Source organism: Streptomyces sp. NPDC031274 (assembly GCF_055570235.1).
In genome coordinates, this window is the sequence record NZ_JBVIHP010000024.1 from 25,406 (window position 1) to 82,640 (window position 57,235).

Here is a 57,235-nt window from a genome sequence, read left to right on the forward strand (position 1 = left end):
CCCCGGGCGGGGGTGCCTGGACGTTGCGAGTGGCTCTGCAGAAACACTTGAACCGCGGTGGGCGGGGTGAGCTCACTCTTTCGTCCCCCCCCCCCCCCCGGGCCCCCCCCCAACACTGTCGCGCGGTCGTCAGCCGCGCGGTCGCACGGTCGTCAGTGCTTGCCGATGTCCTTGGTCTTCTCCTTGGCCTGGCGCGCGTCGCCCTTCGCCTGCTGGGCGCGGCCTTCGGCGGTGAGGCGTTCGTTGCCCACGGCCCGTCCGGCGGCTTCCTTGGCAGCACCGGTGGCCTGCTCGGTCTTCGCCTTGGCCTTCTCGTTGGCGGTCATGTCCGCTCACGCTCCCTTGGCATCGACTTCATGTGCTGCGGTTCCGGGTAGCCGCTCAACTGCCCGGCAAACATCATCGACGCGATCGGATCAAGAGACCGTGTGTGCCTTTTCGAGCGGCCGCTGCCTTTCGGCCTCTTGAGCCTTTCGGGCGACCGCGCGTGCCCTTCAACCCCTGAAAGAAACACACTTTTTGTGTGTTTGTAGGTCAGGTCCAGGAGCACGCGGTGGCCAGGAGGTTGATAACAATGGTTCCCCTGATTCTGGTTCTTCTTCTGGCTCTGATCCTCTTCGGTGCGGGTTTCGCGCTCAAGGCCCTGTGGTGGGTCGCGGTGATCCTGCTCGTGGTGTGGGTGCTGGGCTTTGTGATCCGCCCGGCTGCGAGCGGCGGCAGAAAGGGCCGCTGGTACCGATGGTGATGCGCTCATGAGATGCCCATAAGGGGCTCATGAGGCACTCATGAAGCCTCATGAAGCGCGAGGGGTGGGCCCGGCCTGGGACGGCCGGGCCCACCCCTCTTTGCCGCCGACGCGGCCATACGGTCCACAGCCATACGGTCCGCAGCCGTACGGCCTCCACGGCCCTGCGCTCTACGGTCGTACGAGGAGCTGGAACTCGAAGGAGTAGCGCGAGGCCCGGTAGATGTGCGAGCCGAACTCGACCGCGCGGCCCGTGTCGTCGAAGGTCGTGCGCTGCATCGTGAGCAGCGGAGCCCCTTCGGGCTCGCCGAGGCGTTCGCCCTCGTCGGCGGTGGCGGCACGGGCGCCCACGGACTGGCGCGCGCTGTGCAGGGTGATGCTCGCGGCACGCATCAGGCGGTAGAGGCCGGTGGCTTCGAGGCGTGCGGTGTCGAGGGCGATCAGGCCGGACGGAAGACGGTTGCGCAGGAAGGCCATGGGCTCCCCGTGGGCCAGGCGTAGCCGCTCGACCAGGTGCACTTCCTCGCCCTCGGCGACACCGAGTGCGGCGGCCACCTCGGCGGACGCGGGCTCGACGGTGTTGCGCAGGACGCGGGTCTCGGGGCGCTGGCCCGCCGCCTCCAGGTCGTCGTAGAGGCTGCTGAGCTCGAGGGGGCGCTTGACCTGGCTGTGCACGACCTGGGTGCCCACTCCCCTGCGGCGCACCAGCAGCCCTTTCTCGACGAGCGACTGGATGGCCTGACGGACGGTCGGCCGGGAGAGACCGAGCCGCCCCGCCAGCTCGATCTCGTTTCCGAGCAGGGTGCCCGGCGTCAGAGCGCCGCGCTCGATCGCCGCCTCCAGCTGCTGGGACAGCTGGAAGTACAGCGGGACCGGGCTGCTGCGGTCGACGCCGAGCTGGAGGGAGACGGTCGGGTCCACGGCTGGTTTGGCGGCTGATTTGGGCATATGGGGAGCGTAGTCGCAGGGAATGATGACGGGAAGTTCTGAAGTTCTGTTGTCCGGACAAAGGATTGACAGGATCGCGGGGCGTGGCGAGGGTGGGGCCATGCGCATCGGACTGATCGGAACGGGCCGTATCGGCACATTTCACTCTGCGGCTCTTCATCGGCATCCTGAGGTGGACGCACTGGTCGTCGCCGACGCCGATGTCGGACGCGCGGCAGGGCTCGCGGCACGGATCGGCGCCGCATCGGCCGCATCGGTGGACGACATCTTCACGGGGAGCGGCCGGTCGGGGGCCATAGACGCGGTGGTGATCACGGCGGCGACCTCCGCGCACGCCGAGCTGATCGGCAAGGCGGCGCGTGCGGGGCTTCCGGTCTTCTGCGAGAAGCCCATCGCCCTCGATCTGCCCGGCACGCTCACCGCGCTCCAGGAGGTCGAATCCGCGGGCACGGTGCTCCAGCTCGGCTTCCAGCGGAGGTTCGACGCGGGGTACGTGGCGGCGCGCGAGGCCGTGCGGTCGGGGCGGCTCGGGCGGCTGCACACGGTCCGGGCGATGACCTCCGACCCGGCGCCGCCGCCTGCCGCGTATCTCCCGCTCTCCGGCGGCCTCTACCGCGACTGTCTGGTCCACGACTTCGACATGGTGCGGTGGGTGACGGGCCGTGAGGTGACGGAGGTGTACGCGACGGGGTCGGACGCCGGGCCCGCGATGTTCCGCGAGGCGGACGACGTCGACACGGCAGCGGCGCTCCTCACCCTCGACGACGGCACCCTCGCCACGGCGACGGCCACGCGGTGCAACGGCGCGGGCTATGACGTACGGATGGAGCTGGCCGGGGAAGACGACCAGATCGCGGCCGGCTTCGACGAGCGCACACCCCTGTCGTCCGTGGAACCCTCGGGCCCGCCACCGCCCGAGAAGCCGTGGCCCGGCTTCCTGGAACGGTTCGCTCCCGCGTACGAGGCGGAGCTCGCGGCGTTCGTCGACGTCGTACGCGGTGAACGCCCGAACCCCTGCGACGGGCGGGAGGCACTGGAGGCGCTGCGGATCGCCGAGGCGTGTGAACTGTCGCGGCGGGAGCGGCGGTTGGTGCGGGTGGGGGAGATCGCCGGGGGGTGAATTCCCCCCGGGGGGGGCGTGCTCCGGGCAGGCCCGGGTCTACTCCGCCCCGTCGAGCAACCCCGCGTCATGCGCCAACAGCGCGATCTGCACACGGTTGTTGAGGTCCAGCTTCGTCAGGACGCGGGAGACGTGGGCCTTGACGGTGGCCACGCTGAGGTAGAGCTCTGCCGCGATGTCCGCGTTCGAGGCGCCTCGGCCCACCGCGACCGCCACTTCCCTCTCCCGCTCCCCCAGTAGCGCGAGCCGCTCCAACGCACGCTCCCGGCGGCCCTGCTGGGGGTCCACTCCCGTCACCTGAGTGATCAGCTGCTGCGTCACCGTGGGCGAGAGCACCGGCTCCCCCGCCGCGACCGCCCGTACCGCCGCGACGATCTCGGCGGGCGGGGTGTCCTTGAGGACGAACCCGGCCGCCCCGGCCCGCAGCGCCCGCAGGACCTGTTCGTCGGCGTGGAACGTGGTGAGGACGATGACCTCGGGGGCGTCGGGGCGCCCCCGCAGGGCCTCCGTCGCCGCGAGGCCGTCCATCGTGGGCATGCGGATGTCCATCAGGACCACATCGGGGCGCAGCTCGGCGACCAGGGGGGCCACGTGGGTTCCGTCCGCCGCCTCGCCGACGATCTCGATGTCGTCCGCGCCGCCCATCATGAAGGACAGACCGGCGCGTACCAGCGGGTCGTCGTCGACGAGGAGCACGCGGATCGGGTTCATGGCGCCCACACTAACGAGCCTCGTCGCCGCGACCGGAGGGTGCGTCCCACGGCAGCCAGGCGTCGACGCGGAACCCCCCGTCCCCCGCGGACCCGTGCTCGATGCGGCCGCCCGCGAGCATGGCCCGCTCCGTGAGGCCGATCAGCCCCTGGCCGGAACCGGGGACGGTCGGCACATCGCCGGGCGGCGGCGGGTTGCGTACCGAAAGGGTGAGGCCTTCACCGGGGGCGCCGGACACCAGGAGGGTCACCTCGGCGCCCGGCGCGTGCTTGCGGGCGTTGGTCAGGCCTTCCTGGGCGATGCGGTAGGCGGTGCGGCCGACGGCGGCGGGGACGGCGGCCGATTCGGCGACGCGGTGGTCGAGCACGACCTTCATGCCCGCGTCGCGGGACTCGGCGACCAGCGACTCCAGAGCGGCGAGCGTCGGCTGCGGGCGGCCGGACGCCTCGCCGTCGACGCCGCCACTGCCACCGCGCAGCACGCCGATCACCTCGCGCAGATCCTGCAGCGCTTCGTGCGCGCTCTCCCGGATGACACCGGCCGCGCGGACGATCTCCTGACGGGGCGCGTCCGGACGGAACTCCAGGGCTCCGGCGTGCACGCTGAGCAGGGTGAGGCGGTGGGCGAGCACGTCGTGCATCTCGCGGGCGATGGACTCGCGGGCAAGGCGCTGGGCCTGTTCCGCACGGAGCGCCGCCTCGTTCTCGGCGCGGATCGCGCGGTCACGCAGGCTGAGCAGGAGCTGGCGGCGCGAGCGTACGAACATGCCCCAGCCGATGACGCCGGCACTGAGCATCGTCCCCAGGGCGACGGCGACCAGGAACGGCACGTCGGCGTCGGGCCGCAGCCAGTAGGTGAGCGGCAGCACGGCGATCGAGGCCCCGCCGATCCAGCCGACGTACCGGAAGGGGCGGTGCACCGCGAGGGTGAACAGGGCGACCGCGGCAGCGCCGCCCGCGGTGTCCGAGAGCACGCTGATCGGCACCATGGCGATGGCGAGGCCGACCGGCCAGCGCCTGCGCAGCCAGACGGCGGCGCAGGCGAGCGCGCCGATGACCTGGTCGGCCTCCGCGAAGCCGGGCGAGACGTTCGGGTTGTTGCCGACCGCGTCCGCGCCCACCATGCCGATGGCGACGGCCACGAAGAAGCAGGCGAAGTCGACCAGCCAGTCGCGCACGGTCCGCCGGGCCCTGCGCTTGTTCCTGCCCGGCGCGCGGTCCGGGTCGAACTCGGCGGCGAGGGCCGAAGGCAGCGCCCATGGGCGCCTGGCCAGGGGAGCCGGGACTGCCGCGGGTGGCGAGGACGCCGACGGGAGCTCGTTGCCGCTCATGGTCGATAAATCTACGCACTGTCGGGGGCGTCGGGCGCCGTCCGCACATGATCATCGACCAAAGTCGCGCACGCGCAGACTTTCGGAGGGCGCAAGAGGGAAGAGGCCTCGCCCCGTGGCCGATGTGCGTGGGGAGTCCACGGAGCGAGGCTCTTCGGTATGAAGCAGGTACTTGAGGTCTTCGGCGTCCTTCTCCTGATCCAGGGCGTGGCCGCCCTGGTGCACGAACTGACCGGCCGGCTGCGCGGCTGGGGCATCGTGCGGCGGATCGGGTTCCTCGACGGCTACGAGATCTACGCGGGCGTCACTCTCATCGTGCTCGCGTTCGCGCTGTTCGCCCTCGCGGAGAGCCGAAGGCCCCGTTAGCGCCGTGCGGCGTCAGGGCCGTGCGGCGCCGGTACCGTCCTGCGTCAGTACCGTCCTGCCGAGAAAGGTCTCAGCAGGAGTGGTCGACCAGGTCGAAGGACTCGTAGTGGTCGGCCGTGTAGTAGTCCTCCTGGTTCTTCTCACCGGTCACGATGCGGCGCGCGCCGCGGTCCGGTGAGCCCGGCGTCACCACGGTGTACTCGTGGTAGTAGCCCGAGCTCTGGGAGGGCAGGATGCCTTCCCTGTTCGAGAAGACGGTGTTGTCCTGCGGATACGGGTAGGGGCCGCCCGCCTCGATCAGGTCCAGGGTGTCGTGCGCCTGGTCGGGCAGCTTGGAGTAGCAGATGTCACCGACGGCGGTGATGGAGTACGCCGCCGAGGTGGGGGCGTGGTGGTCGGGGGCCGTGCTCGCGGAGGCGGCGACGGGGCCGCCGATGAGCAGGGCGGCGGCGAGGGCGGTGACGCTCACGATTCGTGGGGGGATTCGCATGCGACCAGTGTGACGCGCGTAGAGGTTGTTGTGTCAATGTCAAGTTCGGTGAATTTTCCGGGAGTTAACCGAGCGCCACCGGTGCGCCGCCGTCAGTCCTTCTCGTCGGCGCCCTTCGCGGCGGCCTCCTTCGCTGCGGCGTCCTTGGCCGCGGCGATGCGGTGCTCCGCCATGTACTCACGCAGCTGCCGACTGGTGGCCCCGCTGGTGTAGAGCGCCGCGCCCACCACCGAGAGCGGCACCGAAAGCCCCAGCCAGCCCAGCATTTCGGGCCACCTGCGCTGCGCACGGCAGTCGTCCCACGTGTCGTCCTGCCACGTCAGAGCGTCACCCTCGTAGAACAGCATCGACTCGCACTTACGGCTGCCGGAGTATTCGTCGTCCCCGTCGCTGAACGGCATCATCAGCTGCCACGCGAGCACGAACCAGATCGCGGCGGCCGCGGCGAGAAGCACAGCGCCCCAATTGCGGCGGCTATCGGCGCTTCTGGCGAATTTCTGCTCGAAGTCCCCCATGGACGTTCCTCCTTGATCGACCACGGAACGTATCACCGCGCCCCGCGCCCCCAACTGGTCCCCACCAGAACCAGCGCACCTCCCACCAGACCCACCACACCCGCCACACCCAGCCGCTCCCCGCCCACCGCGATCCCCACCGTGGCCGCCCACAACGGCTCCGTGCCGAGGAGCAGGCCCACCCGCGATCGCTCTCCCTGAAGCCATCGCCCCCGCGAATGTCGCTGTCCATTTCCCGCCAGCCACAGCACACACAGCCCGCTTTCATTGAACCCGCAAGCACTTCTCACGCATTACGGAACATAGACACACGAATGAGGTTCGAAGAATGTCTTCTCTGACCGGCAAGACGGCCCTGGTCACCGGCGGCAGCCGCGGCATAGGCGCGGCGGTCGCGTTGCGGCTCGCGCAGGAGGGTGCCGATGTGGCGATCACGTACGTCAACGGGGAGGCCGCCGCTCAGGAGGTCGTCGCCAAGATCGAGGCGGCCGGGCGGCGCGGCTTCGCCATCAGGGCCGACGCGGCTGACCCCGGGGACGCGGCGGGCGCGGTGGAGCGCGCGGCGGACGATCTGGGCCGCCTGGACATCCTGGTGAACAACGCGGGCATCGGAGTACTCGGCCCCATCGGCGACTTGGCGCTCTCCGACGTCGACCGGGTGCTCGCCGTCAACGTACGTTCGGTCTTCCTGGCCTCGCAGGCCGCCGCCGGGCGGCTGGCCGACGGAGGCCGGATCATCTCCACCGGGTCCGGACTCGCACGGTTCGCGGGTGGTCCCGGCGCGACGCTGTACGCCATGAGCAAGGCGGCGCTCGTCGGCATGACCAAGCCGCTGGCCCGGGAACTCGCCGGGCGGAGGATCACCGTGAACGTCGTGCACCCGGGCTCGGTCGACACGGACATGAACCCGGCCGACGGCCCGTTCGCCGAGCCGCAGAAGACGGCCACGGCGCTGGCCCGCTTCGGCTCCGCGGACGAGATCGCCTCGCTCGTCGCCTACCTGGCCGGTGACGACGCGGCGTTCATCACGGGCACGGAGCTGGTGGTGGACGGCGGGTACGGGGCGTAGCCACGCGGGCATCGTGCGGGCCTCGTCACGCGGGCATCGTGCGAGGCCGTGTCACGCGGGCATGGTGATGGGGCGCACCGGGGATCTCCACCCGGCGCGCCCCACGTTCTTCAGCGGGCTTCAGCGAGCCCTCGTCAGCCGCCCAGCTCCTGGTGGCGCGCGGCCAGACGGCTCGCGCCGGACTCGGTCAGCGAACCGAAGAGGTGCAGGCGCGAGATGCCGCCGTCCGGGAAGATGTCGATGCGCACATGCGTGCCGACGACCGGGGCGTCCAGGACGAAACGGTGGTTGGTGTCGGGCTGCAGGCGGGTGCGGGGCAGCGCCTCGACCCACTCGCCGCTCTCACCGTCACGGACCGAAAGAGCCGCCCAGCCCGCCGAGTTGCCCTTGAGGTAGGCCGTGTCGATCTCGACGGAGCGGATCTCGGACTGGCCCACCAGCTGGTAGCGGATCCAGTCGTTGCCGGTGTCGCGGCGCCGCCGCGTCTCCCAGCCGTCGTCCATCTTGCGGGAGCGGCCCGGCTGGATGGTGTTGGTGGCCGGGGAGTAGAAGCGGTCGGACGCGTCCTCGACCTGGCCACCGTTCTCCAGGGCGACGACGTCGAACGTGCCGAGCGCGGCGAGCCACTTGGGGTCGGCGACGACCTCGCCGTACACGCGAAGACGGGCGACACCGCCGTCCGGGTGCTGGTTGACGCGCAGGTGCGTGAAGCGCTGCTCCAGGTCGACGGCGAAGCCGTTGGCCGCGTGACCGCCGACTGCCGTGCGCGGCACGAGGGTCGTCCACTTCACGTCGTCCGAGAGGAGCTCCTCGGGGGTGGGCGAACCGTCGACGCTCGTGCCCTCGACGGACACGGCCTGCGGGTAGTTGCCGCGGAAGTGGGCGGTGTCGATGACGATGCCGCGTACGACGCCGGGGGCGCCGAGGCGTACGAGCGCCCAGTCGTGGTCGTCGGCGGTGGGCCACGGGTGCTCGCCCGAGACGCCACGGCGGCGGCGGGTCTCCCAGCCGTCCATGACCTTGCCCTTGTGCCCGAAGTGCTCCGGGTCGAAGACGGCGGGGTGCGCGAGGAGCAGGTTCTCGCGCATCGCGAAGAACTCGTCGTTGGCGGCGATCACGCCCGCGCCGAGCTGCCGGTCCGCGAGGTTCGCGTACTGGGTGAAGGGGAAGTCGGCGGTGCGGTAGTCCGCGTACGGGTCGCCGCCGCCGTAGGGGCTCGCGTCGCCGGTGAAGGTCGGTATCGCCGTCACAGTGATCAGTTCTTCCTTTCCAGAAGTCGGCCTGCGGGTTCGCTGAACTCGCCGCCGTGCAGAATGCGTTCGCCGCGCAGCCAGGTGGACTTCACGACGCCGCTGAGGGTCTTGCCCGCGTACGCCGTGACCCGGTTCCGGTGCTGCAGCTCCGCGGGGTCCACGGTGAAGGTCTCGTCGGGCGCGAGGACCGCGAAGTCGGCGTCGCGGCCGGGCTCGATGGCGCCCTTCTGGTCGAGTCCGACCAGTTCGGATGTGCGTGTCGACATCCAGCGCACCACGTCCTCGAGGCTGTGGCCGCGCTTGCGTGCCTCGGTCCAGATCGCGGGAAGGCTGAGCTGGAGCCCGGAGATGCCGCCCCACGCCGTCGCGAAGTCGTCGGTCTTGAGTTCCGCGGTGGACGGCGAGTGGTCCGTCACGATGCAGTCGATGGTGCCGTCGGCGAGCGCGCCCCAGAGCAGGTCCTGGTTGGCGGCCTCACGAATGGGCGGGCAGCACTTGAACTCGCTCGCGCCGTCCGGGACTTCCTCCGCGGTGAGCGTGAGGTAGTGCGGACAGGTCTCGACGGTGAGCTTGATGCCCTCGCGCTTGGCGGCGGCGATCAGGGGCAGCGCGTCCGACGACGACAGGTGCAGTACGTGGACACGGGCGCCGAGCCGCTTGGCGAGTGCGATGAGACCCTCGATGGCGGCGTCCTCGGAGACGCGCGGCCGGGTGTCCAGGTAGTCCGTGTACTTGGGACCGCTCTTGTGCGGGGCGGCGTCCAGCTCGTGCGGGTCCTCGGCGTGCACGATGAGCAGGCCGCCAAACCCGGCGATCTGAGCCATGGAGGTGGCGAGGTGGTCCTGGTCCAGGTGCGGGAACTCGTCCACGCCCGACGGCGAGAGGAAGCACTTGAAGCCGTAGACACCGGCGTCGTGAAGGGGCTTGAGGTCGCCGACGTTGTCGGGCAGGGCGCCGCCCCAGAAGCCGACGTCGATGTGCGCCTTGGTGCGGGCGACTTCCTGCTTCGTCCGCAGATTGCCGACCGTCGTGGTCGGCGGCAGGGAGTTGAGCGGCATGTCGACGAGGGTGGTGATGCCGCCGGCGGCGGCGGCACGGGTGGCGGTCCAGAAGCCTTCCCACTCCGTGCGGCCCGGGTCGTTCACGTGGACGTGCGTGTCGACGAGCCCCGGCAGCAGGACGTCGTCGCCGAAGTCCTCGACGCGGGCCCCCGCCGGTACGTCGGCGTCGTGCGCCAGTACGGCCGCGATCTTCCCCCCGGAGACCGTGACCGACGCGGCGCGGGTTCCCTGCGGGGTGATCACGCGGGTCGAGCGCAGCACCAGTTCTACGTCCACGTCCTCAACGCCCTCTCTTCGCTGTTGCTTGTCTGTTGCTTGTCTGTTGCTTGTCTGCGGCTTGTCTGTTCGGCTGTTCGTCACTGCTCGGCTGTTCGTTCTTTTCCGCTACACAGACCATTCGATTCCGCTAAACGGAATTCAACGTTCTGTTGAATGAGTCTTCACGGCCGACCCCGAGCCGTCAAGAGGCCACGTGAAGCCTCCTGGACGTTTCCACAAAGTGGAATTAGAATTCCACAGGACAGAACGTAGCTACGCACAACCGGGCCGACAAGCGATCACCGGGCGTGACGGCGAAGAAGCGGACAAAGGCCCCACCACCGGTCCCCGACCGGCCCTGACCGGCAGGTACGCCAGGGCCGCCGAGGGTCCCCGCGAGGAACCGCCCGATAGGCTGCTGCCTTGCCCGTCAGCCCCGAAAGGACTGCGCCGTGCCGACGTCAAGCGCCAGCGACGCCTCCACCGAAGTCGCCGCCTCCAAGCCGCCCGCTGCCAGCGGTGGTGTCCAGTCCCTCGAGCGCGCCTTCGACCTCCTCGAACGCATGGCGGACGCCGGAGGGGAAGTCGGCCTGAGTGAGCTCTCCGCCAGCAGCGGCCTTCCGCTGCCCACGATCCACCGCCTGATGCGCACGCTGGTCGCCTGCGGCTACGTACGCCAGCAGCCCAACCGCCGCTACTCCCTGGGCCCGCGCCTGATCCGCCTCGGCGAATCGGCCTCGCGCCTCCTCGGCACCTGGGCCCGCCCCTACCTCGCGCGCCTGGTCGAGGAGACCGGCGAGACCGCGAACATGGCACTGCTCGACGGGGACGAGATCGTGTACGTCGCACAGGTGCCGTCCAAGCACTCCATGCGGATGTTCACCGAGGTGGGCCGCCGGGTCCTCCCCCACTCCACGGGTGTCGGCAAGGCCCTCCTTGCCCACACCCCGCCGGAGGAGGTGCGCGCGCTCCTCGCCCGCACCGGGATGCCCGCGGCGACGGAGAAGACGATCACCACGCCGGAGGGTTTCCTCGACGCGCTCGACGAGGTCCGAAGGGCGGGCTTCGCCGTCGACGACAACGAACAGGAGATCGGGGTGCGCTGCCTGGCGGTGTCGGTCCCCAACTCCCCCACCGCGGCGGCCATTTCGATCTCAGGACCGGCGGGCCGGGTCACGGAGGACGCGGTGGAGAAGATCGTGCCGGTGCTGCAGGAGGTAGCGGTGGAGCTGTCGGCAGCGCTGGCCAGTTCCGGGCCCCCGGCGTAGCCGCCATGTCACCCTCGAGCGCCGGACGGCCGAACTACCGAGCCCGTCCGGCGCTTCTGTTGTCGTACCCGTGGACAGCTACTGTCCCGCGCCGCCCCTGATCAGCCCACGCCCCGTCGCCACAGCCACCGCCGCCGTACGCGAGTCGACCCCCAGCTTCGCGTAGATGTGCACCAGATGGGACTTCACGGTGGCCTGGCTCAGGAAGAGCCGCTTGCTCACCTCCTGGTTGGACAACCCCTCCCGCACCAGCCTCAGCACCTCAAGCTCCCGCCCGGTCAACGCCTCACCGGGCGCCCGCATCCGGTCCATCAGCCGGTGCGCGATCGCGGGCGCGAGCGCGGACTGACCCGCCGCCGCGGTCCGCACCGCCGACGCCAGTTCCTCCGGCGGCGCGTCCTTGAGGAGATATCCCGCCGCGCCCGCCTCGACCGCGGCGAGGATGTCGGCGTCCGTGTCGTACGTCGTCAGGACGAGCACCCGCGGCGCCCCCTTCACGGCGGTGATCGCGGCCGTGGCCTGCGCCCCGTGCATCCCCGCCCCGAACTGGAGATCCATCAGGACGACGTCGAACGCACCGGTCGCGGCGAGCGACACCGCTGCCTCGGCCGTCGCCGCCTCCCCCACCACGGCGAAGTCGGGCTCGGTGTCGAGCACGGCACGCAGCCCGGCGCGTACGACGGGGTGATCGTCGGCGAGAAGCAGCCGGATGGGCCGCTCCCGCGCTTCGGCGCTCACAGCGCGGCCCCCGCCCGAACCGCCCCCGTCGGAAGCGGCAGCGTGACCGCGACGGCCGTCCCCTGCCCCGGCGCCGACTCCACGCTCAGCGTCCCGCCGAGCGACCGGGCCCGCGCCCGCATCGCCGGCAGCCCGAATCCCCCGTCGTCCCCGCGCTCCTGTGGCGCGGACGCCGGGTCGAAGCCCCGCCCGTCGTCGACCACGTCCAGGGACACCGACGTGTCCATGAAGCTCAGCGTGATCTCGGCACGCCCCGCACCCGCGTGCCGGACGGTGTTCGCGAGGGCGGACTGGGCGGTGCGGAGCAGGGCTACTTCGTACGGCGTCGGCAGCTCGGTGGGTGTGCCGCTCACCGTGAACTGGACGTCGACGTGCGAGCCGTCCGAGTCCGGCGACGCGGACGCGGAGAGCCGTTCGAGCGCTCCGGCCAGCGAGCCGCGTTCCAGGTAGGGCGGGCTGAGGGCCCGCACGAAGCGCCGTGCCTCCGCGAGGTTGTCCTGCGCCGCGCCGCGGGCCTGTTCGATGTGCGGCGCCGCGGGGGATCCGGCGGGCAGCGCGCGTTGCGCGGCGCGCAGCAGGAGCTGGATGGAGGAGAGCCCCTGGGCGAGGGTGTCGTGGATCTCGCGGGCCAGCCGCTCGCGCTCGGCGAGGGTGCCCGCTGTCCGCTCGGCGGCGGCGAGCTCGGCGCGCGTGGCCATGAGCTCGTCGATCAGCTGACGGCGCCGCTCGCTCTCCCGGTACAGCGTCTCGTATCCGAGGACGGTGGCGATCGCCATGGCCGCGCCGAGCAGCGGCCCGATGAAACTGCCCGGCGATATGGGCGAGCCGTGCAGCAGGAAGCTGGCGATGGCGGCAGCGGCGGTGAGCGCGACGGCGGGCAGGGCCCAGCGCAACGGCAGCAGGTGCAGCTGCAGGAAGTACAGGGGGAAAGCCGTCCACAGCCCGTCCGGCGAGAGGACGAGCAGCACCACCCAGCACGCACCGAGCGCCGCGAGCCACACCGCCGCCCCACGCTGCGAGCGAGCGACGGCCGGGCTGAGGGTGCCCGCGGCGTAGACACCGCCCATGGCGACCACGACCGCCACGACGGCACCACCGCGCGCCCCACCATCGGCCACGGCCCGCACGGCGGCAAGCATGAGCAGCCCCGCGAGCAGCGCGTGCAGGCACAGCCGCAGGGTCAGGGAGACGGGGGTGGTCCGGGAGGGGGTCAGGGAGTCGACGGGGAGCATCGGGGCCTCGGTCGGGGCGGATTCGGGGGCGGGGGTGGGGGTGAGTGTCGGGGCCCGGCGCTCCCCACGAGCCAGGGCGCGCGCCACGGCTCCGGCCGGTGCTGGGCCTTGGATCACGGTGCCGACCCGGGCAGAGGCCCGGCCCGGTCATGGGGTGGAGGCGCGGTGGAGGCGTTCATCGGACCTTCCAGCGTAGGCGCAGCCGCCCCCGCTTCCGTCAACCGAAAGGTTGATCGGCGGCTCCCCCCTTCGATTCGGGTGAAGCGTGCTGTGGCGCGATGCCGGGGAGGTGCGCGCGGACGGAGGGTGGGGGCATGTTCGTCGCATGGAGAGACCTTCGGTTCGCCAAGGGGCGGTTCGCCCTGATGGGAGCCGTCGTCGTACTCATCACTCTGCTCGTGGGGCTGCTTTCCGGGCTCACGGCCGGGCTCGCCAGGGAGAACACCTCCGCGATCACCGGCCTGCCCGCCGACCATCTCGCCTTCGCCGCGCCGCCGTCAGGACAGTCCGTCTCCTTCACCAGCTCCCAGGTGGAACAGCGCGCCTGGGAGACCTGGGCGGCCCGGCCGGGCGTACGGTCCGCCGAGCCGGTCGGCATCAGCACCCTCAACGCCACTGCGGGCGAGCACTCGGCCGCCGTGTCCGCCTTCGGCGTGGAGCCGGACTCCGGGATCGCGCCGGACGGCGTCGCACCGGGCGAGGCCGTGCTCTCCGAGAAGGCCGCGGCGGACCTCGGCGTCGGCCCCGGGGACACCGTGCGGCTCGGCGGGGGCGGAGTCGAGGAGCGGGTCGCGCGGGTCGCGTCGGACGCCTCGTACAGCCATACCCCTGTCGTATGGACCGCGCTCGACGACTGGCAGGGGCTCGGCCACCGGGGTACGTCGATGGACGATCAGGCCACGGTCATCGCGCTGCGGACCGGGGACGGGGCCGATCTCGCCGCCGGGGACAAGGCGGCGGGCACGGAGACGAAGTCCCTCGACGGCGCGCTCACGGCCATCGGCTCCTACCAGGCGGAGAACGGCTCGCTGCAACTCATGCGCGGCTTCCTCTTCGTCATCTCCGCCCTCGTCATAGGGGCGTTCTTCACGGTGTGGACGATCCAGCGCGCCGGCGACATCGCGGTGCTGAAGGCGCTCGGCGCGTCCACTCCGTATCTGCTCAGGGACGCTCTCGGGCAGGCCGTGCTGATGCTGGCCGCCGGGACGGCCCTGGGGACGGGGATCGCGGCGCTCGTCGGCTCCGCGATCAGCGGCGGCGACGTGCCCTTCGTACTCGATCCGCCGACCGTACTGTGGCCCGCCGCCGTGATGATCGCCCTCGGGGCGTTGGGCGCGGGCCTGTCCGTCCGGCGGATCACCGCCGTCGATCCACTGACCGCACTGGGGAGTGCCCGATGAGTCTGTCCCTCGACGACATCACGCTGACGTACCCGGACGGCGAGGGGCGTCTCACGGCACTCGACGGGGTCGGGCTCGATGTCCCCGCCGGGACGCTGACGGCGATCGTCGGCCCGTCCGGCTCCGGGAAGTCCAGTCTGCTCGCCGTGGCGGCGACGCTGGTGACTCCCGATCGGGGGCGGGTGGTGGTCGGGGGCACGGAGACGGGGACGCTGTCGGCCGCCGAACGGGCAGAGCTGCGGCGGCGCAGGATGGGGATCGTCTTCCAGCAGCCGAATCTCCTCGCGTCGCTGACCGCGCTCGAACAGGTGGAACTGATGGCACGCCTCGACGGACGCGGACGTTCCGCCGAGGTGAGGGAGCGGGCACGGGGACTCCTGGACACCGTGGGTCTGGCGGACCTCGCGCACCGGCGCCCGCATCAGCTGTCGGGCGGACAGCGCCAACGGGTCGGTATCGCGCGGGCGTTGATGAACTCACCCGCGGTGCTGCTCGTGGACGAGCCGACCAGCGCGCTGGACCACGAGCGGGGAGCGGCGGTCCTTGAGCTCCTCGGACGGCTGACGCGGGAGTGGGGGACGGCGACGGTCCTGGTCACGCATGATCGGGCGAGGCTGGCTTTCGCCGACCAGGTGGTGGAGCTGGTGGACGGGAGGGTGGAGGCCCCGGAGGAGAGGCTGGAGGGCTCCAGCCTCTCCGGCACTCGAAAGGGGCCCAGCCTCTCCGGCGCTTGAAGGGGATCCCAGTCCGTCCAGCGCTTGAAGGGGGATCCCAGTCCGGTCCGGCGCTTGAAGGGAGATCCCAGTCCCTCCGGCGCTTGAGGACGAACTCGGCGGAGCCGGTGATCGACGCCGCTCAGGGCCGGGGCGCCCCGCCTACTTCGGTCCCGGCTCCCCGAAAATCTCCACCGCGCCCCGGACCGCCGCGAGCCCCGCGCTCAGCGCGCTGACGGAGCCGATCGCGCCCGCGACGAGCAGCAGCGACCGCCGCAGCCGCAGTACCTCGGGCGCACCGCTCAGCGCCATGGCGGCCAGCGCCGCCAGCTCGTCCTCGGCGATGCCCCGGTCGGGGAACTCCACCGGATGCACCGCGAGCTCACGGCGCAGCCGGGACACCGCGGTGCCCAACTCCGCGACGCGCGGATCCTCGTCACTGCCGGTATCACTGCCGGTATCACTGCCGGTCACTTGTCTCTGCCCTACGCTCTGCAACACAGCTCTCCCCCTCGCACGGCGACGTGCGCACGTTCTCTCGTGCAGATCTTGCCGCCCCCGCACGGCGCTGGTCATACGCCAGGGGGACGCGGGCAAGTAAACGCCACAGGAAGCGGGACGCGCCACTTTGTGGCCGGAACACGCTGCCTCAGGCGCCAGAGGCACCTTCGGCAGTCGCCACCGGGCGGGCAGGGTGCGGTATGCAGGAGCCATGACGAATCCGACGATCGCCGGGCTCCTCCTCGCCGCGGGCGGCGGGCGACGCCTCGGCGGCCGACCGAAGGCACTCCTGGATCACCAGGGGCGGCCCCTGGTGGAGCACGCGGTCCGCGTACTGCGCGAGGGCGGGTGCACGCGCGTGCACGTGGTGCTCGGCGCGGACGCCGATGTCGTACGGGAGAAGGCCTCGCTCCCCGGCTGCGTACTGATCGACAATCCCGAGTGGGCGCAGGGGATGGGTTCGTCGCTGCGGGCCGGGCTCGCCTCCCTGCGCGACACCGGGGCAGGCATCGAGGCAGATGCCGCACTCGTCTCGCTCGTCGATCAGCCCGGCATCGGCCCCACCGCCATGGCCCGCGTGTACGCCGCCTACCGCTCACCCGCCACCCTCGCCGCCGCCGCGTACGACGGAGAGCGCGGCCACCCCGTGCTCTTCGGCGCGGATCACTGGGCGGGCATCGCGGCGAGCGCGGTGGGTGATCGCGGGGCGCGCGCCTATCTCAAGGAACACGCCGGTGACATCGCTCTCGTCGAGTGCGGGGACGTGGCCCGGGCGTACGACATCGACACACCCGCCGACCTGGTCCACCTTGAGTGACCGGCATGGCACTCAGCGACACGTTCTGTCGACGAAGAGAATCTCGACGTCAACAGACGATTGAACTTCCACTATGAGGAAACTAGTATCCACTGTTCAGAAGCACCCGTTCCCTCAAGTGGGGCCCACGGCCGTATCTCGGCTCCTGTGGCACTGAGTGTCACTGCGAATGCCCGGCGGCCGCCAAAGCACCACTCGTGAAGCTCGCTGAAGGAAGTGACAGCTCATGTCCGCACCAGCGCAGTCCCCGCTGGCCATCGTCGACGCGGAGCCTCTGCCGCGGCAGGAGGAGGTCCTCACCGACGAGGCCCTCGCCTTTGTGGCCGAGCTGCACCGGCTCTTCACGCCCCGCCGTGACGAGCTCCTCAGCCGCCGCTCCGAGCGCCGCGCCGAGATCGCAAGCACCTCCACGCTCGACTTCCTTCCCGAGACCGCGGCGATCCGCGCCGACGACTCCTGGAAGGTGGCGCCCGCCCCGGCCGCCCTGAACGACCGCCGCGTCGAGATCACCGGGCCGACCGACCGCAAGATGACCATCAACGCCCTGAACTCGGGCGCCAAGGTCTGGCTCGCGGACTTCGAGGACGCGTCGGCGCCCACCTGGGAGAACGTGGTCCTCGGCCAGCTCAACCTGACCGACGCCTACGAGCGCAACATCGACTTCACGGACGACCGCAGCGGCAAGTCGTACGCCCTCAAGGACGCCGACGAGCTCGCCACCGTCGTCATGCGCCCGCGCGGCTGGCACCTGGACGAGCGTCACCTGCAGTTCGAGGGCACCGCGATCCCCGGCGCGCTCGTCGACTTCGGCCTGTACTTCTTCCACAACGCCAAGCGCCTCATCGAGCTCGGCAAGGGCCCGTACTTCTACCTCCCGAAGACGGAGTCGTACCTGGAGGCCCGCCTCTGGAACGACATCTTCGTCTTCGCGCAGGACTACGTCGGCGTCCCGCAGGGCACCGTCCGCGCCACGGTCCTCATCGAGACGATCACGGCCGCGTACGAGATGGAGGAGATCCTCTACGAGCTCCGCGACCACGCGTCGGGCCTGAACGCGGGCCGCTGGGACTACCTCTTCTCCATCGTCAAGAACTTCCGCGACGGCGGCTCGAAGTTCGTCCTGCCGGACCGCAACCTCGTGACGATGACGGCCCCCTTCATGCGGGCGTACACCGAACTCCTCGTCCGCACCTGCCACAAGCGCGGCGCGCACGCGATCGGCGGCATGGCCGCCTTCATCCCGTCCCGCAGGGACGCGGAGGTCAACAAGGTCGCCTTCGAGAAGGTCAAGAACGACAAGGACCGCGAGGCGGGCGACGGCTTCGACGGCTCCTGGGTCGCGCACCCGGACCTGGTCCCGATCGCGATGGAGTCGTTCGACGCGGTCCTGGGCGACAAGCCCAACCAGAAGGAGCGGCTGCGCGAGGACGTGAAGGTCGCCCCCGGTGACCTGATCGCCATCGACTCCCTCGACGCGAAGCCCACGTACGACGGTCTGGTCAACGCCGTCCAGGTCGGCATCCGTTACATCGAGGCCTGGCTGCGCGGCCTCGGCGCCGTCGCGATCTTCAACCTCATGGAGGACGCGGCCACCGCCGAGATCTCGCGCTCGCAGATCTGGCAGTGGATCAACGCGGGCGTCGTCTTCGAGGACGGCCGGACGGCGACCGCCGACCTGGCCCGCGAGGTCGCCGCCACCGAGCTCACGAACATCCGCGCCGAGATCGGCGACGAGGCGTTCGCGGCCGGCAAGTGGCAGCAGGCCCACGACCTCCTCCTCCAGGTCTCCCTGGACGCGGACTACGCGGACTTCCTGACACTCCCGGCGTACGAGCAGCTGCGCTGATCCGTACCCGGAAATGACCAGGCCCCCGGCACCGCACAGCGCCGGGGGCCTGGTCGTGCCCCGTAAGGGGCGCGGGGAACTGCGCGCCCAGCCACACACGGCCCGCACTACCCGATGTGCCGCGACCAATCCTGTTCAGCCGCGGGCTCCCCATGCAGATCGGGCACCCGCTTCAACCAGGCCGGACGCCCCTTCTCAGTAGCGGCGGCACGCCGTGCATCCGCGGCAGCCAGCTCACCCCGGCTGGGAAAGTCCACCGGCAGCCAGGCCGCAGAGGCCCTCGCGCGGGCCAGCAAGAAGGTGACGTACGCCTCCCGCACCTCATCAGGTGACGAGAACCCCGGCTCATCGGCGAGCCACGCGTCCGGCACGAGACCGACGATCCGGCGGAGCGCGGCCTCCGTCACAAGCGGCGCCAGCTCCGCATCGGCGGCGACCGTGTCGGGGGCGTACCCCCCGAGGGCGTGATGGCGGAAGTCGTACGCCTTGTCGGGCGCCGTCGCTCCCCAGCGGTGATGGAAGACCAGGGCCGCCCCGTGGTCGATGAGCCACAGCCTCGGGGGCTGGAGGCCGAACGTGGGCCAGACCATCAGGTTCGAACTGTGCACCGTGCGGTCGACGTTCGCGGTGAGGGCGTCGAGCCACACCACCTTGCCCGCTTCGAGCGGGTCCACGTCCAGCGCCTCGGGGGTGAAGTCCGCGGCGCCCGGCAGGAGGTCCATGCCCAGGTTGAGCCCTGCGCTGGCGTGCAGCAGGTCCTGCACCTCCTGGTGGGGCTCGTCCGCCGCGACCGCCGGGTCGAAGTGGACCAGGACGAGCTCGGGGAAGCGCAGGCCGAGGTGGCGGGCCAGTTCGCCGACGATGATCTCGGCGACCAGCGCCTTGCGGCCCTGCGCGGAGCCGGTGAACTTGACGACGTACGTACCCAGGTCGTCGGCCTCGACGACGCCGGGCACGGAGCCCCCGGTCCGCAACGGGTTCACATACCGGACCGCGGTGACTTCTCTGAGCACTTCCCCAGGTCTGAGCACTTCCCCAGGCTATATCTCGCCGTCACCTCGTCATCATCATGCCGCCGTCACCTCGTCGTCATCAGCCGCCCGAGCTGCCGGTGACCGGGCACTTCCGCGCTGCCTCGGCGGTGTCGTGGCCGACCTGGGCCGGGGGCGCGGGCGCGGGTGCGGGTGCGGGTGCGGTGCGGGTCCCCGCTCCCCTGCCTTCGCGTGCCGTCAGGCGCACCATGACGTCCTGCAGGGGGCGCAGCGAGATCACCGGTGAGCCGTACTGGAGGGAGTGGCCCGGGATCATGCTCAGCTTGAACCGTTGGTTGATCATCGTGACGATGGTCCGCAGTTCGAGCAGCGCCATGGTGTTGCCGATGCACTGGCGCGGCCCCGCGCCGAACGGGAAGTAGGCCATGCGCGGGCGTTCCTTCACGGCCTGCTCGGTGAAGCGGTTCGGGTCGAAGGCCAGCGGGTTGTCCCAGTGCAGCGGGTTGTGGTGGGACACGAGCGGTGACAGGAGGATCGACGAGCCTGCTTCGATGTCGTAACCGCCCAGGCTGTCCGCGTCGACGGCGGCCCGGGGGAAGATCCAGATCGGCGGGTGCATCCGCAGGCTCTCGTCCACCACCATCCTGGTGTACGTCAGCGCGTCCGTGTTCTGCCTGTCCGGCAGGCCGCCGCCCAGGACCTGAGCGATCTCCGCGTCCAACTCCTCCTGTACGGGCGGGTGGTTGGCGATCGAGAGCAGGGTCCAGCACAGCGACACCGCGGTCGTCTCGTGCCCCGCCAGGTAGATGGTCAGGAGCTCGTCGCGCAGCTCCTGATCCGTCCAGGGCTCACCGGTGACGGGGTCCTCGGCCTGCTCCATCAGGGAGATCAGCGAACCCTCGCCGGTGCGCCCGTAGCTCTCCCGCACATCGGCGACGATCTTGTCGAAGACGCGGTGGATGCGGGCGATCTTGTGCTTGCGGTCGGTCGGCAGCCAGGACGGCAGCATCTCGGACGGCGTACCGCGCCGGAACATCACCTCGACCACGTCGTCGACGATGTGCTTGAGCACCTTGGACGAGGGCTTGATGTCGTAGGCGAACAGCGAGCGGCTGAGCGTGATCAGGGTGAGCCTGAGCATCTCGGTCATCAGGTCGACGGGCTCGTCGCGCGCGGCCTTGGCCTCCCACTCGTCGAGCATCTCATTCGTGGCGGTGACGATGTTCGGAACGATGTCGAGGATGGTGTTCTTCTGGAACGCGGGCTGGACCGCCCTGCGGTGGCCGCGCCAGTAGTCTCCGTCCGAGGTGAGAAGGCCCTTCCCCATGACGACGCTGAACTGCTCGTACAGCGGGCCGCGCACGTAGTTCCCGTTGTTCTTCACCAGGACCTGCTGCACCGCGTCGGGCCCCGTGACCTGATGGACCGTCATCGGGCCGAGCCTCATGCGTACGGTCTCGCCGTAGTCGCGCTGCAGGCCCAGGAGGAACTCGGCGGTGTTGCGGCGCCAGGAACCGAGGCTGCCGAGCAGCGGGACTCCCTTGGGGCCGGGAGCGCGGGCGGCGCCGCGGGGCGTGGTGGCGGGGGCTGTGGTGGCGGTCATCGGCGTTCTCCTTCGTGACGGGGCTGCGGGGACGGTGGCGTTGTCCGGCGGGCTTCGCCGATCGGGGTGGCACCACGGGCGCCGCGGCGAGCCTCGTCGCGGGGCACCGGGAACACCCGCCGCACGAAGAGGTTGTCGAAGACGACGTCCGGGGCGAGGCGGCGCAGGAGAAGGGTGCTGCGGGCCAGGAATCCGACGGGCCTGCGGGCGCTCGGGCGGGCGCTGCGGACCGTCCGCTCCACCACCCGGGCGACGTCGTCGGCCTGGATGGCGAAGGTTCCTGCCAGACTGCGGCGGCTGCCCGTGTAGATGGCGTCGAAGTACTCGGCCGTGCGCTGGCGGAACGCGTCGTAGTCCTTGCCCGCGGACTTGAAGTTGGCCACGTAGGTGGCTCCGAAGTCGGTCGTGCGCACCGGTCCCGGCTCGATGAGGACGACCCGGACGCCGAAGTCCGCCACCTCCAGGCGCAGGGCGTCGCTCAGTGCCTCGACCGCGTGCTTGGACGCCTGGTAGAAGCCGCCGCCGGGGACCGCGTAGCGGCCGAAGATCGACGAGATGTTGACGATGGTTCCGCGCCGCGCGGCCCGCATCGCGGGCAGCACGAGCTGGCTGAGGCGGGCAAGCCCGAACACATTGGTCTCGAACTGCCGCCGCATGTCGTCGAGTCCGGCCTCCTCCACGACGCCCGACATCGCGTATCCGGCGCTGTTGACCAGGGCGCCGACCGAGCCGTGTTCGGCCTCGATGAGGTCGACGACCTCACGCATGCTCGCTTCGTCGGTGACGTCCAGGCGCAGCGTCCGGATGCCTTCGGCAGCCAGGGGGGCAAGGGTTTCCGGCCTGCGCGCCGTGGCGTACACGGTCAGGCCGGACCGGTGCATCCGCAGGGCGCAGGCGCGGCCGATCCCGGAGGAACAGCCGGTGATGAGCACGGGCAGGGGTGTCGTCATCCCACTCTCCTATTCTCCGCCCCGATCATCGGGGTATATCTCCGTTCGGGGCGCCGTGGTATCAATTGAAGCGTCAGCGGAAAACAATTCTGAGGGCTGTGAAAAAAGCGGCCCGCTTGTTCGGGAGGCAGTTCATGTATCACCGAATCGTCGCCGCAAAGCTCCGTAGCGCTTTTGCCGATATCAACGCCGGGAACTGGCAGTCCATGGTGGACACGCTGGCACCGGATTTCACTTACGTGTTCTACGGCGAGCACGCTCTCTCCGGTGAGCGGCACACGGTCGAGGCGATGAGCCTGTGGTGGCAGCGGGTGTTCAGGCTGATCCCCGAGGCCGGTTTCGAGCCGCTGGAGATCATCGTTTCCGGCGGCCCCTGGATGACCAAGGTGGCGACCCGCGTACGCATCGGCGGGCCACTGCCCGACGGCACGCGCTACGACAACGTGATGACCCAGTTCATGTATCTGAAGTGGGGCAGGATCACCGAGATCCACACCCTGGAGGACACCGTCGTCCTTCAGCGGGCACTGGACTCCATCGCCGCCTCCGGCAACGCGGAGGCACACGCCGAACCCATCACCGACGCGTACGCGCGCTCCGTCCACCAGGGCTGACGCCGCACGCGGGCCCCGGCACCATCGGGTGCCGGGGCCGGTGCCTTCACCCCAGGGCGCCCAGCTGCTTGGCGAGGTCGAGTCCGTCGAGGGAGAACCAGCTCTCGACGATCTTGCCGCCCTCGAAGGCGTCGATCACGATGCCGCTGACGGCGAACTCCCGCCCGATGGCCGGCACGCCCTCGTAGGGCTCCCCGGTGTGGGTGCCGCGCGCGGTGAACCGGCTGACGACCTTCTCGTCCTCCAGGATCCAGTCGTCGACCGTCACGTGGAGGTCGGGGAAGGACGCGCGCTGGAGCCGCACCCACTCCTTGAGGTGCTCGACGCCCTCCTTGCCGTTCGGAGCCGTTCCGTGGCTGATGTGCTCGTCACCGGCGCCCTCGTAGATCACATCGAGGTTGCCCTTGTTGAGGCACTCCTCGTAGTAGCGCTCCAGTACGGCCTTGTTCTCCAGAAGATTCGACATGTGCACCTTCCCTGATTTCCGTGCGGTGTATTTCTGTGTGCTGCGTTTCTCTGTGGCTTATTTCTCTGTGGCTTATTTCTGTACGGCGCACTTCCGCGCCGTATCGGGGGTCAACCGTTTCCGACCGGCCCGTTTCCGACCGGCCCACGCAGGCCAGAAACGGTCATGACAGGAGCCCCGGATTCCGAATTCTTCACTCTCCACACACCGAGGGTCGGATCCCCTTCGATGAGGGAATCTCCGCGCTCATCGGAATGGAGTGCGATACGGCCGATGACCAAGGGGTTCTTCGCGACCGAGACACCCTCGCCCTGACGGGCACAGGCCCGGACCACGTTCTCCAGCGCGGAGACGGAGAGTGCCGTGCGCGGCGCGTGGAGCGTCGCCCACAGATCGTTCGGGACGCACGGCCGCACCACGGCGGTCAGGCGGCCGTCCGAGCCCTCGGACCAGACGGCGGCGGGCACCACCGACGCACGCCAGCTCAACAGCGGCGGGCCGGAGCGCCAGACGGTCGTCGGCTTCACGTCGCGCCGCGGCGGAGTGGGTGAGCGGGTGTCGGCGGACTCGTGGACGACGCGCAGGCTCGCCTCACCGGCCTCGGGCCCGTCCCCGGCGTCCGGCACCCGCCGGAACCGCACCGTGACCACCCAGGTGTCCCCCTCGAAGGCGCCGCTCACCTCCCGCTCCCACACGGTCGCTCCCGCGTCGAGCCGCAGCAGGTCCAGCGGTACGACGACCTCCTCCAGGCAGCCGGCCCGCAGCACCCGGTAGTCCTCGGGGACGATCCACTCGGCGCCGCGCACCGCACTCTCCAGGAGAATGCTCACGGGGACGGCCGCCGTGCCGTCCACCAGGAAGTCGCCGAGGACCGGCGCCCGGTCGGGGTCGAACGTCACCCGCGACACCATGCGGACGTGCGGTTCGTACGTGGTCACCTCTCCGAGGTGGAAGATCCGCGGATAGGTGCCGGTGAAGCCGGGCAGGTCGGGCACGACGGGGTAGTCGGTCGCCTGGCCGGGGCTCATCGCCCTGCCGAGCGGCCCCACGAAGGTGACCTCCCCCTCGGATCCCGCCCGCAGCTCGGCCTGCCACTTGGCGAGTCCTTCGGTGATGTCGATGGCCGCCATGTAGCGCAGCGTCGCCGAGAAGTTGGAGATCAGACCGATGCGGTCCCAGGTCGGCCAGGCGAGCGTCATCACGGGGAAGTCCGCGCGGCGTCCCGCCCACCGGCCGAGCCGGGCAAGACCCTCGTTGGCCGCCGCGTACTCGAGCTGGCCGACCATCCCGCCGAGCCGCCCGGTGAGGGAACCGACGCTGCAGAAGAACTTGAGCCGGTGTTCCGGCAGTTCCCGCACTTCCTCGAAGAGGTTGAGGAACCCCCCGATCTTGGTGCGGACGGTCCGCAGGATCTCCTCGTCGCTCTTCTTGGGCAGCCTCGCCGCGGTGTCCACGCCCGCGTTGTGCACGACCCCGGTCAGCGCGTCGCCCTCACGCGCCAGGAGGGCGCGCACCTGCTCCACGTCCGTGAAGTCGCACCGGGCGTAGTCGACGCGCAGCCCGCTGGACCTGGCTTCGGTGATGTTGGTGGCGAGTTCCCACAGGCGGCGGACGCGGGCGATGTCCCGCCTGATCTCGGTCGGCGTCGCCCCCTGCCGCAGCCCGGCCCACAACTCCTTCTCGTACGCCTTGCGTTCGCTCTCGCCGACGCCGAACCACAGTTCGTCGCCGGTGGGGAAGTCCTCCCGGCCCGTCACCACGACCCGCAGGCCGTAGGTGGCGGCCAGCGAGCGGGCCAGTTCCCAGCCGATGCCCCGGCCGCCGCCCGAGATCAGTACACAGTCGTCGGGGCCCAGCGGGACGGCGGGCTCCCCGGCGTCCTTGGCGACGGGGGTGAGGGTCAGCCGCTGTCCTTCGCGGTGACCGACCTCCAGCTCGCCGGGCCTGCCCAGTTCGGCGGCGACGATGCCCGGCAGGTCCCGCACGGCGGTCAGGCTCGTGTCGACGACGCGTGCGTTGCAGTTCGGCAGTTCGCGGTGCAGCGTCTTCGCGAGACCCGCCCAGATGCCACCGAGCGGCTGTGCCAGGTCGTCCTGCGGGTGGTGGCCCATCCCGCCGCCCAGATAGGTCACGGCCAGGTAGTACAGGCGTCGCGCCGATGTCTCGGTGGACCAGTCGTCGTAGTGCTCGCGCAGTGCGGCCACCGTCTCCAGGAGTGGCTCGCGCCAGGCTTCGCCGGGGTCGGCGGAAGCGGAGTCGGAGGCGGAAGCAGAAGCCACGGTCAGGTCGACGATCGCGTCCACAGCACCGTCACCGGCCCCGGGGGCCGCCGGGTGACGGCGCACCAGGGCTCCGTGCCCGGTCAGTTCGCGCTCCACGGCTGCGGCGGTCTCCCGGTCGCCGCCGAGCAGCAGGACCCGCATCCCACTGAGCCGCGCGGGGTCGGCAGCGGGCGCCGGCAGGGCGGTGAGCTGCCATTCCATCCGGCTCACCGCCTGTACGGGGGCGTTGCCCGCGTCGTCGGCGGCCACCGGCGGGGGCGGCTGTTCGCGTACGGACGTCATGCTGCGATTCCTTCCTCGTCGGTCATGGGCGGCCGCTTCTCATCAGTCATGGGCGGCCCCGTCTCGTCAGTCACGGTCGGCCGCGACGGCCTCGCCGGTCCGGGCGTCGACATAGCCGATCAGCGTCGCCTGCATGTCCTTCATCTGCAGGACCATCCGGCCGTCAGGTCGGGACGCGACGAACCGGTTGTCGACCCGGTCCGCCGACAGGTCGAAGCCGGGCGGCGTGGCGTACAGCTCGATGTCCTCGTCGGATCCGGACAGGGACAGGTCGTTCGTGTCCTCGTACAGGTCGATACGGCGGATCGACAGCGGCGCCGCGACGGGGATCAGATGGCCGTCGACGAGATCGAGGACCCCGACCCGGGCCAGGCCGTCCAGCAGGATGCTGGGGACGGTGAACCGCTGCCACGTCGGGTCGTCGGCGGGCAGCGACAGGGCGTAGCGGCCCCGCTTGCCGTTGGGGTGGATACGGGTGTCCGTGGTCGACACGAACGGCCCGGTGAGCCGCACCGGCGAGCCGGGCTGGTGGTAGGGGTCGGGTACGGGGGTGTCGTCCGCGGTGTCCCACGCCTCCCAGTGCGGGGCGGCGGCAGGTGCGTCGGCGAGCAGGACACGGGCCGTGAAGTGCACCCGGTCCTTGACGAGTACGACGCCGGTCGGTGAGACCACGTCCTCGGTGATCCGCACCTCGACGGCGGTCGTGGAGCCGTCGGACGCGGTGATGTCCGCGTACAGCCGCTTGGGGGCCGTCGGCAGATCGCGGTAGACGCGCAGGAAGTGCTCGAACCGCAGGTCCTCGAAGGCGACGACGTGCTGGTCAGGGACCAGATGCCGGGCGGCCTCCGCGGCCATTTCCGTGACGAACGTACCCGGCAGGGTCGGCTCGCCGCGCACCGTGTGGTGTTCCAGATAGCCGTCGGTGTCCAGGTCGAAGCGGCACTCGAACTCGGCGGACGTCGCCGTCGACTCGACGACCCGGCGCAGGAAGAAGCCGGGCTCCGCCGCGTCGGCAGCCGTGTCACCGGCGGCCGGATCCTCCGTGAGGTAGCCGGGGTAGAACTCCTCGACGGTCGCGCGTTCGGCGTCCCCCAGGTGCACGAGGGATGCCCGCCGGACGGGCGCGTGCAGTTCCTGCACGAAGTGGTGGACGCCCTCGGCGACGGCCATGCTGCTGTAGGAACCGGCCCGCTCGTAGTACGCCTTGGTCAGTTCGTTGGCGCCCATGCCGACACCGGCCCACAGCGTCCAGCCGACGGTGAACTCGTCGAGCTCCGTGGTGGCGGCCGCGTAAGTGGCCGCGCTGCCCAGGAAGTCGTTGGCCGACGCGTAGTCGGACTCGCCGAGCTGCCCGAAGTACCCGAGCAGGGAGCCGAAGTTGCACCAGGTGCGGGGCGGGGCGTCGCGCAGCGCGTACTTCAGGTTGAGATACGACTCGACCTTCAGGTCACGGATGGAGGTGAACTCCGCGAAGTCCTTGTCCTTGATGAGCGCCGAGCGCTGCAGCCCGGCGGCGTTCACCAACAGGTCGATCCGCCCGTGCTCCTGGAGCACCGCACCGATGGCCTTCTCCACCTGGGCTCCGTCGCGCATGTCGCACTGCACGTAGCTGACCCGGCCCGCGCCGCTGTGCTCCGCCATCGCGTCGAGGTTGTTGCGGGCGTCCCTGGCGTTGAGCATCCGGTCGAAGGACTTGTTGAGGTCCGCGACCGACGGGGGCCTGCCCGCGCTCCTGCCCTTGCCCTTCGTCTTGCCCTTGCTCTTGGCCTTGGCCCTGGTCTTGGCGAGTTCCGCCTTGATGTAGGCAGCCCGGCCCGCCGCGAACTCCTCGTCGCTGCCTTCGAAGACCGACGGCGGGTAGCTGTCCAGGTCGTTGCTGCCGAACACATGGATACGGGGGCCGAACTCGGCGGCCACCGCCTTGAGCACCTCGGCGGTGATGCCCCGGGCGCCGCCCGCGACGACGACCACGGAGTCCCGGTCGAGCACTGCCGGGGTGGAGGCGTCAAGGGCGACCGGCTCGTCGTGCAGCCGCGGAGTGCGGCGCACCCCATCGGCGTCGACGACGACGGGGAAGTCCCGGTGCGCCCCGCTCTCCTCCTCCACGAGCCGTACCCCGTCGGCCACTTCGGCGGCCGAGGTGAGGAGCGCGAAGCTGGTGCTGCCGGTCAGTTCGCGTCCCGCGCTCTTGAGCAGGCCGGTGAACAGGCCGGAGTAGGGATGCGGGGTACCGCCGGGTACCGCGTCGAGGAACAGCATGACGACGGTGGACTCGGCCGTGGAGAGACCGGCGTGGGTCTGCTGGAGTGCCAGGTACGTCGCGTCGTGCAGGGCGAGCACGGGCGCCGAGCCCTCGGTGAGCGGCTGCCCGGCGGGCGCGGAGCGGCCGAGGCCTGACAGGACCCGCAGGTGCGTGACCGGTCGCCCGGAGTCCGTGAGGGCCGCGCGGACGGCGTCGGGGGTGATCTCGGGCAGGTGGTGCCAGCCGGGCCGGGGGGCCGCGAGCGGGGTGGTGGACAGCACGGTCAGCGCGGTGTCGGGGTCCACCGCTTCGGCCAGCGGGCCGGGTATGTCGGTGACGACGAGGGCGCCGTCCGGCAGGAACGCGATGGGCTCCCGCACCTGCCGGGCCGGTGTCTCGTCGAGCACCGGGATCTGGCGGCGCACCCGCAGGGGGACGCCTTCCCCGGTGTGGGTGTCCGAGACGAAGCTCGTCGGCAGAGTGCCGGTGACGCCTGCCCCACGTTCCTTGCCCTGTTCCGGGCCGGGGTCGGCGGGGCCGGGGACGGTGAGCCGCAGCCGGGCGCCCGGTGCGCCGCCTGTCTGGTCGCAGGAGACCTCCACCGTGCCCGCGGGCCCGTGCAGGGCCTTCAGCACGGCAAGACCTCCGGCGGCGCCCAGGTAGCGCGCGTGCTCGGGCTCCGTGCACCGCACGGAGTCCCTCTCGGATGCGGTGCCGGTCCGCGCGGCGGCGCTGCCGAGCGGCTCGTCGACGTACGCGAGGATCGGCAGGCCCTCACGCTGGGCCCGCTCCTCGGTGGCGAGGGCGAACAGGAAGGCGCCCTCGGCGAGTTCCTGCTCCTGCTCCGGGAGCAGGCCGCCGATCAGGGAGCGGTACTCGGGGAGGCTGTTGCCGTTGATGCCGCCGGCCAGCGCGAAGTCAAGCTCGCCGGTGCGCAGGTAGCGTCCGGCCGACGTGATCGACGACAGCGCGGAGGCGAATCCCGAGTCCATCGTCATGTTCGGGCCGTGGAGGTCGAAGTAGTTCGCCACGCGGGCGGAGATGATGTTGGGCATCTGCCCGGGGAACGCGTCCTCGTTGGACTCCGGGATCATCGACCTGACCTGCTCGCGCAGCCGCTCGAGGACCTGCCCGGCGGCCGGTGATTCGGCAAGGGGCGAGTCGGCGACGGCCTGCCCGATGTCGTCGAGGTAGCAGCGGTTCGCGTACAGCATGGCGGCCCGGGTCGGGCCCATGTGCCCGACGAACACACCGGTGTTGTCGGCCTGCTTGCCCCAGAACTCGGGCATCTGGTCACGGAGGCGGTGGGCGCACTGCAGGATCATCAGCTGGCACCGGTCCAGGGCCCTGATGGTCTTGGGCGGCAGCCTGACCTCGTTGAACGGCGGCGACGGGTAGGCGGCGCCGAAGCTGTCGAGCGGCGGTTTCCCGCCGGCCAGCCAGCCCGACACCGCGTCGCGGTCCGTCAGGCCCGGCAGGTGCGAGGACCAGCCGACGATCACCACCCGGCTGTCGGGATCCGGCTTCTTGGTCGCGGGGATCGTCCCGGCGGGAGCCTCCAGCGACTCCAGCGCCTTCGGCGACTCCGGCGACTCCGGCGACTCCGGCGCCTTCGCCTGGAGGGCTTCCGCCTGGGGGGCCTCTACGCGGGGCTGGTTCTCGGCGACGATCAGGTGCGCGTTGGTCCCGCCGAAGCCGAACCCGGAGACGGCGGCGAGCCGGGGCCGGTCACTGCGCCCGGACCACTGCTCCGCCTTGGACGGGATGTCCAGCTGTGTCTCGTCGAGGCGGAAGTCCGCACGGGGGTTGGTGAAGCGGAACTGGCCGGGGATGGTCTGCTTCTCAAGACCCTTGAGGTTCTCGATGAGCGAGACGACACCGGCCGCCCAACCCGTGTGCCCGATCAGGGACTTGTTGGAGGTGACCGCGGTCGCCCGTGCCGTGCCGAAGTGCTCCCGCAGGGTGGAGAACTCCGCGAGGTCACCGGCGGGGGTACCGGTCGCGTGCGCGTTGATCCAGTCCACGTCGTCGCCGTCGACGTCGCCGTTCTCCAGTGCGCGCCGCACGGCGAGGCTCTGGCCGGCCGAGTTCGGCGCGTAGATCGCCTTGCCCTTGCCGTCCGACGACGAACCGAACGCCCGCAGCACGCCGAGCACTTGGTCGCCGTCCTCCTGGGCCTTGCTCAGCCGCTTGAGTACGACCAGGGCGGCGCCGTCGGCGAAGATCACGCCGTCGGCCGCCTCGTCCAGGGCGTGCACCTCACCGCTCTTCGACAGGCCCTGGAGCTTGGAGAAGAGCACGGTGCCGCGCGGCGCCAGGGCGAAGGCCCCGCCGCACACCGCGATGTCCTGCTTGCCCATCAGCAGGCCCTTGGCCGCGATGTCGATGGCGTACAGGGACGAGGAGCACGCGGTGTCGACCATGTGGAGCTCGGTGGACGACGGCAAGATGCCCTGCATGGCCAGCTCTCCGACCCGGTGCGGCAGGAACCGGGAGGGGTTCTGGCCGCCGCGCCGGTAGCGGTCGGCGAGGGACGTGTCGATGCCCCCGCGCAGCTCTTGCCGCTCGTCGTCGGAGAGCGCCAGGTCGTCGATGATGTCGTGCGTCATCCTGCTGACGCTGTCGAGGACCCCGGCCTCCTCCAGGTGCTGGCTGCCGTCCGGGGTGTAGCCGACGACGAAGGAGCAGTTGTCGGTGTCGGTGCGGCGGACCCCGTCGAGTGCCTGGACCAGGCTGTGGCGCAGCCACTGGGTGGTGAGTTCCTGGTCGTCGGCGCTCCCCTCCATGCCGTCGAGGGCGCCCTCCGCGGGCTCGAAGCCGGTGATGAACACGCAGCGGTCGGCGTACGCCTTGTCCTCGGCGGCGGTGTCAGCCGAGTGGAAGCTCTCGTGCTGCCAGCGGTCCTCGGGGACCTTGACGAACAGCTCGTCCCCCGTCATGCGGAGCTTCCAGAACTCCTCGGGGCTGTTCGCCCCGGCGACGGCGAGACCCATGCCGACGACGGCGATCGAGTCGTCCCCGAACTCCGCCTCCGAGAGCTCCGGCTCCGAGGACTGCACATCCGAGAACTCTGGCTCCGCGAACTCCGCCTCCGAGAGCGGTACTTCAGCTGTCGGCTCCGGCGCACCGGCCGTGACCGACGACGCCTCCACGAGTCGGTCCTCCACGGGCCGGTCCTCAGCGGGAGGCGAGAGCAGCGCCGCGCCGAGCGTGAGACCGCCGTCGGCGAGGACGACCTGGCCGGTGATCCAGCGGGCGTCGTCGGAGGCGAGGAAGGCCACCACGGTGGCGAACTCCTCCGGCGTGCCGAGCCGCCCCCAGGGCGTCGCCCGGGCGATGACGTCCTGCATCCGGGCCGCGTCGGGGAACTTGTCCGCCACCTCGCTGCTCAGCATGGCCGCGGACGCCGTGTTGACCCGGATCCCCAGCGGCGCGAGCTCCACGGCCAGATACCGGGACGCGGCCTCGGCAGCGGCCTTCGCCGGTGCGCAGGCCAGGTAGTTGGCCATCACCATCTGGGAGCCGCCGAGTGCGGAGACCGTGACGATCGAGCCGCCACCGCCCCTGGCCATCAGCGGTGCGGCGGCGCGCGCACAGCGCAGCCCGCCCTTGTAGTTGATCTCGATGGCCTTGTCGAGGTGTTCATCGGTGACCGATTCCGGCGGCAGCAACGCGCCGTCGGCGGCACTGTTGACGAGGATGTCGAGCCGGCCGTGCAGCCGGTCGATCTCCGCGAACATCCGGTCGACCTGCTCCTGCCTGGCCACCGAGGCGCGGACCAGGTCGACCCGGTGGCCCTCCGCGGTCAGTTCGTCGCGGGTGGCCTTGGCCTGGTCGTGGGAGTGGAAGTAGTTGAGGACGATCGCGGCGCCGCGCGTGGCGAGTTCACGCGCGATCGCCTTGCCTATCCCCTTCGATCCGCCGGTGACCAGGGCCACCTTGCCTGTGAGGTCGTTCATGGAACACGTGCCCTTCTGGAGCCGGGAGGACGAGCGCGAGCAGCGGGACGTCAGGACCGTCAGCCCGCCGCGACCGCCTCCCGGCCGGACAGCTCCGAGACCACGAAGTCGACGATCTTGTCCATGGTGTTGTAGTTCTCCAGGCGGAAACCGGCCTCCCGCGTGGGCAGGCCGTACTGCTTGGAGGCGCGGGCGAGCAGCTCGACCTGCTTGACCGAGTCGACTCCCAGTTCGGCCTCCAGCTGGACGCCGTCCTCGAAGACCTCCTCGGGGTACTCGAGGGCCTCGGCGTACAGGGTCCGCAGCTCGGCGTGGATCTCGGCACGGTCCGGCGCCCCGGCGGACGGAGCCGGAGCGGAGGACGCGGCGGGAGCAGCGGCGGGCTGCGGGGTGAAGGAACCCAGGTCGTCGGCGATGCGCCGGAGCACGTCGTCGCCGTGCTCGCTCCAGTACGCCTCGAACACATCGGTGGGCACCGTGGGGGCGAGCAGCTCGGCGAGGCCCGGGGTCCCGGTCGCTCCGGCGAGGCCCGCGTCCCGCAGGATCCGCAGGGTGGCGTCGAGCGCGAGGCCGCCGTCACCGTCGATCGAGAGGGAGGGCAGGGCGCGTACGTCCGAGCCCTTGGTCAGCCGGACGACGAGCTTGGACAGCGCGGCCCGTCCGCCCGCTTCCACGAACGTCGTGACACCCGCGGCCTGGAGATGACGCACGGCGGCAGCGAACCGCACCGGGGTGACGAAGTGCTCGGCGAGGCGGTCGGCCAGTGCGTCGTCGGGCTCGTAGTACCGCTGGAGGATCGGCGAGTACACCAGGTGCCGCAGGGGGTGCTGGTCCAACTTGCCGACGTAGGCGGCGAATTCGGGTACGGCGGGGGCGAGCGCCGGGGTGTGGAAGGGGAAGGGGGCGTCGATCTCGATGGCGCCGATGCCCAGCTGTCCGGCGATCGCGATCACCCGGTCGAGCACGTCGCCGGGCCCGCTCACCACGGTCTGCTCGTCGTGGTTCTCGGTGGCGACGGCCAGCAGCGGGTCGTCAAGGAGGTCGAGGAGGCGGCGGGCCCGGTCGGCGCCCGCCGAAAGGGCCACCATGCGGCCCTCGATGCCGTTCTGCCGCTGGATGACCGCCACCCGCTGGGCGACGATCCGCACACCGTCCTCGACGGAGAACGCCCCGGCGGCGACCAGTGCGGTGATCTCACCGAGGCTGTGTCCCGCGAGGACGTCCGGACGCACTCCCTGCGCGTCCAGGATCTCGTACGAGGCCAGACCGGCGGCGTAGATGGCCACCTGGGAGGCCCATGCGTCGTCGTCGAGGAGTTCCCGCAGATCGGTGTCGTGGTCTCCGAAGAGCACGTCGGTTATTCGGCGCGAGAACAGGTTCATGGTCTCCGCATCGATACGCTCGAAGACCTGCCTGACCTGCGGGTACTTGTCCTTGGCCAGACGCAGGGCCGCGCCGTCGAAGCCGCCCTGGCCAGGGAAGAGGAAGGTGGTGCGCAGGTCCGTAGAGGTGTGGACGGTCATGATCGTGCCTCCATGCTGGTGGTGAGGGAGAGAGGTCGAGTGGGCGCGGGATCGCGATGGATACGGGGGCGGGGTCCTGCTCAGGCCAGGTACTGCCCCATGGGCCCGAGGTTCTTCGCCACGAGGCGGTCGGCCGTGCGGGTCGCGCCGGGCAGGTGCCGGGGCACTCCGCGCGCCAGCCAGCGCACCATGCGCAGTTTCCAGCCGGGACCGGCGCCGGGCTCCAGGTGGTCGAGCAGGGCGTGGATGCTGGCCGGTGAGTAGAACTCCGCCGGGTGGACCATCGTGGCGAACATGCCGACCATGTCGCGGCCGTGCGTGGGGCTGCGGTTCATGGCCTGGATGAACGCCAGTTCCTCCCGGGAGTGGTTCGCGATCGTCGCGTGGTCGCGGGTGTAGCGGTAGTGGCCGGTGACCAGGGCGTCGCGGTCGCGGGCGTACCCGGCGAGTGCGGCCTCCAGCGGTTCGGCGCCGGACAGGCCCGACTCGATGGCGGCGGCGAGGAGTTCGGCGCCGCGAAGCCCGTCGGTGATCCCGGCGGCGGTGATCGGGTCCCGGGTGTAGCCGGCGTCCCCGGCCAGGGCCCAGCCGGGGCCGTGCGAGCGGCGCAGGAAGTTGGGTACGGACCCGGTCATCCAGCGGTCGACCCGCTTGGTCGCGCGCAGCAGCTCGGCCCGCTCGGGGTCCACCTCGTCGAACGCGGAGATGACCGTACGGTCGCGGTCCTCGTCGCTCGTGGCCTTGAAGTCGGCCACCGGCAGGGCCACTCCGACGATGGTGAGCCCGTCGTGGGTCGGCCAGGTGAACGCGTGCTTGCCGGCGTGGCGGTAGGTGCGGACCCGCCCGTCGTGCGGCAGGCCCTCCCAGTACGACCAGTGGCTCTTGTTGAGTACCGGGTGGGCCTCGTACTTCGGTGCGTCGAGGAGTCGGGCCACGGTCGAGTTGGAGCCGTCGGCGCCGACCACGACGCGGGCGTGTTCGACGACCGGGGTACGGTCCGACGTCTCCCCCCGCACACCGGTCACCGTGCCCGCGTCATCGGTGACCAGCTCCCGGACCGAGACGCCGGAACGCAGTTCCGCACCGGCCTTGACCGCGGCGTCGAGGAGGATCTGGTCGAGCCTGCTGCGCTCCGGCGAGTACGCCTCGCCCACTCCGTCCACGGCGGGCAGCTGGGCCATCAGCTCCACCGGTCCGCTGCGCAGCCCGTACTCGGTGATGGGCGGGCAGCCGGTGGCCGTCAACTCGTCGAGCAGGCCCCAGCGTTTGAGGCGCAGGATGCCCGGCGGGTGGACGAGGTTGGTCGCGGCCGCCTTGCCGCCGGGGAACACGGCCCGGTCGAGCAGCAGGACCTTGTGGCCCGCCCGGGAGAGCAGCATGGCCGTGGAGGCGCCACTGATCCGTGCGCCGACAACTATTGCGTCGTACATCTCGACTCCCTGCCACTGGCTGGTCTACTGCGGGCGATTGCGTGCCGGGGTCCCGGGGGGCCGTCAGCGCTGCGAGGGCTCAAGGAGGTCCGCCTGGTCCGTCCTGCCGGTGTCGGGGCGCTCCTCTTCCTGCCACGCGGAGTTGTTCTCCTTGGACCGGCGCGGTGCGGTGAGGATGGCGACGCAGCCGAGGGCGGCGATTCCGGCGCCGATCCAGGTGGCGGGGACAAGTCCGTCCACGAAGTTCTGCGGCGACGCGTATCCGCCCTGCGCGGTGAACACCGACGTCAGTACGGCCACGCCGAGCACCCCGCCGAGCTCCCGGAAGGTGTTGTTGGCTCCGGAGGCGATGCCCTGGTCGCGCGGGGCGACGATGTTCATCGCCATCTCGGCGACGGGCGCGAAGAAGAGACCGAGCCCGATGCCGCCGAGCACGAGGCCGGGGACCTGGTCGGCGTATTCGGTGTGCACCTCGGTCACCATGGCGAGCCAGCCGAGACCGACGGCTTCGAACAGCAGACCCGCGGCGACCACGAGCCGGTTGCCAAGACGCCCGGAGAGCAGGGCGGTGAGCGGGGCGACAAGGACCGGCATCGCGGTCCAGGGCAGCATCCGCACACCCGCTTCGAGCGGCGAGAAGCCCTGGATGTTCTGCATGAACTGGGTCAGCAGGAACACCAGACCGAACATGGCGGCGAACATCAGCAGGCTGGTGGAGTTGACGGCGCTGAACGAACGGTTGCGGAAGAGCCGCATCGGCAGCATCGGATTGGGGGTGCGCAGCTCCCAGAGGACGAAGGCCGCGAGGATCACCACTCCGCCGATCAGGTAGGGCAGCACCTGGCTGCCGCCCCAGCCGTACTCGGTGGTCCGTACGAGGGCGAACACCACTCCGAACATGCCGAGGCTCACCAGCACGGTGCCCACCGGGTCGAGCGTGCTCTCCGGATGCTTGCTCTCGGCGAGCTTCCACAGGCTGAGGGCGAGGACCACCACGCCGATCGGCACGTTGACCCAGAAGATCCACTCCCAGGAGATCTTCTCGACGACGGCGCCGCCGATGAGCGGTCCGAGCGCGACGGCCAGGCCGCTCAGAGCACCCCAGATGCCCAGCGCGATGGCGCGCCGGCGTGGCGGCACGGCGACGGTGAGCAGGGTCAGCGTCAGCGGCATGACGATGGCGGCGCCGAAGCCCTGCACGGCTCGGGCGACGATCAGCTGCTGGGAGCTGTCGGCGAGTGCGCATCCCGCCGACGCCGCGGTGAAGACGACGAGCCCCACCACGAACATCCGGCGGCGGCCGAATCGGTCACCGGCCGCCGCACCGGCCATCAGGAAGACCGCGAAGGAGAGGGTGTAGGCGTTCACCGTCCACTCCAGGTCCTGCAGGCTCGTGTCGAGGGACTCCTGAATGGCGGGCAGGGCGGTGATGACGACCAGGTTGTCCAGCGCCGCCATGAAGACGGCGAGGCCGGTCACGATCAGGGTCCACACGGCATGGCCGCGTGAACTGGACCGACTCGACATAGAAATCCCTCCGAAGAGTGGAAGCGTGGGTGGCTTGGGGGGGGAACGGCCGTTCAGGCGGCCGGAACTGCGTCCATCGAGTCGAGCTCGTCGAGGGCCTCGCGCCACAGCGCCGCAAGCCGCTGGGCGCCGGGCAGCCTGCGGTCGTACAGGAAACTCACCTGCACCCGGGATCCGCAGGACAGGAGCGTCACCGACAGGGCGTTGCCCGGCAGGAGCACACCGAGCGGTACGGCGTCCACGACCGGGTCGTCGCGGAAGGAAAGACAGGCGGGAAGCGCGTAGTTGGAGGCGTACAGCGGTGACGAGCGAGGGCTGAGCAGACGCCTGACCGTCCAGCGGATCAGGGCCTTGGGCAGCAGGGCGACCAGGGCCCTGCTGGCAGGACGCAGACCGTTGGACCGCATCCGCTGGGTGCTGCCGACGAGCTGTGCGAACGCCTCGGCGGGCGGCACGCTCTGACCGGGCAGGGTGACCACGGTCGTCGTGAGGTGGTTGCCGACCGCGCCCTCCTCGCCCTCGTGCCGGGTGCTCAGCGGCATCCGGACGGGTACGGGCGACGTGCGGAACACCGAGCGCACGTCGCGCTGCCCGTCGCCCGTCGCGCTCCAGGCGGACAGCGCACCCCACAGCGCCATGAGGAAGGCGTCGTTGACCGTGCCGCCGAACCCCCTTCCCAGCTCGCTCAGTTCACGCCGGGTCGCGCTCGTGCTGCACATGGCCAGATGCTCCGGAGCGGGCGACTGGGCCCTGGGCCAGAGCCTGCCGGGCGCGAGACCGCGCGTCATTCCGGCGCCCACGCTGAGCGCACCATGAAGCAGCTCACGTGGTCCGGCGGTGAACAGCGGCCCGGTGCGCCCGTTCCGCTCCCCGTTCCCGGGGGTGCGGTCCGGGTGCGGGGTGCCGAACAGGACGGCGGCGACGTGGGCCGCCCCCATCCCGTCCTCGAGGCCGTGGTGGACGCGGTAGCAGACGGCGTACTCGTCGTCGGAGTAGCCGTGCACGAGGTGGATCGTCCACAGGGGGCCGCTCTCGCACAGCGGCCGGCGCACCATGGCCGTGAGCACCTCGTCCAGCGGGGTGCCGGCCGGGAGCCTCATCTCCTGTACGTGGTCACGCAGGTCGAAGCCGGAGCTGGGGGCACGGAACGCGCCACGCCCGCCCGTCACCGCCCGGTGGGTGAGCCGGGGCAGGCCGGGCAGCCGCTCCGCCAGGTGGTCGTGGAGCTGCTCCAGCGAGGGGGCCTTTCCACGGAACCGCAGGAACTGCCCTTGGACCAGGCCGATGTCCTGGTCCATGTCCAGGAAGACCTCGTCGATCGGGTTGAGTGGATGTTTCACTATCCGCTCCCAGTCGAGTGTGTGGGGGAATCCGGCGTCGGTACGGCGGCTCACGCCGTGGCCCGCAGGCTCATGCCGTGGCGCGGGCGCGGCCCGCGGGGCCCGGCCGGTGTCTGCCGGCGGAGCGCCAGGAACCGGCGGGACGCGTGCGGCCACCGCCCTCCCAGCGGGCGTGCACGGGGTCCGGCGTGGGCGGTGCGGGCACGTCCGCCTGTTGGGCCGTCTGTTGGGCCAGGGCCCTCAGGACGGCGGTGACGGCGGCGAGTTCGAGGTCGTCGGGGCGTCCTCGTACCACCGTGAGCGCGGTGTTCCGTGTGCCCGTCATGCGGGCGGGTTGCCGTGCTTGCGCGACGGCAGGTCGACGTCCTTGGCACTCAGGACACGCAGCGCCTCGATGAGGGACGAGCGGGTCAGCGCGGGGTCTATGACGTCGTCGACGAGTCCGCGTTCCGCGGCGTAGTAAGGGTGCATCAGCTCTGTCCTGTACTCCTTGACCAGCTGGGTCCGGGTCGCCTCCGGGTCCTCGGAGGCGGCGATCTCCCGGCGGAAGACGACGTTCGCGGCGCCCTCGGCGCCCATCACCGCGATCTCGTTCGTCGGCCAGGCGTACGTCAGGTCGGCGCCGATGGACTGGGAGTCCATGACGATGTACGCCCCGCCGTAGGCCTTGCGCAGCACGAGGGAGACGCGCGGCACGGTGGCGTTGCAGTACGCGTAGAGGAGCTTCGCGCCGTGCCGGATGATGCCGTTGTGCTCCTGGTCCACGCCGGGCAGGAACCCCGGCACGTCCACGAGGGTGACCAGCGGGATGTTGAAGGCGTCGCAAGTGGTGATGAACCGGGCGGCCTTCTCCGAGGCGTGGATGTCCAGGGCGCCCGCCAATTGCGACGGCTGGTTGGCGATGACGCCGACGGGCCGCCCGTCCATCCGGGCGAGGGCGCAGATGATGTTGCCCGCCCAGCCCGCGTGCGTCTCCAGGAGTTCGCCGTCGTCGACGATCTCCTGGATCACCGCGCGCATGTCGTAGGGCCGGTTCCCCTCGGCGGGGACCAGGTCGGCGAGCGCGTCGGTCCTGCGGTCGGCGGGGTCGTCCGTTTCTTGGGACGGCGGCATCTCCCGGTTGTTGGAGGGCAGCAGCGACAGGAGGTAGCGCACTTCCTCCAGGCATTCGGCCTCGTCGTCGTAGACGAACGCGGCGACGCCGGAGACCGTGCCGTGGACGTCGGCGCCGCCCAGGCCGTTCTGGGTGATCTCCTCCCCCGTCACCGCCTGGACCACGTCGGGTCCTGTGATGAACATCTGGGAGGTCTCGCGGACCATGAAGACGAAGTCGGTCAGGGCGGGCGAGTAGGCGGCGCCGCCCGCGCACGGGCCGAGCATGACGCTGATCTGCGGGATGACGCCGGAGGCCCTGGTGTTGCGCTGGAAGATGCCGCCGTACCCGGCGAGCGCGGAGACGCCCTCCTGGATACGGGCCCCCGCGCCGTCGTTGAGCGACACCAGCGGGGCGCCCGCCTTGACGGCCATGTCCATGATCTTGTGGATCTTCGTGGCGTGCGCCTCACCGAGGGAACCGCCGAAGATGCGGAAGTCGTGGGCGTAGGCGAAGACGGTGCGTCCGTGGACCGTTCCCCAGCCGGTGACGACTCCGTCGGTGTGGGGCCTGCGGTTCTCCAGGCCGAAGCCGGTGGCGCGGTGTCGGCGCAACTGCTCGACTTCGGTGAACGACCCCTCGTCGAAGAGGAGTTCCAGACGTTCACGGACGGTCAGTTTGCCCCGGGCGTGCTGCTGCTCGGTGGCGTGGGCGCCGGGCCCCTCCTCGGCGGCGAGGCGGATGGCGCGCAGGGTGCCGATGCTGTCCGGCGTGCCGGTCCTGGCGGGCTCGGGCGGATGCGCCGCGAGGGGCTTCGTCGGGCTCTCGGCGAGAGCGGCGGTCTTGGCCGGCATGGGCGTGTCCTTTCTCCGTCACCACGAAGGGGGAGAGCAGCGGGTCCACGGAAACCGGGGTTTGCGCGGGCGCGTCTCCGGAGAGTCTGGAGAGTTTGGAGAAAAACCGGGCCCGTGGCCTCGCGCTTTTCCTTCCAGAAAAACTATCCGGCATTCTTTCGGCACGGAACTGCACTTTGGTACAGGCGCCGACCGGAGAAGGCGACAAGGCCTGCTTGCAATCTGGATTCAACGTCCAATTTACTCAGCACCTGCGCCACATGAAACTTGACCGTTCGCTCGGCGATGTCGAGTCGCCGCGCGATGCTGCGGTTGGAACAGCCCTCACCCAGCAGCTGGAACACTTCGGCCTCACGTGCGGAGAGCAGTGGAACTCTCCTCAACTCGGCTTGCCACATGGCCTGTTCACCTGTGGCTTGTTCACCCGAGACCTGTTCACCACGGCCCTGGCGGACGGGACAAGCACCTCCCGCCCCGTCTTGCGACGCGTGCGGACGGACAGCGACTGCGCGGACCAAGACAACCCCCCTGACGGCGAATCCGGAACACGAGCACTCCGGCTTTCCACGTCCCGAGTATTGGCCACCGGCACCTCGGTTTGTCAAGAAAGGCCATCCCTCTCCCGCAGGGTGAGAATGCGAGCGAGGTGAATCCCGGCACGTGAGAAACGGCGACCGTTTCTCACGTGCCGAGATGCGGATATTGCGTGAACGCCGTGCCACCCGCGGGATACCCGCCCGGCTATTTTGTTGCGGCGAGATGACGCGGGGGTTTCGGCGAAAGGAGCGCCGTAATCAGAAGGAGCTGGGAGTCTGCGCCGACCAGGCGCCGCCGCCTGTCTCGGTGAACACGCCGGCGGCCTCCTTCATGGCGATCAGAACGCCGACCGGCCACTGCGGCATGGCGTCCTTGGGCTTGAGCACCGCGACGGAGCCCATGATGAGCCCGTCCCAGCGGACCGGCGCGGCAAGTCCGTTCCAGCCGGCGGCGCACTCCTCCGAGTCGGTGGCCACTCCCTGCTCGCGCACGGACTTGAGGGAAGCGAGCAGGGCGCCTTCGTCCCGGAACACCCCCGGGCCCGCCTCCACGGGAGGCGGCTCCGCGAGGACGCCCTCCTGGATGACCTCCGGCAGGTGGGCGAGGATCGCCCGCCCGCAGGCGCCCGTACGCAACGACTGAAAGACCGTCAGGAGTGCACGCCGGCTGATGCCCAGCTCCGCCAGGTCGGAGTCGCCGACGGCCATGTCCAGGCACTGCTTCCTGGCCCCGCCGAAGGGGGCGAGGCCGAAGAGGAACACGAGGCCCCCGTCGGTGGCCTTGCGCAGGCTCTCCAGTACCTCGTGCGTCACATCGGTGTTGGGTGCGTGCGTGAGGGCTTTCAGACCCAGCCGCGCGGCACCGGGGCCGAGCCGGTACAGGCCGCGCCCCTCACGGACGAAGATGCCGTCGTGAATACCGGACTGCAGAATGCGATGAACCGTCGAGTCGTCGAGGCCGGTCGCCTCGGCCAATTCCCCGGGGCCGTGCACCTGCCCTTCGAGCTCGGTGAAGGCACTCTGGACCCGGAAGACCCGGACGGCGTGATTGCTTCCTTGATTACCGTTCTTGGCCATGTTCCCCGTTCCCCTGTTGGGGGCGCCCTGGCTGACGCCACCGCCCACGCCAAAAGACGACATGGACCCTTACGACCCTAGTGCCGTGCGCCCGGGATGCTCGACTGGCCGATCATGAACACTGCGGCACACGCGTTAGGACGTTCGGAGGAGACACACGGGGGCCGCCCCGGTGTGTCCGGAACCCGGATACGGCCGGAACCCGGTTTGGCCGGAACCCAGTTGCCGGCCGGAACCCGGTTGCGGTGGGACCCCCGCTACGGCGGGAATCTGGTCACGGCGGACTCAGGACGCGCGCAGCGCCTTCGCGAGCACTCCCTCGCCGGTGAGATCGATGCGGCCCGCCCGCACGCCATCGCCCACCGTGAGGACTCCCCCGCTCACCGCCACGCACGTCTCGGCGTCCATGACCACGCGGGCGTCCGGTTCCACGGGCGCCGGGCCGTCGCCGTAGGACTCCTCCGCGCCCCCGAGCCGTACGTGGAACTCCCCCTCGTCGAGCCGTACTTCCACCACGCCCTCCACCCCGAGCCCCGCCAGGCCGCGCAACAGCGGCAGCGCGAACCAGTGGGCGCGGACCGCGTCGGTCGGCGCCCGCTCCTGGAGGGCGGGCGCACCCCACGCGGCGAGTGCCTGCAAGACCGGCAGCAACTCACGGCCCCGCTCGGTCAGTTCATAGACGTACGCCGCCGACGGCGGGGGGAGGCGGCGGCGCGTGGCCAGGGCCTCGCGCTCCATGTCCTTGAGCCTGGACGCCAGGACGTCCGTGCTCACGCCCGGGAGATCGGCGTGCAGGTCGGTGTAGCGGCGGGGGCCGACCAGGAGCTCCCGGACGATCAGCAGGGTCCAGCGGTCACCCACGGTGTCGAGGGCACGGGCGGCAGCGCAGTACTGGTCATAGCTTCGGCGAGGCCTGGGTGCAGGTGGCATGCGACTCAGTCTATGCAAGTTGTTGGACTTTCCAAGCCCCAGCTTGGTAAAACCAAGTAACTCACGTCACGGGAGGCACAGCGCATGGAGTTCCGGCAGTCCAGCAAGCTCAGCGAGGTCTGTTACGAGATCCGGGGGCCGGTCATCGAGCACGCCGACGCCCTGGAGGAGGCGGGCCACAGCGTCCTGCGCCTGAACACCGGCAACCCCGCGCTCTTCGGCTTCGAGGCGCCCGAGGAGATCGTCCAGGACATGATCCGGATGCTCCCCCGGGCGCACGGCTACACGGACTCGCGCGGCATCCTCTCGGCCCGCCGCGCCGTCGCCCAGCGCTACCAGGCGCTCGGCCTCGACGGGGTCTCCGTGGACGACGTCTTCCTCGGCAACGGCGTCTCCGAGCTGGTCACCATGGCCGTCCAGGCCCTCCTTGAGGACGGCGACGAAGTCCTCATCCCCGCCCCGGACTTCCCCCTGTGGACAGCCGTGACAACCCTCTCCGGAGGCAAGGCCGTCCACTACGTGTGCGACGAGTCCGCCGACTGGTACCCGGACCTGGACGACATGGCGTCGAAGATCACCGACCGGACGAAGGCCGTCGTGATCATCAACCCGAACAACCCCACCGGCGCCGTGTATCCCAAGGAGATCCTGGAAGGCATCCTCGACCTCGCGCGCCGCCACGGCCTGATGGTCTTCGCCGACGAGATCTACGACCAGATCCTGTACGACGACGCCGTGCACCACAGCGTCGCGGCCCTCGCCCCCGACCTCGTCGTCCTGACCTTCTGCGGGCTCTCGAAGACCTACCGCGTGGCGGGCTTCCGCTCGGGCTGGCTGGTCGTCACGGGCCCGCAGCAGCACGCGAAGAGCTACCTGGAGGGGCTGACCATGCTCGCCTCCATGCGCCTGTGCCCCAACGCCCCCGCCCAGTACGCCATCCAGGCCGCGCTCGGCGGCAGGCAGTCCATCCGTGAGCTCACCGTTCCGGGCGGCAGGCTGTACGAGCAGCGCGACATGGCGTGGCGGAAGCTGAACGAGATCCCCGGCGTCTCGTGCGTGAAGCCGAAGGGCGCCCTCTACGCCTTCGCGCGCCTCGACCCCAAGGTCCACCCCATCCACGACGACGAGAAGTTCGTCCTCGATCTGCTCCTCCAGGAGAAGATCCAGGTCGTCCAGGGCACCGGCTTCAACTGGCCGCGCCCCGACCACTTCCGCATCCTGACCCTCCCTTACGCTGACGACCTCGACGCGGCGATCAGCCGCATCGGCCGCTTCCTCAGCGGATACCGCCAGTGACGTCACCGTACGACGGGGGTCGTGTGTCTCTCTGTTCCGCCTGCCAGGTACCTTCCCTCACCCAGTTCGCCTCGCCCGACCTCGTCGAGCGCATCGTGTACGGCGACCTCGACCCCGCTGCCGACCCGGCCTGGGCGGAGTCGGGCGCCGTCACCCTGGAGGACTATGCGCGCTGGTGCGGCCACCTGTGCGGTCTGACGTGCCTGCGGATGGCGCTCGGCCCGTCCGCGCCCTCGCTCTTCGAGCTGCGGGACGGCGCGCTGAAGTACGGCGCGTACACGCAGGACGCCGACGGCGCGATCCACGGGCTCATCTACGCCCCCTTCGCGGAGTACGCGCGCGAGGTGCACGGCGTCAATGCCACGGTGCACCGGCACCTCACCGTGGAGGAGATCACCGGACTGCTCGACGAGGGCCGCTCGGTCATGGTCTCCGTCCACTTCGAGATCCGCCGCCCGCACCGGCCGTCGCCCGGCCGGGGCGGCCACCTGGTTCTTGTCACCGGGCGTTCCGCGGACGGGGGCCTGCACTTGCACAACCCGTCCGGGATCGATGCCGGGACGCGGATGGCGGACATGGCGCTTTCGGACTTCGAGCCGTTCTTCGCCGGACGCGGAGTGTCACTTCACTGACAGAGGGTCATCCTTCCTGCCAGGATGGCGCGATGATGCGTGGAGGCAGAGTCGCTGTCGTGGGCGGGAGCATCGCAGGATGCGCCGCCGCACTCGCCGCGTACCGCGGGGGCGCCGACGAGATCACGGTGTACGAGCGGGCCGCGGGTCACCTCGCGGACCGCGGTGTCGGGCTCGCGGTGCACAACTCCCGTTACGTGGAGCTGGACTCCGCCGGGTATCTGGACGCGGACATGCCGTGGGTGCAGCTGGAGCGGCGCCGCTGGTACGTGCGGGACGGATCGGCCGCGGGGCCGCTCGGCCACTCGATCGGGGCGATGCCGTTCCCTTTTCGTACGTACAACTGGGGCCCGCTGTGGCGTGAGTTGCGCGGCCGTGTGCCCGATTCCGTCGTCTTCCGGTCGGGCGTGACGGTGGAGGAGGTGCGCCCGGGGCGCGAGGACGCCGACGTGGTCACCGCCGAGGGCACCGAGCGCGTCGACCTCGTGATCGGCGCCGACGGCTACCGCTCCGTGGTCCGTTCGGCGGCGTTCTCCTCCGTGCGCCCCGCGTACGCCGGGTACCTCGCCTGGCGCGGCGCCTTCCCCGCCGACCGGCTCGCGGACCCGGAGCTGTGGGCGGTGGAGGACTGCGCGTACGTCGTCTTCCCCGGCGGCCACGTCATCATCTACCGCATCCCGGACGGCCTCGGCGGCCACCGCGTCAACTGGGTCCTGTACACGTCGCCGCCGCCGGACCTCGATCTGGGACTCGGCCTCGACCTGCGGCTCACCGGCCCCACGAGCCTGCCGCCGGGCGGGCTCACGGAGGCGCTCTCCACGCATCTCACGTACGTGTGCGACGAGTTGCTGCCGCCCTACTGGGGCGACCTCGTCCGCACGACGACCCCCGACGAGCTCTTCCTCCAGCCGATGTACGACTTCACCGCGCCCCGCTACACCACGGGCCGGGTGCTCCTGATGGGCGACGCCGCCACTGTCGCCCGGCCGCACACCGGAGCGGGCGCGGTCAAGGCGCTGCAGGACGCGACGGTCCTGGAGTCCGCCTTCGCCACGGCCACGACCTGGCCCGACGCGCTCGACACGTACGACACCGACCGCACCGTCGCCGGCGGTGCGATGGTCGATCTCGGGCGCCGCCTCGGCCGCGCGCTCGTCGAGGAGACTCCGTCCTGGCGGTCCATGGACCAGACGGCCCTCGAGACGTGGTGGAAACAGGCCGACGGTGGCGGAGCGTTCGGGGGACGCGGACTGACGCGGTGAGCTGACGCGGCGTCGGCTGATACCCACCTGCGGGTTTGGGTATGCACGCCAAGATCAATAAGATTCCGCGATGATCACAAGACAACGGCTGGCGGCCGGGGCTCTCGCCCTGCTCGCCGCCATGACCGCCGGGCTCGGCACGGCGGGCCCCGCGGCCGCCGAAGCCGATGAACCGGCACAGCCCTCACCCAAGGTCGAGCTGGTGCTCGACGTCAGCGGTTCGATGCGGGCCCGCGACATCGACGGCAAGTCCCGGATGGCGGCGGCGAAGCAGGCGTTCAACGAGGTTCTCGACGCCACGCCGGACGAAGTCCAGCTCGGCATAAGGACGTTGGGCGCCAACTACCACGGCGACGACCGCAAGACGGGCTGCAAGGACACCGAGCTCCTCTACCCCGTCGCGGAGCTCGACCGCGACAAGCGCACCGAGGCGAAGACCGCGGTGGCCACGCTCGCGCCCACCGGCTGGACGCCGATCGGCCCCACGCTCCTGAAGGCCGCCGACGACCTCAAGGACGACAACACCGAGCGCAGCCGCCGTATCGTCCTCATCTCCGACGGCGAGGACACCTGCCAGCCGCTCGACCCCTGCGAAGTGGCCCGCAAGATCGCCGCCGAGGGCATCCACCTCACCGTCGACACGCTCGGCCTCGTGCCGGACGCCAAGACCCGCGACCAGCTGAGCTGCATCGCGGAGGCCACCGGCGGTACGTACACGTCGGTGCGGCACACCGATGAACTCTCCGGCCGCGTCAAGCAGCTGGTGGACCGCGCGGCGGACCCCGTCGCCACCCCGGTGGCGGCGAAGGGCGCCGCTCAGTGCACCGACGCCCCGCAGCTCAAGGCGGGCGTCTACACCGACCGTGAGAAGTTCGGCGAGCACCGCTGGTACCGCGTCGACGTCGAGCCCGGCCAGGAGCTGCGCGCTTCCGTCAGCGTCGGCGCCGACCGCGCGGTCAACCAGGACTACGGCGTACTGCTGCGGGCCTCGACCGTGCACGGACGCGAGATCGTACGGGGCTCCGAGGCGGGTGACGGACGTACGGACGTGATCTCGACCGGCCTGCGCTATCCGAAGCCCGAGGGGGACGACGAAGAGAACACGGACGGGGGCGAGCCCGCCGCGGAGACCGTATGTCTCCAGGTGAGCAACTCCTTCTCGGCGCCCGCCTCCGTCAAGACGGCTCCGGGTCTGCCCGTCGAGCTGGCCGTCGACCTGGTGGACGCGCCCGACGAGGCGTCGGACGTGGCGTCCTTCGGCCTGGGCAACGGCTGGTGGCTGCTCGGCGCCCTGATCCTCACCGGCTTCGTCGCCGGTCTGGTCTGGGGCTGGGTCTCGCGCTGGCGCTTCGCGGTCTGGAGGACCAACTGATGCGTACGACACGTGTGTTGAGCCGGGCCGGGCTCCTTGCGGGGGCCGCGCTGCTCGCTCTGTGCGGGACGGCGGGGGCCGCCATGGCCGACTCCGGTGACGACGAGTCCACCGAGCCGACCGAGGCCGGTACGTCCTTCCGTACGGCGACGGCGATCCAGCTGGACCAGGAGGCCACCGCGGAGGCGTCCACCGGCGACTACCTGTACTGGTCGTTCCCGGCGGACGCCGGACAGCGCCCCACCGTGCACGCCACGGTGAAGCTGCCCGAGGGCACCGCCCGGCACGGCGACTCCACCTGGCAGGTGGACGTCTACGACGGGCTGCGGCGCCATCAGGCGTGCCGGTTCGGCGCGCAGACCAGAGCAGCGGCGCAGGACGCCGCCACGGTCGAGCTGTCCTGCACCCTGCGCACGGTGCGGGGCTGGGCGGAGCCGTGGGCGAACGACCCGCTGCCCGGCACGTACTACGCGCGCCTGACGGTCACCGGCCTCAAGGCGGACGACCTGGGTCTGCCGATGCGGGCCGGGGCGTTGGTCACGTCGAGCGACGCGGGCGGCGCGATGGCGGTGGACGGCTCGCTGGCGAAGCCGCTGGTGCCGGGGATCGGCACGAAGATGGAGGCGGCGTCCAGTGAGCCGGAGGACGGCTGGTCGTCTGGCTTGTGGTCGTCCCGCTGGCTGTGGACCGCGGCCGGTGGTGTGCTCGGTGCCCTCGCGGGCATCGGGGGGTACTGCTTGACGCGCGGCTCGGGCCGCCCGGCGCGCGTACCTGCGGGGATCTAACCTCGGTGGTGGCCGGACCGGGTCTTTTGGACCGGTCACCACCGACAGACAGGAAGTTGCGCACCATGGGTGATCTGCTCCTCGTCCGGCACGGCGAGACCCAGTGGTCGCTGTCCGGACAGCACACGAGCTGGACGGACATCCCGCTCACCGAGAACGGCAGGGAGCAGGCTCGGGGGCTGGCGCCGCTGGTGGGGCGGTTCCGGATCGGGGCGGCGTTCGTGAGCCCCCGGGAGCGGGCCCGGGACACGGCGGAGCTGGCCGGGTTCCCGAACGCCTTCGTCGACGCCGACCTGAGCGAGTGGGACTACGGGGCGTACGAGGGTGTCACGACGGTGGAGATCCACCGCACCCGCCCCGACTGGTATCTGTTCACGGACGGAGTGGCCGCGGGCCCCGCCGAGCACCCGGGTGAGACTCCGGAGCAGGTCGGTGAGCGGGCCGACCGGATGCTGGCCAAGGTCGACGCGGCTCTCAGCAACAACGAGGGCAGTGTGGTGCTCTTCGCCCACTCCCACTTCCTGCGGGTCCTGACGGCTCGGCGCCTCGGGCTCCCGGCGTCCGGTGGGGCGTTGTTCCAGCTGGCGACGGGGACGGTGTGCCGCCTCAGCACGGAGCACGGCCGCCCGGTGGTGGCGAGCTGGAACATCCGCCCGTGAAACCAGGCAGACTCTGTCTCATATAGCACTCTCATCATTAAGAATGGATCACGAATGATCACGCTCAAGAAGGAAGACGGACCGGCTGATCTGGGCGGAGTGACCCACCTGACCATAGGGGTGTCCTGGGACCCGACCGTGGGCAGCAGCGGCGGCCTGATGGGCAAGCTCCGCCAGAAGACGGGCACCGACCTCGACCTGATCGCCATCGCGATGGCGGGTGCGGACCCGGTGCGCCTCGCCGGTCTCGACTCGCTCGACCCGCTGGGCAACGGCTCGCTGGTGCACAGCGGGGACAACCAGACCGGCAAGGGCGACGGCGACGACGAGACGGTGACCGTCGAATTCCAGCGCGTGCCGGACAACATCACGTCCATCGTGTTCGTCGCCGCCGCGTACAAGAAGCGCAGCGCCTTCCAGAACGCGCGCAACATCAGCTTCAAGGTGTACGACGCCACGGGCGGCAGCACCCAGCAGGTCGCCGACATCTGGCCGAGCCTGCTCACCAACGACAACGGCTGCGCCGTGGCCAAGGCGATGCGGGACGGTGGGAGCTGGAAGCTCCAGGTCATCAACGAGACCGGGAAGATCAAGCAGGGCGACGAGCAGGCCCTGATGCGTTTCGCCATGAGCAAGTAGCGGGAACTGCGGGGGGAACTGCGGAAGTCCGGGTCGGCCGGGGAGACCGGCCGACCCGGTCGAGGACCTGCCTCGGGTTCGACACGCACTCCGGTTCGGCACGCACTCCTGTTGGACACACACCTCGGCTCGACACACACCCCGGTTCGACACACACCCCGAAGATCATCAAGACTTGCCGCCATGCGATACGGCGTTAACCTCCTCAATTTCGGCTCCGGCACCACCCCCGACTCCCTCGTCCGGCAGGCCACGGACGCCCGCGACATCGGGTTCGGCTTCGCGATGATCTCCGACCACATCACGGTCACACCTGACGTGCACTCGGTCTATCCGGCGCCGTTCTACGACCAGTTCGTACTCGCCGCGCACCTCGCGGGCCGCGTACCGGGACTGCGGCTCGGCACGACGATCACGGTGATCCCCTACCGCCACCCGCTCCAGACCGCCCGCCTCGCCGCCAACATCGACCAGCTGAACGACGCCGGGTTCATCCTGGGCGCCGGTGTCGGCTGGTCCCGCGCCGAGTACGAGGCCCTTGGCGTCCCCTTCGACGAGCGCGGCGCCATCACGGACGAGTACCTCGCCGCGATCCGCGCGTCATGGTCCCAGGAGACGACCTCGTTCCAGGGGCGCTACGTCGCCTACGAAGGCATCCACAACGCTCCCCTCCCCGCGGCTCAGCTGCCCGTCTGGGTCGGCGGCAACTCCCCCGCGGCCCAGCGCCGCGCGGCCCGCCTCGGCGAGGGCTGGCACCCGTTCATGCCGACGCTCGACGTTCTGCGGACGGCACTGCCCCGGATCGCGGCGGAGGCCGAGGCCGCGGGGCGCCCCGCGCCGGACCTCGTGCCCCGCCTCCAGCTCCGGCTCGCCCCGCAGCCGGACACGGCGGAGCGCCCCCTCGGGCACGGCAGCGTCGACCAGCTCCGCGCCGACCTGGAGACACTGGCCGGGCTCGGCGCCACGGACATCTTGCTCGACACCTACCCCGGTACGCCCGCCGAGCGCGGCACCGCCGACGACGACCGGCGCACGCTCGACCTCGTCGCCGAGAAGGTGGTCGACCTCGCCACGGGAACGGTTCGCTGAGGCGGCGGCCCGTCATCGACCGGCGTCCACCGGCGTCCACCGGCGTCCACCGGAAACTGAGGTCCCGGGGCCGTTGTCAGTGGCACGAGGCACTATCGGAACCAGGCGAAGAAGACCTGGGAAGAGGTGGGCTCATGACGAAGCCTCCGACGGCGGCTCAGCGGCGCGTCATCGAGGCCGCGGACCCGGCGACGGGCCGTCTCACCGGGAGCGAGGCACAGCTGGCGGGACTCGTGCGGCACCGCCTCGCCTTCCGGCACCCCCGGCCGCCGCACGCCTGTTTCCTGACGCCCGAAGGCCATCGCGTACGGGAAGAGGCCTGGCCGGGTCCCTCTGCCGAGGTCCCTGCCCCTCCCCCGGCCGCCCCAGCCGCCTCCGGCCTCTTCGCCGCCCGCACCGGCGCCGAGCCCCTACCCCCGCAGGACTCCGGGAGCCCGGCCCGCGCCCGCGACGTACGCAGCGCCTGGGAAGGTCTCCTGGAGATGCGCCGCATGACCAATCCGGACGGCGCGCGGGACCGCCCCTGCGCCTGGGAGCGGACGCATCTGGTGCAGGCCGCGGCGCTGGCGCTGGAGGCGGCGGGCTGTTCGCCGGGGCCCGAGGGCTATCGGGTGAGCGAGACTCCGCAGCCCGAGGCCGTCGCCGTGCGCGATGTGGCGCCCGACAGCCTTCGGGCATGCGCGAGCGCGCTGGAGGCCGCGGGGTGGCAGGTCAGCGAACACGCCGAGCGGACCCGCGGCGCCCGCTATCTCCTTGCCTCGCCGCGGAGGGGATAGCGGCTGGGGCAGCGGCAGGGATGGTCGGAGGGGCAGTGAACAGCAGGTATCCGTGTGGAACCGTCGAAGGGAATGTCGTGGCGGAGCCGTTTTCCGTGAGCATCAGTGTCCGTGGGTACGAGACGGACGCACAGGGTCACGTCAACCAGGCCGTCTACCTCCAGTACGCCGAGCACGCCCGCTGGTCGGTGCTGCGCGCGGCGGGCATCGAACAGGCCGATCTGCTGGCCAAAGGGGTGGGTCCGGTCGCCCTGGAGAACACCATCCGCTACTTCAGCGAGCTGCGCGCGGGCGACGAGGTGGAGGTGACCTGTGTGTTCGTGTGGGGCGAGCGCAAGACGTTCCGCATCGAACAGTCGATCCGCAAGGCGGACGGAACGGAAGCCGCTGAGTTGCGCTCCGTCGGCGGTCTCCTGGACCTCAGTGAACGGCAGATGGTGCGGGATCCGCGCGAGTACTTCAGGGCGCTGGCCGACGACCCGACGGTGATCGGCCTCTGAGCGGCCTTCGGCGAAAGGCGAGTTGAGGGTGCTGGTCGGGGACGCGGGAACTAGATTGACAGGTGATCGTTCTTTCAATCAACAAGCAGGCCCGTTCACCCACAGGAGGACCCTCGTGTCGGATCGCGACCCCCAAGCCGACGCCGCAGCGGACATACGCGCGCGCATCGACACCAGCACGCCGCACTCCGCGCGCTTTTGGAACTACTTCGTGGGCGGCAAGGACAACTACGAGAAGGACCGCGAACTCGGCGACCACATCAAGGGCATCCACCCCGGCCTCGTCGACGTGGCGCGCCTGAGCCGGCAGTTCCTCGGCCGCGCCGTCCGTCATCTCGCGACGGAGCAGGGTGTCCGCCAGTTCCTGGACATCGGCACGGGCCTGCCGACCGCCGACAACACGCACGAGGTCGCCCAGCGCGTGGCCCCGGACTCCCGGATCGTGTACGTGGACAACGACCCGCTCGTCCTGGCCCACGCCCGCGCGCTGCTCACCAGTACGCCCGAGGGCGTCACCGCGTACATCGACGCCGACCTCTACGACCCCAAGGCGATCCTGAAGTCCGCGAGCGCGACCCTGGATCTCTCCAAGCCGGTCGCGCTGATGATCCTCAACACCCTGGGCCACGTGGCCGATTACCAGCAGGCGCGTGATCTGGTGTCGCAGCTCATGGCGGGCCTGCCGTCGGGCAGTTACCTCGTGATCAGCGACAGCACCGCCACCAGCGATGGCATGATCGCGGCGTCGAACGCGTACAACAAGAGCGGCGCGATCCCTTACCACGTACGCGGCGTCGAGGAGATCGGCGGCTTCTTCGACGGCCTGGACCTCGTCGAGCCCGGCGTCTCCCAGGTCACCCGCTGGCGCCCGGAGGCCGAGGACGCGACGCCGGTAGACGCGTACGGCGCGGTGGCGCGCAAGCCGTAGCCACCCGTGCGCGCACGGAGCGGCGGTGCGGGGGCTGGTGCGGGGCAGCCGAGCAGGCGCAGACCGGGCAGCAGCACCGCGAACCTGCCCCGGCGGCGTGCGCCCGCCCGTTAGACCAGTTCAGGTAGCCGCCTTGCCCTGACGGCGGCCGGGCCATTACGGTCCGGCCAGCCGTGAATCTACGCGCGTCGCAACCGAGCGAGAGGTCCCTGACCATGCGTAAGACCGTCCTGACCGCATTTACCGTGATCGGCACGGGAGTTGCCGTGGCGCTCAGCACCGGGCTTTCCACGGCTCAGCCGAAGGCCGCCTCGTGGCAGCAGGTCGGGGACGACATCAAGTCGGGCATCAGCGGCCTCACCGTCACCTCGCGTTCGGGTGACAATCTGCGCACCCTCGTCGTACGCGACAACAAGGAGCCCGGCGAGAACCGCATCGCCGAGGTCACCTACCGCCCCGGCCAGGCAGCCGAGGTCTCGCCGATCTCCTGGCACGGCGGCGCCGAGCCCATCGACCTGGAGGCGCTCGACGCGGTGCCGGGGACGTCCGACGAGTTCGTGGCCCTGGCCAGCCGCGGGCTCGCCTATCACCTCAAGCTGACCGACGCCGGGGAGTCCGTGCAGGTCCTGGACATCGCCCCGCTGCCCGCGATCGGCACGGACGACAACTTCGAGAGCTTCTCGCTGACCTCGAGGCACGGGGAGACGGCGGCGGTCTGGGCGGACCGGGGCGAGGGCGAGGACCGCCCCGCGACGCTGTACGCGGCACCGTTCTCGATCAACTCCTACGATGAGGCGCAGTTCGGGCCGGTGGACAAGGCGACGTTCCGTGCGCCGTACCCGGAGGGGGACGTGCGCCACGCCTCGGACATCGAGGTGACCAAGTCGGGCCGCCTGCTGGTCAGTTCGGCGTCCGACGCCGGAGACGACGGTCCTTTCGACTCCGCCGTGAGCGACGCAGGCAAGCTGTCCGTCTCCTCCGACGGGAACGTACGGCTGTCCGTCGCCAAGTCGCCCGAGGTCCTGGAGAAGTTCGACGGCCACAAGATCGAAGCGCTGCGCTGCGCCCCCGGCTCCCACCTCGCGGCCCTGGGCACGGACAACGAGAACACGGGCGGCGCCCTCACCACGCGCCGCCTCTGCGACTGACCCCGGCGACGACGAACCCTTGACCTGTTCGACGCCTTCGGCAGCAAGGAGAAGACGGCGCCCGCCCATGTGGGCGGGCACACCGGCACACCGACACCGGCCCGCCGTAGCAGCGGGCCGCGTCCACGTCGGCGTCAAGGACGCTGTGCCGCCACCAGTTCCCGCGCTTCCTCGTCCGTCGCGACCGACGGCGGGGAGCCCTCCAGGGGCTTGCGGGCCGTCTCCTTCATCGCGGCCACCGCGATGATGCCGACCAGGCCCGCGAGCATCGTGTAGAACGCGGGCATCAGGTCGTTGCCGGTCGCGCCGATCAGAGCCGCCACCACCAGCGGGGTCGTACCGCCGAAGAGCGAGACCGAGATGTTGAAGCCGATGGAGAGCGAGCCGTAGCGGACGTCCGTGGGGAACAGGGCGGGGAGCGAGGAGGACATCACGCCCAGGTAGCAGACCAGGGAGAGGCCGAGGATGAGCAGGCCGGTGAAGACCGCCACCGTGCCGCCCTGCTTGATAAGCAGGAAGGCCGGGATCGCCAGGACGAAGAAGCCCACCGAGCCCGCCATCAGGACCGGCTTGCGGCCGATGCGGTCGGAGAGGCGGCCGACCGAGTTGATGAGCGCCATCAGGATCAGCATGACGACAACGATGGACATCAGGCCACCGGTCTCGCCGAAGCCGAGCTGCGTCAGATACGTCGGCATGTAGGACAGCAGCATGTAGTCGGTGACGTTGAACGCGGCGACAAGCGCGATGCAGAGCAGCATCGCCCGCCACTGGCCGAAGAAGGAGTCCTTGAAGGACTTCTTCTGGCGTTCGGCGGCAGGCCCGCTCTCCGCTTCCGCCATCTTCTGGAAGGCGGGCGACTCGTCGAGCTTCAGCCGCAGGTAGAGGCCGATGAGGCCGAGCGGTGCCGCCACCAGGAACGGGATGCGCCAGCCCCAGGACTGCATGGCGTCGTCGCTCAGCCCGATGGTCAGGGCGGTGACGAGAACGGCGGCGACGGTGTAGCCGATCAGGGTGCCGAACTCCAGGAAGGAACCCCAGAATCCGCGGCGCTTGTCGGGTGCGTACTCGGCGATGAACGTCGCGGCGCCACCGTACTCACCGCCCGTGGAGAAGCCCTGCACCATGCGGCAGAGGACGAGGAGGACCGGGGCCCAGACGCCGATGGTGGTGTAGCTGGGGATCAGGCCGATCGCCAGGGTCGCCGACGCCATCATGATCATGGTCAGCGCGAGGATCTTCTTGCGGCCGACCCGGTCACCGAGGGGTCCGAAGACCATGCCGCCGATGGGGCGCACGAGGAAGGCCGCCGCGAAGGTGGCGAGGGAGGAGAGGGTCTGCGCGGTGTCGTTGCCGGAGGGGAAGAACTCCTTGCCGATGATGACCGCGAGATAGGCGTAGACGCCGAAGTCGTACCACTCCATGGCGTTGCCGAGCGCGGTCGCCTTGACCGCCCGCCTCACCTGTATCTCTTCGGTGACGGTGATGTCCGACTGGCGCAGGCGCGGGTTCTTGCGGCGGTGGATCGCGCGGAAGAGCGCGCGATGGCGCGCTAGGGCCTCCGGAGCGGGTGCCGGTGTTTCAGGTGCTTCGGGCGCGCTCACGGGGCAGTCACTCTCTCGGTCGGCAATAGGCGTTCATCGATGCCCTGACCTGGGTGGCCGGACAACGACAATCCGTCGTCTGCCCTGCTGGGCGAGATCAACACTCCCCATTCCGGAGAATGGAAAATGCCTGCCATTGGTCCTGACCGCGAGGGCCCCAAGTCCCGAATCCGCAGGACTTGGGGCCCGACCACGTGAGGTCAGCGCGCGTGCGCGTACAGCTGCGTCGCGGGCACGATCTGCTGTTCCTGGCCGGGGCTCGACCAGAGCAGCTTCAGGTGGGCCTCGCCGGTCTGTTCCGCGTACTCGACCTTGATCGAGTGGCGCTTGCCCGCGGTGAGGGCGACCTGGGCCTTGTCGATCTTCGGCTCGTGCGGCGTCCAGGAGTCGATGACCAGCTTGCCGTCGATCCACACCCGTGCCATGTCGTCCGAGACGGTCGTCAGGGTGTACGTCTCCGAGCGGCGCGGCTCCAGGCTGCCGCTCCAGCGGATACTGAACTCGTCGGAGGGGATGCTGGCGGCCGGTGAACCCTCGTACTTCCAGGCGTGGTTGAGGGTGCGGTCGGTGCGGGTGATCTTCGGGGCGCCGGTCAGCTCTGCGTTGTCGAAGATCTCCTGCTTCAGGCCCCTGCCCTTGCCGGGGCGGGCCGTCGGGCCCGGGTCCACCTTCAGCTTGATGACCGTGGCGGTGTCATTGGTCGCCCCGCCGGACGGCTTCACGTCGATGCCGTCGCCGGACTTGGTGACCGTCACCTTCTGGCCGCTGCCGAGCACGCGTGCCGCCGTGACCTCGAAGTCCGTACGCGCCTTCAGATGCAGGGCGGCGCCGGACGCGGGCCACTGGGTGACCGCCGCGTAGAGCTTGTCGCCCTTGCGGCTGACCGAGCCCCAGTTCGGCTCCTCGACGAGTCCGCCGTAGCGCGCGCCGAACACCGCATCGCCCTGGCCCGACGTACGCAGCCAGTCGCCCATCTGCTTCAGGCGGTCGACGGAGGGCTGCGGGACGCGGCCGCGGGCGTCGGGGCCGACGTTCAGGAGGTAGTTGCCGCTGCGGGACGTCGTGGAGAGGAGGTTCCTGACCAGGGTGGACGACGATTTCCAGGCCGTGTCGTAGCGGGCGAAGCCCCAGTGGCCGTTGAGGGTCATGCAGGACTCCCAGAGCTGGCCGTCGACCGGGGCGCCGGGGATCTCCTGCTCGGGGGTGCCGTAGTCGCCGTCCACCACGCGGCGCTTGCCGACGCGGTTGTTGATGATCAGGTCCGGGTCGAGGCCGCGGAGGTAGGCCTCGAGGTTCTCGCCGTCCTTCGCCGTCCAGGGATTGTTGGGCTTGTCCGTGTCCCACTCGCCGTCGAACCACAGGAGCGCCGGGTCGTAGTTGTCGACCAGCTCCTTGAGCTGGGCGCGCATCCGCTTCTCGTACTTGGGGAAGGTGGCGGGGTCCGGGAAGTCCGGGTCGTGCCAGTCCCAGATCGAGTAGTAGAAGCCGAGCTTGATGCCCGCGTCGTCCGATGCCTTCTTCAGCTCGGCGAGGATGTCGCGCTTCTTGTCGAAGGAGGAGTGGTCGCGCAGGTTCCAGTCGTTGACCTTCGTGGGCCACATCGCGTACCCCTCGTGGTGCTTCGAGGTGATGACGATGTAACGCATTCCGGCGTCCTTGGCCGCCTTGACCACAGCCTTCGCGTCGAAGTCGGCCGGGTTGAACGTCGCGGCCTGCTTCTCGTACTCGGCCTTCGGAATGTCGCACTGGCGCTGGATCCACTCGGCGTCACGGCACACGGAGCCGTCGGCCTTCTTGTACTCGCCCTCAAGGTTGGAGTACGCGCCGAAGTGGATGAACATGCCGAAGCGGTCCTGCCGGAACCAGTTGGTGCGGTCGGCGGTGAAGGGGTCGTCGGCCGCGTGGTCGGTTCCCGGGCCGGTGGACGCGGACCGCTCGGGCGCCGGGGCGGCGGCTGCGGTTTCGGTCGCGCTCGTGGTTGCGGTCGTGGTCGCGGCTGCGGGGGGTTCCGTCGGGGCCGCGACCGCTGAGGGGACGGCGGTGGCGGCGAGGGCCGAGGCGAGGAGCAGGGCGATCCCGGTGACTCTTCGCCGGGTGCGGCTGAACTGTGTGCGCATGGGGGCGGCTCCCTGAGGTTGACGGGTCGCTCGGGAACGTAGGGTTGAATACATCGGATGTCAATGCGTCCAACTGAGCCCGATGGGGCCGATGTTGGCTCGAACATGCGACATCGCTCCGATGACTGGAGAGAGCGACCGAGGCCGCGTCGCTCCGGAGGCACCCGGCCGCCACCCCGCGCCGCACCTCGCTGCCGATTTCAATCGAATTCCGATCAATGCCCGAAAGGAATCTGTGACTCCAACAAACCTCCGCGCAACTCCGTTCGCATAATTTACTATTCACCGAAAGAGTCTTTGCGAGAGGGGTGTAGCATCACCTCAGGCAGATAATTCGTCGACGATGA

At 70.4% G+C, this 57,235-nt stretch carries 50 protein-coding genes and 1 pseudogene; 22 read left to right on the forward strand and 29 right to left on the reverse strand.

Annotation, left to right across the window (positions count from 1 at the left end; translation table 11 throughout):
- Positions 1–152 precede the first annotated feature (152 nt).
- Positions 153–326, reverse strand: a complete 174-nt coding sequence (locus ACZ5CR_RS32110; protein ID WP_468863925.1) for a CsbD family protein — start codon at positions 324–326, stop codon at positions 153–155.
- A 248-nt stretch (positions 327–574) separates the two neighbouring features.
- Here ACZ5CR_RS32110 and ACZ5CR_RS32115 point away from each other — a divergent pair, with 248 nt between their 5' ends.
- On the forward strand, positions 575–745 hold the full coding sequence (locus ACZ5CR_RS32115) for a hydrophobic protein (RefSeq protein ID WP_468863928.1): 171 nt from the start codon (positions 575–577) through the stop codon (positions 743–745).
- A 171-nt stretch (positions 746–916) separates the two neighbouring features.
- Here ACZ5CR_RS32115 and ACZ5CR_RS32120 read toward each other — a convergent pair whose 3' ends face one another.
- Complete coding sequence (locus ACZ5CR_RS32120) at positions 917–1,666, reverse strand: GntR family transcriptional regulator (RefSeq protein ID WP_468864146.1); 750 nt, start codon at positions 1,664–1,666, stop codon at positions 917–919.
- 127 nt (positions 1,667–1,793) lie between these two features.
- Between ACZ5CR_RS32120 and ACZ5CR_RS32125 the strand changes: the two genes are divergently transcribed.
- On the forward strand, positions 1,794–2,813 hold the full coding sequence (locus ACZ5CR_RS32125; protein WP_468863930.1) for a Gfo/Idh/MocA family protein: 1,020 nt from the start codon (positions 1,794–1,796) through the stop codon (positions 2,811–2,813).
- 39 nt (positions 2,814–2,852) lie between these two features.
- Here the strand turns inward: ACZ5CR_RS32125 and ACZ5CR_RS32130 are convergent, their stop codons facing one another.
- Positions 2,853–3,524 (reverse strand): response regulator, encoded by a 672-nt coding sequence (locus ACZ5CR_RS32130; RefSeq protein WP_468863933.1) that lies wholly within the window; start codon positions 3,522–3,524, stop codon positions 2,853–2,855.
- A gap of 10 nt (positions 3,525–3,534) precedes the next feature.
- On the reverse strand, positions 3,535–4,854 hold the full coding sequence (locus ACZ5CR_RS32135) for a sensor histidine kinase (protein ID WP_468863936.1): 1,320 nt from the start codon (positions 4,852–4,854) through the stop codon (positions 3,535–3,537).
- Positions 4,855–5,013: 159 nt separating this feature from the next.
- Here ACZ5CR_RS32135 and ACZ5CR_RS32140 point away from each other — a divergent pair, with 159 nt between their 5' ends.
- Positions 5,014–5,220 carry a hypothetical protein gene (locus ACZ5CR_RS32140; protein ID WP_468863938.1) on the forward strand — a complete coding sequence of 69 codons (207 nt, stop codon included), beginning with the start codon at positions 5,014–5,016 and terminating at the stop codon, positions 5,218–5,220.
- A gap of 70 nt (positions 5,221–5,290) precedes the next feature.
- Here ACZ5CR_RS32140 and ACZ5CR_RS32145 read toward each other — a convergent pair whose 3' ends face one another.
- The 3 genes and pseudogenes from ACZ5CR_RS32145 to ACZ5CR_RS32155 form a co-directional block, all read right to left on the reverse strand.
- Entirely contained in the window at positions 5,291–5,710 is a 420-nt protein-coding gene (locus ACZ5CR_RS32145) for a guanyl-specific ribonuclease (RefSeq protein WP_389900973.1), read from the reverse strand.
- A 92-nt stretch (positions 5,711–5,802) separates the two neighbouring features.
- Positions 5,803–6,225, reverse strand: coding sequence for a hypothetical protein (locus ACZ5CR_RS32150; RefSeq protein ID WP_468863940.1), 423 nt, complete (start codon positions 6,223–6,225; stop codon positions 5,803–5,805).
- A 32-nt stretch (positions 6,226–6,257) separates the two neighbouring features.
- A pseudogene (locus tag ACZ5CR_RS32155) lies at positions 6,258–6,413 on the reverse strand (EamA family transporter); the annotation flags it as partial.
- Positions 6,414–6,553: 140 nt separating this feature from the next.
- Between ACZ5CR_RS32155 and ACZ5CR_RS32160 the strand changes: the two are divergent.
- Positions 6,554–7,294, forward strand: a complete 741-nt coding sequence (locus ACZ5CR_RS32160; RefSeq protein WP_468863942.1) for an SDR family NAD(P)-dependent oxidoreductase — start codon at positions 6,554–6,556, stop codon at positions 7,292–7,294.
- 134 nt (positions 7,295–7,428) lie between these two features.
- Here ACZ5CR_RS32160 and alc read toward each other — a convergent pair whose 3' ends face one another.
- Positions 7,429–8,544: an allantoicase gene (alc, locus tag ACZ5CR_RS32165; RefSeq protein WP_468863944.1), complete on the reverse strand. Its 1,116-nt coding sequence runs from the start codon at positions 8,542–8,544 to the stop codon at positions 7,429–7,431.
- Positions 8,545–8,549: 5 nt separating this feature from the next.
- Complete coding sequence (allB, locus tag ACZ5CR_RS32170) at positions 8,550–9,884, reverse strand: allantoinase AllB (RefSeq protein WP_468863946.1); 1,335 nt, start codon at positions 9,882–9,884, stop codon at positions 8,550–8,552.
- A gap of 434 nt (positions 9,885–10,318) precedes the next feature.
- Between allB and ACZ5CR_RS32175 the strand changes: the two genes are divergently transcribed.
- The gene (locus tag ACZ5CR_RS32175; RefSeq protein ID WP_468863948.1) at positions 10,319–11,134 is read left to right on the forward strand and encodes an IclR family transcriptional regulator; all 816 of its coding nucleotides are present in this window, start codon (positions 10,319–10,321) and stop codon (positions 11,132–11,134) included.
- Positions 11,135–11,212: 78 nt separating this feature from the next.
- Here ACZ5CR_RS32175 and ACZ5CR_RS32180 read toward each other — a convergent pair whose 3' ends face one another.
- A complete protein-coding gene (locus ACZ5CR_RS32180) occupies positions 11,213–11,872 on the reverse strand; it encodes a response regulator (RefSeq protein ID WP_468863950.1) in 660 nt (219 codons plus the stop codon).
- A complete protein-coding gene (locus tag ACZ5CR_RS32185; RefSeq protein ID WP_468864148.1) occupies positions 11,869–13,104 on the reverse strand; it encodes a sensor histidine kinase in 1,236 nt (411 codons plus the stop codon). Before ACZ5CR_RS32185 ends, ACZ5CR_RS32180 begins: the two co-directional genes overlap by 4 nt.
- 314 nt (positions 13,105–13,418) lie before the next feature.
- Here ACZ5CR_RS32185 and ACZ5CR_RS32190 point away from each other — a divergent pair, with 314 nt between their 5' ends.
- Positions 13,419–14,504: an ABC transporter permease gene (locus ACZ5CR_RS32190; RefSeq protein WP_468863953.1), complete on the forward strand. Its 1,086-nt coding sequence runs from the start codon at positions 13,419–13,421 to the stop codon at positions 14,502–14,504.
- The gene (locus ACZ5CR_RS32195) at positions 14,501–15,238 is read left to right on the forward strand and encodes an ABC transporter ATP-binding protein (protein ID WP_468863955.1); all 738 of its coding nucleotides are present in this window, start codon (positions 14,501–14,503) and stop codon (positions 15,236–15,238) included. The genes ACZ5CR_RS32190 and ACZ5CR_RS32195 overlap by 4 nt, the downstream gene beginning before the upstream one ends.
- A gap of 141 nt (positions 15,239–15,379) precedes the next feature.
- Here ACZ5CR_RS32195 and ACZ5CR_RS32200 read toward each other — a convergent pair whose 3' ends face one another.
- Positions 15,380–15,718 carry a DUF5955 family protein gene (locus ACZ5CR_RS32200; protein ID WP_468863958.1) on the reverse strand — a complete coding sequence of 113 codons (339 nt, stop codon included), beginning with the start codon at positions 15,716–15,718 and terminating at the stop codon, positions 15,380–15,382.
- 211 nt (positions 15,719–15,929) lie between these two features.
- Here ACZ5CR_RS32200 and ACZ5CR_RS32205 point away from each other — a divergent pair, with 211 nt between their 5' ends.
- Entirely contained in the window at positions 15,930–16,535 is a 606-nt protein-coding gene (locus ACZ5CR_RS32205) for a nucleotidyltransferase family protein (protein ID WP_468863959.1), read from the forward strand.
- Positions 16,536–16,761: 226 nt separating this feature from the next.
- On the forward strand, positions 16,762–18,381 hold the full coding sequence (aceB, locus tag ACZ5CR_RS32210) for a malate synthase A (RefSeq protein ID WP_468863961.1): 1,620 nt from the start codon (positions 16,762–16,764) through the stop codon (positions 18,379–18,381).
- Between the two features lie 107 nt (positions 18,382–18,488).
- Here the strand turns inward: aceB and ACZ5CR_RS32215 are convergent, their stop codons facing one another.
- The 3 genes from ACZ5CR_RS32215 to ACZ5CR_RS32225 form a co-directional block, all read right to left on the reverse strand.
- Positions 18,489–19,394, reverse strand: coding sequence for a HipA family kinase (locus ACZ5CR_RS32215; protein ID WP_468864150.1), 906 nt, complete (start codon positions 19,392–19,394; stop codon positions 18,489–18,491).
- A 79-nt stretch (positions 19,395–19,473) separates the two neighbouring features.
- Positions 19,474–20,976, reverse strand: a complete 1,503-nt coding sequence (locus ACZ5CR_RS32220) for a cytochrome P450 (RefSeq protein ID WP_468863963.1) — start codon at positions 20,974–20,976, stop codon at positions 19,474–19,476.
- Entirely contained in the window at positions 20,973–21,926 is a 954-nt protein-coding gene (locus ACZ5CR_RS32225; protein WP_468863966.1) for an SDR family NAD(P)-dependent oxidoreductase, read from the reverse strand. Before ACZ5CR_RS32225 ends, ACZ5CR_RS32220 begins: the two co-directional genes overlap by 4 nt.
- A 134-nt stretch (positions 21,927–22,060) precedes the next feature.
- Between ACZ5CR_RS32225 and ACZ5CR_RS32230 the strand changes: the two genes are divergently transcribed.
- Positions 22,061–22,540 (forward strand): nuclear transport factor 2 family protein, encoded by a 480-nt coding sequence (locus ACZ5CR_RS32230; RefSeq protein WP_468863969.1) that lies wholly within the window; start codon positions 22,061–22,063, stop codon positions 22,538–22,540.
- Positions 22,541–22,586: 46 nt separating this feature from the next.
- On the opposite strand, the gene ACZ5CR_RS32235 is transcribed toward ACZ5CR_RS32230, so the two are convergent.
- The 12 genes from ACZ5CR_RS32235 to ACZ5CR_RS32290 all read right to left on the reverse strand — a co-directional run bounded on the left by ACZ5CR_RS32235 (position 22,587) and on the right by ACZ5CR_RS32290 (position 42,081).
- A complete protein-coding gene (locus ACZ5CR_RS32235) occupies positions 22,587–23,006 on the reverse strand; it encodes an ester cyclase (RefSeq protein ID WP_249586880.1) in 420 nt (139 codons plus the stop codon).
- Positions 23,007–23,116: 110 nt separating this feature from the next.
- Positions 23,117–25,570, reverse strand: a complete 2,454-nt coding sequence (locus ACZ5CR_RS32240; protein ID WP_468863972.1) for a KR domain-containing protein — start codon at positions 25,568–25,570, stop codon at positions 23,117–23,119.
- Positions 25,571–25,636: 66 nt separating this feature from the next.
- Positions 25,637–31,771, reverse strand: a complete 6,135-nt coding sequence (locus ACZ5CR_RS32245) for an SDR family oxidoreductase (RefSeq protein WP_468863974.1) — start codon at positions 31,769–31,771, stop codon at positions 25,637–25,639.
- Between the two features lie 59 nt (positions 31,772–31,830).
- Positions 31,831–33,294 (reverse strand): acyltransferase domain-containing protein, encoded by a 1,464-nt coding sequence (locus tag ACZ5CR_RS32250; protein WP_468863976.1) that lies wholly within the window; start codon positions 33,292–33,294, stop codon positions 31,831–31,833.
- 80 nt (positions 33,295–33,374) lie between these two features.
- Positions 33,375–34,724 (reverse strand): NAD(P)/FAD-dependent oxidoreductase, encoded by a 1,350-nt coding sequence (locus tag ACZ5CR_RS32255; protein ID WP_468863979.1) that lies wholly within the window; start codon positions 34,722–34,724, stop codon positions 33,375–33,377.
- A gap of 63 nt (positions 34,725–34,787) precedes the next feature.
- The gene (locus ACZ5CR_RS32260) at positions 34,788–36,251 is read right to left on the reverse strand and encodes an MFS transporter (RefSeq protein ID WP_468863981.1); all 1,464 of its coding nucleotides are present in this window, start codon (positions 36,249–36,251) and stop codon (positions 34,788–34,790) included.
- Between the two features lie 53 nt (positions 36,252–36,304).
- On the reverse strand, positions 36,305–37,591 hold the full coding sequence (locus ACZ5CR_RS32265) for a wax ester/triacylglycerol synthase domain-containing protein (protein ID WP_468863982.1): 1,287 nt from the start codon (positions 37,589–37,591) through the stop codon (positions 36,305–36,307).
- 70 nt (positions 37,592–37,661) lie between these two features.
- A complete protein-coding gene (locus tag ACZ5CR_RS32270) occupies positions 37,662–37,916 on the reverse strand; it encodes an acyl-CoA carboxylase epsilon subunit (RefSeq protein ID WP_468863984.1) in 255 nt (84 codons plus the stop codon).
- Entirely contained in the window at positions 37,913–39,538 is a 1,626-nt protein-coding gene (locus ACZ5CR_RS32275; RefSeq protein WP_468863986.1) for an acyl-CoA carboxylase subunit beta, read from the reverse strand. Before ACZ5CR_RS32275 ends, ACZ5CR_RS32270 begins: the two co-directional genes overlap by 4 nt.
- Before the next feature lie 143 nt (positions 39,539–39,681).
- Entirely contained in the window at positions 39,682–39,936 is a 255-nt protein-coding gene (locus ACZ5CR_RS32280; protein ID WP_468863988.1) for a response regulator transcription factor, read from the reverse strand.
- A gap of 396 nt (positions 39,937–40,332) precedes the next feature.
- On the reverse strand, positions 40,333–41,151 hold the full coding sequence (locus tag ACZ5CR_RS32285; RefSeq protein ID WP_468863990.1) for an IclR family transcriptional regulator: 819 nt from the start codon (positions 41,149–41,151) through the stop codon (positions 40,333–40,335).
- A gap of 285 nt (positions 41,152–41,436) precedes the next feature.
- Complete coding sequence (locus ACZ5CR_RS32290) at positions 41,437–42,081, reverse strand: winged helix-turn-helix transcriptional regulator (protein WP_468863992.1); 645 nt, start codon at positions 42,079–42,081, stop codon at positions 41,437–41,439.
- Between the two features lie 84 nt (positions 42,082–42,165).
- On the opposite strand from ACZ5CR_RS32290, the gene ACZ5CR_RS32295 reads away from it, so the two are divergent.
- The 12 genes from ACZ5CR_RS32295 (at position 42,166) to ACZ5CR_RS32350 (ending at position 53,167) form a co-directional block, all read left to right on the forward strand.
- Positions 42,166–43,377, forward strand: a complete 1,212-nt coding sequence (locus ACZ5CR_RS32295; RefSeq protein WP_468863994.1) for a pyridoxal phosphate-dependent aminotransferase — start codon at positions 42,166–42,168, stop codon at positions 43,375–43,377.
- A 23-nt stretch (positions 43,378–43,400) separates the two neighbouring features.
- Entirely contained in the window at positions 43,401–44,009 is a 609-nt protein-coding gene (locus ACZ5CR_RS32300) for a C39 family peptidase (RefSeq protein ID WP_468863996.1), read from the forward strand.
- A gap of 35 nt (positions 44,010–44,044) precedes the next feature.
- On the forward strand, positions 44,045–45,271 hold the full coding sequence (locus ACZ5CR_RS32305) for an FAD-dependent monooxygenase (protein WP_468863998.1): 1,227 nt from the start codon (positions 44,045–44,047) through the stop codon (positions 45,269–45,271).
- Positions 45,272–45,341: 70 nt separating this feature from the next.
- The gene (locus ACZ5CR_RS32310) at positions 45,342–46,643 is read left to right on the forward strand and encodes a VWA domain-containing protein (RefSeq protein WP_468864000.1); all 1,302 of its coding nucleotides are present in this window, start codon (positions 45,342–45,344) and stop codon (positions 46,641–46,643) included.
- Positions 46,643–47,428, forward strand: a complete 786-nt coding sequence (locus ACZ5CR_RS32315; RefSeq protein WP_468864002.1) for a hypothetical protein — start codon at positions 46,643–46,645, stop codon at positions 47,426–47,428. Before ACZ5CR_RS32310 ends, ACZ5CR_RS32315 begins: the two co-directional genes overlap by 1 nt.
- A gap of 65 nt (positions 47,429–47,493) precedes the next feature.
- Positions 47,494–48,087, forward strand: coding sequence for a histidine phosphatase family protein (locus tag ACZ5CR_RS32320; RefSeq protein WP_468864005.1), 594 nt, complete (start codon positions 47,494–47,496; stop codon positions 48,085–48,087).
- Positions 48,088–48,141: 54 nt separating this feature from the next.
- Complete coding sequence (locus ACZ5CR_RS32325) at positions 48,142–48,726, forward strand: TerD family protein (protein WP_453528504.1); 585 nt, start codon at positions 48,142–48,144, stop codon at positions 48,724–48,726.
- 183 nt (positions 48,727–48,909) lie between these two features.
- Positions 48,910–49,815 carry a TIGR03619 family F420-dependent LLM class oxidoreductase gene (locus ACZ5CR_RS32330; protein ID WP_468864007.1) on the forward strand — a complete coding sequence of 302 codons (906 nt, stop codon included), beginning with the start codon at positions 48,910–48,912 and terminating at the stop codon, positions 49,813–49,815.
- Positions 49,816–49,949: 134 nt separating this feature from the next.
- Complete coding sequence (locus tag ACZ5CR_RS32335) at positions 49,950–50,591, forward strand: hypothetical protein (RefSeq protein WP_468864009.1); 642 nt, start codon at positions 49,950–49,952, stop codon at positions 50,589–50,591.
- A gap of 77 nt (positions 50,592–50,668) precedes the next feature.
- On the forward strand, positions 50,669–51,091 hold the full coding sequence (locus ACZ5CR_RS32340; protein WP_468864011.1) for an acyl-CoA thioesterase: 423 nt from the start codon (positions 50,669–50,671) through the stop codon (positions 51,089–51,091).
- 115 nt (positions 51,092–51,206) lie between these two features.
- The gene (locus tag ACZ5CR_RS32345) at positions 51,207–52,019 is read left to right on the forward strand and encodes an SAM-dependent methyltransferase (protein ID WP_468864013.1); all 813 of its coding nucleotides are present in this window, start codon (positions 51,207–51,209) and stop codon (positions 52,017–52,019) included.
- A gap of 215 nt (positions 52,020–52,234) precedes the next feature.
- Positions 52,235–53,167, forward strand: coding sequence for a hypothetical protein (locus tag ACZ5CR_RS32350; RefSeq protein ID WP_468864015.1), 933 nt, complete (start codon positions 52,235–52,237; stop codon positions 53,165–53,167).
- 134 nt (positions 53,168–53,301) lie between these two features.
- On the opposite strand, the gene proP is transcribed toward ACZ5CR_RS32350, so the two are convergent.
- Positions 53,302–54,771, reverse strand: a complete 1,470-nt coding sequence (gene proP / locus ACZ5CR_RS32355; RefSeq protein WP_468864018.1) for a glycine betaine/L-proline transporter ProP — start codon at positions 54,769–54,771, stop codon at positions 53,302–53,304.
- 200 nt (positions 54,772–54,971) lie between these two features.
- Positions 54,972–56,888, reverse strand: coding sequence for an alpha-L-fucosidase (locus ACZ5CR_RS32360; protein WP_468864020.1), 1,917 nt, complete (start codon positions 56,886–56,888; stop codon positions 54,972–54,974).
- Positions 56,889–57,235: the final 347 nt, after the last annotated feature.

Coding starts and splice junctions, on each gene's coding strand:
- ACZ5CR_RS32110 (WP_468863925.1), bottom strand. CDS start 326: ATGACCGCCAACGAGAAGGCCAAGGCGAAGACCGAGCAGGCCACCGGT.
- ACZ5CR_RS32115 (WP_468863928.1), top strand. CDS start 575: ATGGTTCCCCTGATTCTGGTTCTTCTTCTGGCTCTGATCCTCTTCGGT.
- ACZ5CR_RS32125 (WP_468863930.1), top strand. CDS start 1,794: ATGCGCATCGGACTGATCGGAACGGGCCGTATCGGCACATTTCACTCT.
- ACZ5CR_RS32130 (WP_468863933.1), bottom strand. CDS start 3,524: ATGAACCCGATCCGCGTGCTCCTCGTCGACGACGACCCGCTGGTACGC.
- ACZ5CR_RS32135 (WP_468863936.1), bottom strand. CDS start 4,854: ATGAGCGGCAACGAGCTCCCGTCGGCGTCCTCGCCACCCGCGGCAGTC.
- ACZ5CR_RS32140 (WP_468863938.1), top strand. CDS start 5,014: ATGAAGCAGGTACTTGAGGTCTTCGGCGTCCTTCTCCTGATCCAGGGC.
- ACZ5CR_RS32145 (WP_389900973.1), bottom strand. CDS start 5,710: ATGCGAATCCCCCCACGAATCGTGAGCGTCACCGCCCTCGCCGCCGCC.
- ACZ5CR_RS32150 (WP_468863940.1), bottom strand. CDS start 6,225: ATGGGGGACTTCGAGCAGAAATTCGCCAGAAGCGCCGATAGCCGCCGC.
- ACZ5CR_RS32160 (WP_468863942.1), top strand. CDS start 6,554: ATGTCTTCTCTGACCGGCAAGACGGCCCTGGTCACCGGCGGCAGCCGC.
- ACZ5CR_RS32185 (WP_468864148.1), bottom strand. CDS start 13,104: ATGCTCCCCGTCGACTCCCTGACCCCCTCCCGGACCACCCCCGTCTCC.
- ACZ5CR_RS32190 (WP_468863953.1), top strand. CDS start 13,419: ATGTTCGTCGCATGGAGAGACCTTCGGTTCGCCAAGGGGCGGTTCGCC.
- ACZ5CR_RS32195 (WP_468863955.1), top strand. CDS start 14,501: ATGAGTCTGTCCCTCGACGACATCACGCTGACGTACCCGGACGGCGAG.
- ACZ5CR_RS32205 (WP_468863959.1), top strand. CDS start 15,930: ATGACGAATCCGACGATCGCCGGGCTCCTCCTCGCCGCGGGCGGCGGG.
- aceB (WP_468863961.1), top strand. CDS start 16,762: ATGTCCGCACCAGCGCAGTCCCCGCTGGCCATCGTCGACGCGGAGCCT.
- ACZ5CR_RS32220 (WP_468863963.1), bottom strand. CDS start 20,976: ATGACCGCCACCACAGCCCCCGCCACCACGCCCCGCGGCGCCGCCCGC.
- ACZ5CR_RS32225 (WP_468863966.1), bottom strand. CDS start 21,926: ATGACGACACCCCTGCCCGTGCTCATCACCGGCTGTTCCTCCGGGATC.
- ACZ5CR_RS32230 (WP_468863969.1), top strand. CDS start 22,061: ATGTATCACCGAATCGTCGCCGCAAAGCTCCGTAGCGCTTTTGCCGAT.
- ACZ5CR_RS32235 (WP_249586880.1), bottom strand. CDS start 23,006: ATGTCGAATCTTCTGGAGAACAAGGCCGTACTGGAGCGCTACTACGAG.
- ACZ5CR_RS32240 (WP_468863972.1), bottom strand. CDS start 25,570: ATGACGTCCGTACGCGAACAGCCGCCCCCGCCGGTGGCCGCCGACGAC.
- ACZ5CR_RS32245 (WP_468863974.1), bottom strand. CDS start 31,771: ATGAACGACCTCACAGGCAAGGTGGCCCTGGTCACCGGCGGATCGAAG.
- ACZ5CR_RS32250 (WP_468863976.1), bottom strand. CDS start 33,294: ATGACCGTCCACACCTCTACGGACCTGCGCACCACCTTCCTCTTCCCT.
- ACZ5CR_RS32255 (WP_468863979.1), bottom strand. CDS start 34,724: ATGTACGACGCAATAGTTGTCGGCGCACGGATCAGTGGCGCCTCCACG.
- ACZ5CR_RS32260 (WP_468863981.1), bottom strand. CDS start 36,251: ATGTCGAGTCGGTCCAGTTCACGCGGCCATGCCGTGTGGACCCTGATC.
- ACZ5CR_RS32270 (WP_468863984.1), bottom strand. CDS start 37,916: ATGACGGGCACACGGAACACCGCGCTCACGGTGGTACGAGGACGCCCC.
- ACZ5CR_RS32275 (WP_468863986.1), bottom strand. CDS start 39,538: ATGCCGGCCAAGACCGCCGCTCTCGCCGAGAGCCCGACGAAGCCCCTC.
- ACZ5CR_RS32280 (WP_468863988.1), bottom strand. CDS start 39,936: ATGTGGCAAGCCGAGTTGAGGAGAGTTCCACTGCTCTCCGCACGTGAG.
- ACZ5CR_RS32285 (WP_468863990.1), bottom strand. CDS start 41,151: ATGGCCAAGAACGGTAATCAAGGAAGCAATCACGCCGTCCGGGTCTTC.
- ACZ5CR_RS32290 (WP_468863992.1), bottom strand. CDS start 42,081: ATGCCACCTGCACCCAGGCCTCGCCGAAGCTATGACCAGTACTGCGCT.
- ACZ5CR_RS32295 (WP_468863994.1), top strand. CDS start 42,166: ATGGAGTTCCGGCAGTCCAGCAAGCTCAGCGAGGTCTGTTACGAGATC.
- ACZ5CR_RS32305 (WP_468863998.1), top strand. CDS start 44,045: ATGCGTGGAGGCAGAGTCGCTGTCGTGGGCGGGAGCATCGCAGGATGC.
- ACZ5CR_RS32310 (WP_468864000.1), top strand. CDS start 45,342: ATGATCACAAGACAACGGCTGGCGGCCGGGGCTCTCGCCCTGCTCGCC.
- ACZ5CR_RS32315 (WP_468864002.1), top strand. CDS start 46,643: ATGCGTACGACACGTGTGTTGAGCCGGGCCGGGCTCCTTGCGGGGGCC.
- ACZ5CR_RS32320 (WP_468864005.1), top strand. CDS start 47,494: ATGGGTGATCTGCTCCTCGTCCGGCACGGCGAGACCCAGTGGTCGCTG.
- ACZ5CR_RS32325 (WP_453528504.1), top strand. CDS start 48,142: ATGATCACGCTCAAGAAGGAAGACGGACCGGCTGATCTGGGCGGAGTG.
- ACZ5CR_RS32330 (WP_468864007.1), top strand. CDS start 48,910: ATGCGATACGGCGTTAACCTCCTCAATTTCGGCTCCGGCACCACCCCC.
- ACZ5CR_RS32335 (WP_468864009.1), top strand. CDS start 49,950: ATGACGAAGCCTCCGACGGCGGCTCAGCGGCGCGTCATCGAGGCCGCG.
- ACZ5CR_RS32350 (WP_468864015.1), top strand. CDS start 52,235: ATGCGTAAGACCGTCCTGACCGCATTTACCGTGATCGGCACGGGAGTT.
- ACZ5CR_RS32360 (WP_468864020.1), bottom strand. CDS start 56,888: ATGCGCACACAGTTCAGCCGCACCCGGCGAAGAGTCACCGGGATCGCC.